The organism is Streptomyces sp. NPDC002577 (genome assembly GCF_053594815.1).
The window spans coordinates 56,590-112,828 of the sequence record NZ_JBSFWK010000020.1; the positions used below are offsets into that span (position 1 = coordinate 56,590).

The window sequence follows — 56,239 nt, forward strand, 5'->3', positions numbered from 1 at the left end:
AGGTCGGCGAGGTTCTCGATGCCGACCGAAAGGCGTACCAGACCGGGGGAGGTGCCGGTGGCCGCCAACTGCTCCTCGTCCAGCTGACTGTGGGTGGTGGATGCCGGGTGGATGATGAGGCTGCGTACGTCGCCGATATTTGCGAGATGGCTGAACAGCTCGACGGCGTCCACGAACCGCTTGCCCGCCTCGACGCCGTCCCGCAGCTCGAAGGCCAGCACCGCTCCGGTGCCTCGCGGCAGGTAGCGCTGCCCCGCCTCGTACCAGCGGTTGGACGGCAGTCCCGGGTAGTGGACGGCGGCGACCTCGTCGCGCTGCTCCAGCCATTCGGCCAGGGCCTGGGCGTTCGCGGAGTGCCGTTCGATGCGCAGGCTGAGCGTCTCCACGCCCTGCAGGAGCAGGAAGGCGGAGTGCGGCGCGATGGCCGGACCGAGGTCGCGCAGCAACTGCACCCGCAGCTTTACGGCGAAGGCGCCCGGGCCGAGCGCCGGCCAGTACTGCAGACCGTGGTAGCTGGGGTCGGGCTCGGTGAAGTCCGGGAACCGCTCGGCGTGCGCCCCGAAGTCGAAGGTGCCCCCGTCGACGACCACACCCGCGATGGCTGTTCCGTGCCCGCCCAGGAACTTGGTCGCCGAGTGCACGACGATGTCCGCGCCGTGCTCGATCGGCCGCAGCAGATAGGGGGTCGGTACGGTGTTGTCCACGATCAGCGGCACGCCTGCCTCGTGCGCCACGTCCGCGACGGCCCGCACGTCGAGCACGTTTCCGCGCGGATTGCCCAGCGTCTCCGCGAACAGTGCCTTGGTGTTCGGCCGGATCGCCGCTCGCCAGGCCTCGAAGTCGTCCGGGTCGTCGACGAAGGACACCTCGATGCCCAGCTTCGGCAGCGTGTGCCGGAACAGGTTGTACGTGCCGCCGTACAGCGACGTGCTGGAGACGATGTGGTCGCCGGAGCTCGCCAGAGTGAGGATCGCCAGGGTCTCCGCCGCCTGCCCGGAGGACAGTGCCACGGCCGCGACCCCGCCCTCCAGGGCGGCGATGCGCTGCTCGAAGACGTCCTGGGTGGGGTTGTGGATGCGGGTGTAGATGTTGCCGGGCTCGGCGAGCGAGAACAGGTCGGCGGCGTGCTGCGTGTCCCGGAACACGAACGATGTCGTCTGGTAGATCGGCGTCGCCCGGGCGCCGGTCGTGGGGTCGGGCGCGGCACCGGCGTGGATCTGTTTGGTCTCGAAGGACCAGGCCGATGTGTCGGGTCCGGCGGATTCGTCTTCGGGGGTGTGGCCTGCGGTGACGGAATCGATGGGCTGGCTCATGGTTCTCCCTTGTGCGGGTACGGCGGTGCTCGGGGTGCGGAAAGGGGAAGGCGAAGGAACCGCAGGCTGAGCCCGTGCCCGGACGAGGGCAGCGGTCAGTACAGTGCGGTGGGAAAGCGGCTGGTCAGCTGCCGGGGCGCGACGTCAGCCCACGGCGGAACAACCCGTGGTGGTGACACGCACGTAGTCCACGTGGCGGCGAGTCACAAGCACGGTCATGCAGCCAGGTAACCACACAGGCGCTTCACGCACCAGCACAATGTGGTCGTCTCACCGGCCGGGACGCGTGGTGGACGCACCTTCCCGTGTGTGCTTTGATCCGGCCATGGAGACCGCTGGCCCGGCACACATGGTGCTGCTCGACCCGTTCTGGGTGAGCCGCCGCGCCGACCAGTTCGACCAGGTTTGTTGCTGATCGCCGTTCGACGGCCCACAACCACTACCTTCCTCTCCTCTCCCCACTCGCTCCCGGCGCACCCGTCTACCGGCAACTAGCCGTCCTGGTACGGAAGTTGTGCCGTCGCAGTTGATCCGCCGCTGCCGCGAAGGAACCCCATGGCCCACCCCACAGCCCTGCCTGTCATCGACATCTCCCGTTTCCGCGCCCCGGACACGGACCGCGACACCTTCCTCGCCGAACTCCGGTCCGCCGCCCACGAGGTGGGCTTCTTCTATGTCACCGGGCACGGCGTCCCCGCATCACTGCAGGACGAGGTGCTGCACGTGGCACGCGCCTTCTTCGCGCTGCCAGAGCAGCGGCGGCTGGAGATCGAGAACCTCAACTCACCGCAGTTCCGCGGCTATACGCGCACCGGGACCGAGTACACGGCGGGCAGCGCCGACTGGCGCGAGCAGATCGACATCGGCCCGGAACGCGAGGCGCTCGAGACCGGCCCGGACGATCCCGACTATCTCCGGCTCGTCGGTCCCAACCAATGGCCTTCTGCGCTACCGGAGTTGCGTGACATCGTCCTGCGCTGGCAGGCGGAGGCGCTATGCGTGAGCCGTGAGGTGCTGCGGGCCCTCGCGGCCGCACTCGGACAGGACGAGGGCTACTTCGACCAGTGGTTCGACGACGAGGCGGCCGTGCTCCCCGAGCCCGACGACCTGCGACTCCCCGACGGCCTGTACGCCGGCATCACCGCCTGGTCACCCCTGGACATCTTCGCGACCGGCTCCTCGGCGGCGTACTACGTCGGCGACCCCGATGCCATCACCGCCCAGGTGGCCGAGACCCACCGCCAGTCCGGGCTGACGGCCCTCATCCTGGCCGGCTGGCCGCTCATCGAGGAGGCCGAGCAGGTCGCCGAACACCTGCTGCCGCGCTTCGCCGAGATCGGCCCGGTACGGGACGACCTGGCGGCGACCGTGCCCCACGCCGCCGTCCGCTAACGCTCAGGCGAGGTCGAGACGGCGTAGAAGCGCGGCGAGCGACTCGTCCGGGGCTTGCCCGGCGGTGTCGACGACGATGCGTTCGCGGTCCCACGGCTCGTAGTGGCGCTCGATCACCTGCTGCCAGTCGGGCAGCGGCAGACCGGGGATGTCCACCGACCGCGAGGTCACCCGCTGCCGGTGCTCGACCGGGTCCCCACAAGGCCGGCGCCCGCGCCATCGCCCTGACCCGCAGTGGCGGCAAGCGGCAGCAGCTCCTGAACGCCGGGGCCGACGCGGTCATCGCCACCGCCGAGGAGGATGTCGTCGCCCGGGTGCGCGAACTGACCGCAGGCGCGGGCGCCCGCGTGATTTTCGACCCGGTCGGCGGCCCGGCCCTGGCGGATCTGGTCGCGGCCGCCGCTCACGAGGCCGTCATCGTCGTCTACGGCCTCCTGGACCGCACCCCCGCGCAGCTCGACGTGGGTGCGGTGCTCTTCAAGCACCTCACCATCCGCGGCTTCGAACTCTTCGAGATCACCACCGACAGCGGGCGGCGTGCCGGCGCCGTCGAGTTCGTCAGGGACGGCCTCGCCAAGGGAGAGCTGACCCCCGTCATCGACAGGACCTTCCCGCTGGAGGACATCGCCGACGCCCACCGCTACCTGGAGGCCGGCGGACAGGTTGGCAAGATCGTCGTCACCGTCGCGCAACCGGACGGGGCGTCGTCGTGAAGTACGGCTTCATCATGTTCCCCACACGGGACGCCACTCCGCCCGGCGACTTCAGCGTCCTGCTGGAGGACCGCGGCTTCGAGTCGTTGTTCATGCCCGGCCACACCCACATCCCCGCGGTCACACCCGAGCGCTACGACGTGCTGAACCTCGCCCCCGAGTTCAAGAACGGCATGGACGCCTTCGTCGCCCTCGGCGCCATCGCACAGGCCACCACCCACCTCCAGATCGGCACGGCCGTGCTGCTGGTGACCGAGCGGGACCCGATCGTGACCGCGAAGGAAGTCGCCTCCGTCGATGTGCTGTCCGGCGGCCGGATGAACTTCGGTGTCGGACCGGGCTGAATCAACCAGGAGATGCGCAACCACGGCACGAACCCGGACGACCGCTGGCGTGTGATGCGCGAGCGTGTCGAAGCCATGCGTCGGATCTGGACCCGCGACATCGCCTCGTACCACGGCGACTTCGTGAACTTCGACCGCATCACGTCCTGGCCTAAGCCCGTCCAGAAGCCGCACCCGCCGATCCTGGTGGCCGGCAACGGCCCCAACGTCGCCAAGCGCGTCGTCGCCTATGGCGACGAGTGGATCCCCATGCTCCGCCCCGGAGTCCTCGACCACATCGCGGAGTTCAAGAAGACCGCCCGCAAGCCCGGCAGCGACCAACACATTCCCGTAACGCTCTTCGGCGGCGAACTCGACGACGTCGACGCCTACGCCGCTGCCGGAGTCGACCGTGTCCTGTTCTGGGTGCGGCCCCAGGACACTGCGCAGATGACCCGAACCGTTGACCGGATCGCCCTCCGCCTCGGCGACCGCCTGCAGTAAGCCACCTCTGGGCGAGTCCGCACAGGTCACTGCGGCTGGGCCGGCGTCGGCAGCGGACCGACCCCTCGCCCTCACAGAAAGACTTCCGCCCCACAAGAGACCACCTTGAAGAGAGGCCCGAGGGAGAGGGCTCCCCCAGATCTCGCCGTCGCGGAGGATGCTCAGTCGAGACAGAACTCGTTGCCCTCGATGTCCTGCATCAGGATGCACGACTCGTTGTCGTCATCGGCAAGCAGCGTTCGCACGTGTACCGCGCCGAGCGCGACCAGTCGTGCGCATTCGGCCTCCAGTGTGGCGAGGCGCTCTTCACCCATGAGTCCGGTGCCGGCCCGCACGTCGAGATGCACCCGATTCTTGACGATCTTCCCTTCGGGAACGCGCTGGAAGAGCAGGCGCGGGCCCGCACCCGAGGGATCACTGCATGCGAAGTAGGTGACCTGATCCTCAGGCGGCAGCGAGCGATAGTAGTCCTCCCAAGTGGCAAACCCCTTCGGGATCGGCGGTACGACGTACCCCAACACCTCGCACCAAAAACCGGCGAGGCGCGCAGGTTCTGCGCAGTCGAACGTGACTTGGAACTGCTTGATCGATGACATCCGCGCACCATAGCAAGGGGACTCTGTTGCTCATCTCCCGGCGTGGATCCGCATGTTGTCGGGAGGACAGCCCCTGCTAGCCGCTGCCGTGTCGTGTGGTCGCAGGGAGGAACCAATGCCGATGCCTCCAAGGTTGCCCGCCGTTCCGGACCAGACCGCGGCCACGACTCTCGCCGCGTTTCCCGACGGCAGCCTGCCGACCCGGGGCCGCACCTCGGGAGAGAACTCCTCCCGAGTGAGGACCGGAACCGCAACCACCCCGAGCCATGCACGCCCGGACCCGGCCAACACACCGGTGGAGCCGGTGGCGGCACAGCGGGCTTCCCTGTCGACTTCGCCCTGCAGACCCGCGCCGACACCACCTCGTACACGACCGTCCGTACCGTCACAGGGCAGAGCAACCCCAATGGAGCCGCCCAGACGTACACACCCACCTCCGCCAGTGGCCGCTACTTGCGCCTGCAGGCCACCAGGCTCGGTACGCCCGCTGCCGACGAGACGACCAAGTACCGTCTCGAGCTCGCCGAGATACGCGGCGTGTAACAGGGCCCGCTACGTCGGTGCCGTCGACCTTTTCCCCCGGCGATCAGCCGTTGAAGACGGCCTCGGGCTGGTCGCGGTGTTCGTGCAGTTCCCAGTACAAGGGGGCTATCTGCTCGGGCGTGGCCGTCGGGAAGCCCTCCGGCCCACCCTCACCGATCCAGGTGTTGATCGCTACGTGCGCGGCGTACACGCCGCTGTCCGCCAGCTCGTTGTGCAGGTTGATCACCCAGTTGCGCAGGGCTCCTGCGGCCGCGTTGACGTTGCCGAGCATCGGCACGGGGTGCACGGAGCCGCCGCCGGTGGTGAACAGCAACGTCCCGGCGCCGGCCTTCCGCATGGCAGGCAGCACCGCGCGGGCGGCCGTGACGGCACCGTAGAAGGTGTACTCGATCTGCGGCTGCTGCTCTGTACCGTGCCATGGTCCGTCTCACACGAACCGGCACCAACAGCTCCTCCTGAAGCTCCCTCCAGCCGCAGGGCCCGGCGCATCTCGCCGCGAGCCTCGGGCCGCTGGCGCTCGTCGGGTTCGGCGTCGGGCCTTGATCACCGGAGCGGAAAGCATCCGCCGGAGTTGATATCGCCGAATGCGGCTTCGGCACTCACTGACAACGGCCGAGACCATGAGCCGAGTTGCCGGTGGGGGATAAAGCAGCAGCGAGTGGCTGTAGTCAGGACACCTGGGCGTTGAACACGGGGTTGTGGCGCAGCTGGTCGGCGCACCACCGGACGTGCCCGTCGGGGTGCTGCGATGGTTCCGGCCCTGGGGTCAGCTGCTTTTCCCCTGCTTCGGCGGGGTGAGGTCCGCCGGGCTGGCACGGAGCATGGCCTTGTAGAGGGCGTCGTGTTCGGGTGGGTCGGGCAGGGGGCCGCGGGCAGGGGTCTCGAAGGACTGGATCAGCAGGGCGGTGACGCGTCGCCAGGCGTCGGGAGCGGCGTCGCCGGTGGCGTTGACGACGCCGGCGTTGGCCATGTGCACCAGCACCAGATCCGAGGGGTCGAAGTCCTCGCGCAGACGGCCCCCGGCCTTGGCGCGGCTGATGAGCTGCACCATGCCTTCGTAGGCCTCGTTGCGGCGCTGTTCCAGAGCCTTGGCGGTGGGGAAGGACATGGTCAGGACGTCGGCGAAGCCGTAGTCGGCAGCCTGCATCGCGCAGGCGGTCTCGATGTAGCCGGTGAAACCGTGCCAGGGATCGGGGTCGTCGAGGGCGACAGCGACCGCGTCGGCGTAGGCGTCCATACGGTCGGAGAAGACGGCGGCGACCAGCTCCTCCTTCGTGGGGAAGCGGCGGAAGATGGTGGCGATTCCCACCCCGGCCTCGCGGGCCACGGAGGCCATGGAGGCGCCCAGCCCGTCGCGCGCGAACACCCTGCGCGCCGCGGCGATGATCCGCTCCCGGTTGCGCTCGGCGTCGCTGCGCAGAGGCTGAGCGGCGGTGTCCTCGGGGTGCTGGGCGGCAGGGGTCATGCGAGCCAGTCTAGCAATCGGATAGCCCTATCCAGTTTGGGTGGTACTGTGGTCGCTGCGAACCGGATAGGGCTATCCGGTCAGCAAACTGGATAGCCCTATCCAGATTTGCCTGCTTCGTTCAACTAGGTTTTTGCGAAAGGATCGCTGTGACCAGCATCGCCATCGTCGGAGCCGGCCCCCAGCTGGGCCTGGCCATCGCCCGCACCTTCGGGTCCCAGGGTTTCGACGTCGCCCTGATCTCCCGCAACCGCGAGAAGCTCGACGGCCTCGTCGGCGAGCTCACCGCCGAGGGCATCACCGCCGCCGCGTTCCCCGCGGACGTGCTCGACCACGACGCGCTGACCCAGGCGCTCAAGGAAGCCGCAACGCAGTTCGGCGGCATCGACGTCCTGGAGTACTCCCCGGTGGGGACGTTCGGCATCACCACTCTGACCGCTCCGGCCGGGACCGAGCCGTCCCATGTGGAGTTCGAGATGAACTTCCAGTTGTACGGGGCCATCGCCGCCACGAAGGCCGTGCTGCCCGCGATGCGCGAGGCCGGCGCGGGCACCCTGCTCTACACCACCGGCGCCGGCTCGATCTGGCCCGACCCGCGGGTCGCCAACGTCAACGCCGCCGCCGCGGCGCTGCGCAACTGGGCGATGAACCTGCACAAGGAGCTGGCCGACGCCGGCACCGGTATCCAGGCCGCCCACGTCGGCATCGACGCGTCGATCGGCGTCTCGGTAATCCCCGGCGTAGAGGCGGCCAAGCCCGAGCAGATCTCCCCCCTCTACTGGGAGCTGCACACCACCAAGCGCGATCAGGCCGAGCTCGTGTTCAAGCTCTGACACCGTGCCGGCTCCGTCGTCGAACCCCGACCGCGCCGCGGCGTGCTAGCGCCGCGGCGCGATCCTGAAGAAGGTATCCGCTCCTGTGAACGTGTTCCTCCGCAGCCCCGAAGCCCGCTGGAAACGCTTCGTGAGCGGCAGCTCGGCAGCGGTGCGAGCCATTTGAGACGCGGCGGCGAGGAGCTGACGGAGGGGCGTTGAGGTGACCCCAGGTCGGGCTCGGGATCTGCGGCCGCAGTGGAACGCGGAGCGGCTGTCGGGGGCGCGGGCGTATGGCAGGCCGGCTGCGGGCGCGGTTACCGGACCATGCCGAGCCCACCGTTGACGGCGATGATCTGGCCGGTGATGAAGCGTGCTCCGTCACCGGCCAGGAAGGCCGAGGCGGGAACGGGCACCATCCTCAACTTCGGCTCCGACGCCGGTCTGACGGTCATGCCGGGGCTCGGCGCGTACGCGGCCTCCAAGGGCATCGGGGTCCGGATGGCGGGCACCACCGAGTTGGCTTGGATGCCGTCGGGCCCCACTCTCCCGCGAAACAGCGACGCGGGGCGGCGCGGTACCCCTCGCCCGCGAGAGCCTCCTCGCTTCCCAGGGGCGGCATCACGCCGCTGAACGCCGAATCGCATCAAGGGTGCCAAATCCCGAAGGAAGCCGTACCGGCCGATCCACGTTCTTCTCGGACGAAGCTGCTTGTCTCCTGGATCAACCTCTAGCTATCTTGAAATGGTCTAACCTTTAGCGCGGAGGCTCTGGTGCATGCTGTCGTCCTGCACGACTTCGGTTCGGCTCGGAATCTGCGGTTCGAGGAGTACCCGGACCCGGTCGCGGAACCGGGGTGGACGGTGGTGCGCCTCCGGGCCAGTGCGCTGAACTGGCACGACGTGCTGGTTCGCCGGGGAAAGTACCGCTCCCCGCTGCCGCACGTCATCGGCGCCGACGGTGCGGGGATCCGCGTCGACACCGGCGACGAGGTGCTGATCCTGCCGTCCCTGTGGTGGGGGGACAACGAGAGCGCGCCGGGACCAGGCTGGCAGATCCTCGGCGATCATCAGCCGGGCACGTACGCAGAGCTCGTGCGGGTGCCGAACGAATGCGTGGTGCCCAAGCCCCCCGGCCTGAGCTGGTCCGAAGCGGCCGCCCTGCCCTTGGTGGGCCTGACCACGTACAGGGCGCTGTTCACCCGTGGCCGGCTGCGCGCTGGGGAGTCGATGCTGGTGATCGGAGCAGGCGGAGGCGTTGCCACGATGGCGGTCGCGCTCGCTGTCGGAGTCGGTGCGCAGGCCGTGGTGACCTCGTCCTCGCCCGAGAAGATCGCCAAGGCCCGGTGCCGGGGCGCCGCCGGAGGCGTCCTCTACACCGAGACCGACTGGGTCGGATCGGCCAGGGAGCTCTCGCCCGCGGGAGAGGGTTTCGACCTGGTGCTGGACTCGGTCGGGTGCTGGCCGGAGTCCATCCGGACGCTGCGTCCGGGCGGGCGGATGGTGGTCCTCGGCGCCTCGCGAAACGAGCAGGCTCCGCTCGATGTGCGGCAGTTCTACTTCGGCCAGTACGACCTGCTCGGTACCACCATGGGCAGCGCGCGCGATTTCAGCGGGCTCCTCTCACTGCTTCGGCGCCACGACATCGCGCCGCCAGTGATTGACAGGACCTTCTCCCTCGATCAGGCCGCAGCGGCCCACGAGCACCTTGAACGGGGGCTCGGGTTCGGGAAGGTCGTTCTGACCCAGGAATGAGCAGTGGCGACTTGCCGCAAGCAGGCTCGAAAACGAATGGCCATGAACCGAAAGGAAAGCATCACGTGACCGAGAAAATGGTTCGTTACGCGGTGGACGAGAAGGGTGCCGCCTTCGTCACACTGGACGACCCGCAGACGCGCAACGCCCTCAGTGACGAACTGCTCGACGAGCTCCTGGACGCGTTGGAGAGAGCAAAGCGCGACGAAGCCGCTCGTGTCGTCGTGCTCACCTCCTCGCACGACCGCATCTTCTCCTCCGGCGGCAATCTGAAAGCGTTCGCCGACGACCGGCCCCCGATCGCGAAGTACGCCGGCCTCGACCGTTTTCCGCGTCTCTTCAAGCTGATCGGCGCTCTGGGCAAGCCTGTCATCTGTGCAGCCAACGGAGACGTACTCGCCGGGGCGTTCGGACTCGCCCTGTCCTGCGACCTCGTCATCGCCAAGGAGTCGGTGCGGTTCGGCTGCCCCGAGATCAACGTCGGCGCCTTTCCGTTCATGATCTCGGCCCTCATCTACCGGAACGTCGACCGGATGAAGGCCAACGAGCTGATGATGCTCGGTGACCTGATCACCGCCGGCCAGGCGTGCGACATGGGGTTCGTCAACAAAGTGGTTGCCGACGAGGAGTTCGATGAGGTGGTCGCGTCATGGGCGCACAAGGTCGCCGCAAAGTCGCCGCTGCTGATGAAACTGGGCAAGGACGCGATCAACGCGACTCGGGACCTCAGTCTGAACGAGGCGCTTGACACCCTTCAGGCCCAACTCGCCCTGGCCTTCACAACCGAAGATCTGATGGAGGGCGTGCGAGCGTTCCGCGAGAAGCGTCAGCCCGCGTGGAAGATGCGTTGACGCTGCGGCCGGGAGCCGGCGCTGGTCCGCCGGCCCCGCGTAGACGGCCTCAGGCTGGTGCTGGTGCTGGTGCTGGTGCTGGTGCTGGGGCGGTGGCCCGGCGACGGATCATTCCGCTTCCGCGACCGAGATCTCGGTGCGCTCGTCGACCTTCAGGACCGCGTCCGCGTAGCTGTGCACGTGCCGGTTCATCCGGCGGACCGCCGCATCAGGGTCCTGTGCCCGAATCGCCTTGGTGATCGAGCGGTGGGCCCGTGCTGCCACGCGTCGTACCTCGGCATTGACGAAACGCTCGTTCTCCGTGGCGGCGTAGATCGCGTGGGACAGGGCGGCCATGAAGCCGGTGAGGAGTTCGTTGTGGCTCGCGGTCGCGACGGCCACATGCCAGTCGACGTTGGCCTGGAGGAATGCCGCCAGGGTTCCGTTCTCATCGGTGATCGCCTCGTTCGCAGCCTCGAGCGCCGCGAGGTCGTCGTCCGTCCGGTTCAGGGCGGCGAGCCTGGCGCAGTAGGGCTCGATGGCCTCGCGTGTCTCCAGGAGCGAGGAGAGCCGGATCTGGCGGCCGCGGATCGCGAGGTTCACGGAGCTCGCAACGGCTTCCTTGCCCGGTCGCTGCACGAAGGCGCCGCCTGCGCGACCCGTCTTGATCCGGACCAGGCCCTGCACCTCGAGGATGCGCAGAGCCTCACGGACCGTGGCGCGGCTCATCTGCGTCTGGACCACGAGTTCACGCTCGGGAGGAAGGGCGGCGCCTTCGGGGAATTCGCCGCTCAGGATGCGTTCACGTAGTTCGCCGGCGAGCACATCCGACGCCTTGGGGACCTCCATGGGCGCGAGCTTGATCGAGGACTGCCTGCCGCCGGCTGCGCGGGCGGTTGCTGCCTCAGGCATGAGTGCTCTCCCGACGTGGTGTAAATGGTCTGACCTGAGTACCGTAAATCTATCACCCGCGGAAGTGCCACGGTCGCGAATGGAACAAGGCATGCGGTCCAGGGCCCGCGTATCTGCATAGCTCCGGCCTTGCCGAGCGCGCCCGACGGCCGACCGGCCTCGCCACACCAGAGACCGCGAGTCCCGAGCGTCGCCGGCAGACAGTGCCCCCAGAGGATGAGATAGCAGAAGAACAGGAACCAGGGTGAATGTCCGTACCCGAGGCGTTCGACGACAGGAAGACCGCAGCCGACCTCGCGGACCGCCTCAATGCCGAGACGCGGTTCGGCGACATCCGGTCCCGCGGTGGGGCACTGGCCGATCTGGGCCACGCGCTCTCCGACGTAGTGGACTCGGTCGAGTGGCTGAGCTGGAGATGTCCACAGTCGGCGAACCGCGCACCATGAGGATCTGCCGGAGCCGCATGGTACGAACCGTGCATGGACACCAACTCTCACCCGGAGACTGACCTGTTGGACCGGTTCCGTCTCGACGGCAAGGTCGCGATCGTGACCGGGGCCTCGTCCGGACTCGGTGTGGCCTTCGCCGTCGGCATGGCACAGGCGGGCGCGCGGCTCGCCGTCGGCGCCCGCCGAGCCGGGCTCCTGCAGGACACCATTGCCAGGATCGAGGCGGTGGGCGGCAAAGCGGTGGCTGTGGAGACCGACGTCACCGACATCGACGACTGCACCGCCCTGGTCGCTGCGGCGATGGACGCGTTCGGCCGGGTGGACATCCTGGTCAACAACGCCGGCACCGGTGGTGAGTACCATCCCTGCACCGAGGACCCGCCGGAGCACTTCCGGTCCGTGGTCGACGTCAACCTCAACGGCTCGTACTGGATGGCGCAGGCCTGCGGCCGGGTGATGCGGCGCGGAAGTTCCGTCATCAACATCTCGAGTGTCATGGCGTTGACCACAGCGAAGATGCCGGCCGCCGCGTACAGCGCCAGCAAGGCGGGGATCCTCGGGCTCACCCGGGACCTGGCAGCCCAGTGGGGACTCCGGGGAATCCGGGTGAACGCGCTGCTGCCAGGCGTGTTCCCCACCGAGGCGACGGCGCACTACAGCGAGAACTACCAGCGCAAGATCATTGACGCGAGGATCCCGATCGGACGGATCGGAGATCCCTCCGACATCGCCGCGACCGCCGTGTTCCTGGCCAGCGACGCATCGTCCTACATCACCGGCACCGGCCTGCCGGTCGACGGGGGAATCCTGGTGAACTGATTGGTGCGGACCGGTCTCGATGGTTGCCTCCACGACAGGACGCGTGGAGGCGGTGCAGCTACTTCACCACGACAGGACCAGAAAGGGGCAACCGTGCAGCTTGAGGGTAAGCGCATCATCGTCACCGGCGGCGCGATGGGAATGGGAGCCGCGACTGTCCGTGCTTACGTAAGAGAAGGCGCCCAAGTCGCATCCTTCGATATCAAGGACGACGAGGCGGCCCACGTCGTTGAGATGGCGAACGAGAGCGGCCCGGGCAGCGCCAAGTTCTTCCACTGCGATGTGTCGAGGCGTGACTCGGTCGACTCCGTTGTCGACAAGGCGGTCGAAGACCTTGGTGGCCTTGACGTGTTCGTGGACGTCGCGGGTGCGCAGCGCCGGAAGCCGGCCCATCAATTCACTGATGACGACATCGAATTCGTCATCGGGGCCAACCTGCGCGGGACGATCCTGACCAACCAGGCTGCCTTCCGCCACCTGGACAAGGAAAAGGGTGGAGTGATCCTCAACTTCGGATCGTCCGCAGGCATGCTCGGCATGCCAGGAATCGGCGTGTACAGCGCCGCCAAGGGCGGCGTCATGGCCTGGACCCGCAGCGTGGCCGCCGAGTGGGGCCGGTACAACATCCGGGTGAATTGCATCGAGCCGGCGATCAGTACACCGATGACTGACAGCGGCAAGGCGGAGGGGCGCGGAGACCTGTACGCGGGCGTGATCCTCGGGCAGAAGTTGGGTGATCCCGACACCGACTTCGCTCCCGTCATGGTGTTCATGGCCGGCGACGGCGCCAAGTTCATCACCGGTCAGACCATCTCGGTGAACGGCGGAATCGCGATGGTTCGCTGAGAGCGGTGACCGCTCCTCTCGGCGCGCTCAGAGCCGCTTTCGAGTCAGCCGATTCATCCTCCGACTACGACGAGGGCTGTGATCAATGGGTTCCGTGAATCTGCAGGCACATCAGTTTCCGCTTCCACAGTTGATACGGAAGTGGGCGGAGCAGATACCTGACAAGGCCGCGCTTACGTCGGTCGGTCAGGGGAGCGTGTCCTGGAGGGAGTTGCGAAGCAACGGACTGGACTGGGCGGGTTGGCTGCGTGAATGCGGCGTCCGGTCCGGTGACCGGGTGGTCACCTTGGTGCCGCAGTCCCTTGAGTCGCATTACGTATGGCTGGGATGTGCGGCGATAGGCGCGGTCGAGGTGTCGGTGAACACCGAATTCCGCGGCGAGTGGCTCAGGCATGCCATCAACGTCTCGCAGGCGACGACGATTGTGCTCTCCAAGCGTTACCTGCCGCAGGTTGAAGCGGTGCTGGCGGACACGAGCGCGAATCGCCTCCTTATCTACGACGCCGAGCTGGATGAGTTCCGTCTCGACGGGGTCGAGGTGCACGTCCATGCCGCTTATGTCCCCGTGCAGGAGTTCTCGGAAATCGATCCAGGGATCGGCGACACCGCGTGCATCCTGCTCACGTCGGGCACGACGGGCGCGTCCAAGGCAGTCGATCTTCCCTGGGGTTCGCTCTACGCCATCTCGAGCATGGAACCGATTGAGGAGCCGCGGGACATCACGTTTTACGTCCCCTACGCTCCGTATCACCTCTCCGGGCGGACCGCCCTGTACCGGGCGGCCGTCTACGGGGGTCACGCGGTGGTGCGAGAGTCCTTTTCAACCAGCCAGTTCTGGCCGGACGTAAGGACGTACGGCTGTACTTGGGCGCTGCTCTACCCGGCACCCACTCGTTACCTCGCGAGTCTGCCAGCAAGCGCCGAGGACGCAGACAACCCTCTCGAACTCGTCCTCATGGTGCCGCCGGTGTCCGAGGTCGATGAAGTGAAGCGACGCTACGGGTTCGAGGTGTACAGCATCTACGGGATGACCGAGATAGGCACGCCTTTCATCCTGTCACCCGAGTATGCGAGATCCGACATGGTCGGATGCTGCGGGGTCCCCGTCGAGGGAGTGGAAGCGAAAGTTGTGGACGCCGCCGATTTCGAGGTCCCGCGTGGAGAAATCGGTGAACTCGTGGTCCGCAGTTCCCGCCCATGGCAGTTCCTGAAGGGGTACCAGGGCGACGCGGAGGCCACCGCGCGCATCTACCGAAACGGTTGGATCCACACCGGAGACCTCTTCCGTCAGGATGAGGAGGGCTTCTACTGGTACGTGGACCGTTCGAAGGACATGATCCGCCGGCGCAGCGAGAACGTCTCGTCCGTGGAGCTCGAGGCCGCGATCCTGTCGCACCCACTGGTTCTTGAGGCCGCCGCGGTCGGTGTCGAGTCGGAACTGGGCGAGGAGGAGATCCTCGCTGTGGTGGTTCCAGAACCTGGATTCGACCCGGCCGGACTCATCGACTACCTGAAGGACCGAGTACCGCGGTTCGCCCTGCCCGCCTATGTGCGATGCGTGGACGAACTGCCCAGAACCCAGGCCACTCAGCGGGTCCAGAAGAGCGTCCTGCGCGAGGAGGGACTGACCAGGGACGTATGGGCGCGGGGACAGGAGCGGCAGCGACGGTCGGTCGGGCCGGGAGCTCGGTAGCGCCGACCTGGTGTCTGCCGCTGTGGTGGACCGGCCCGCGAACGGCGGGGCCGGTCCACCCCGATACTGGTCTGATGCCTCTTCAGTGGCGTTGTTCCTCGGGGCGCACCTCGACGACGACCTTGCCGAGTGCCTCACGGCGTTCGATCAACCCGAGCGCCTCGGCGCCCCGCTCGAGCGGAAGGCACCGACCGACCAGGGGGTTGATCCGTCCGTCCGCGGCCATTCGCTCGATTTCCCGGTTCAGCGTTCGGATGACCGCCGGATAACGCTGGGCATACGGCGCCAGGGCCACACCGACCACGCTCAGGTCCCTCAGGAGCAACCGATTGACCTTCACCGTCGGAATCCCTCCTCCGGCGAACCCGACCACCGCGAGCCGTCCGCCGACGTCCAGGGACCTCAGCGAGTCGATGAAGCGGTCGCCGCCCACCGGGTCGACCACGATCTGAACCCCGCGTCCGCCGGTGAGGTCGCGGACCTGGTCGACCCAGCCCGCGTCGGAGCGGACCACCTCGTCGGCGCCGGCGTGGCGGGCCATCTGCTCCTTGTCGTCGCTGGACACGACGGCGATCGACCGGCCGCCGAGTGCGCGCACCGTCTGCAGCGTCGCCGTGCCGACACCACCCGACGCGCCCTGCACGAGCACGGTCTCGCCTTCCTGGAACCCGACTCTGTGGAGCGAGAACCACGCGGTCGCGTAGTTGAGGTAGAGCGCCGCACCCTCTGCCCAGCTCATCGACGCCGGCAGCTTGACCGCGTACTGGGGCAGGGCGAGCGCGCACTCCGCCATCGCTCCCCAGAGCGTCAGCGCCGCGACACGGTCGCCAGGGACCAGACCTGATTCCTCCGGCGCCTCCAGTACGAAGCCGGCCACTTCGCCACCCGAGACGTACGGGGGCGGTGTGCCGTGCTGGTACTCACCCCGCGACTGCAGCAGGTCGGGGAAGGACACCCCAGCAGCGTGAACCTCGATGAGCAGCCGCCGACCGTCCGCCCAGGGATGTGCCCCCGTCGGCTCGGGCACATCTGCGACGACGCCCCCGCTCGGTCCGCTCAGTTCTTTGATCACGAAAGCCCGCATGGCTGTCACCCCTGGACCATGGTGGAGGTGACCGAGCGGACGTTGAGACTGTCGCCCCCGTCCACGGTGAGGATCTGCCCGGTGACGGCAGCGGCCGCAGGCGAGGCGAAGAACGCCACGGCCTCGGCGATGTCCGCCGGTTGAACCAGCCCGTTGGGCATGCTCTTGTCCCAGGCCTCGACTATGTCCTCCGGCATGGCCAGGACCCCTGAGCTTGCCGTCATCCCCGGCAGAACGGCGTTCGCGGTGATGCCCCGGCGCACGTTCTCGGCGGCGACCGTCTTGACCATGCCGAGCAGGCCGGCCTTGCTGGTGCTGTAGGAGACCTGCCCAGGCAGTCCCTGCGTGCCTGCCGTACTGGAGATGACGACGATCCGGCCGAATCCCCGCTCGCGCATCCCTGCCAGGCACGCCTGCAGCACGCGGAAGGTGCCGGTCAGGTTCACGGCCAGGTCCTTCTGCCACTTGTCCAGCGCCATCCGGTGAGCGGAGCCGACCATGGTGGTGACTGCGGCGTTGCCGACGTAGACGTCGATGTCGTCGAGCGGCGGTAGCTCGTCGGAGGCGATGTCGAGCTGGTAGGTGCACCCCGGGGCCCGGTCGAGTGTGACGACCTCCATGCCCGCCGACTCCAGCCTGGCGACGATGGCCCGGCCGATGCCGCCCTCGTTCGCCGCCCCGGTCACGAGAGCTCTGAGCTTCCCCTCCACGGTCATGCGGTCTTCCTCCTGTCGCGGTCGGTTTCGGTCTCGTTGAACGAGGGCAGTGCGGGATGGCCCTGGAGACGGAGCACGAGCAGAGCCGTCTGCACGCTGAGCTGATCGTTGGCGTCTCCCAGGACGTCAAGGCCGGTTGCGGCGTGTACGCGCGCGAGTCGCAGCCGGATGGTGTTCTCGTGCACGCCGAGGTCCGCGGCGGAACTCCGCACGCTGCGTCCGGAGTCGAAGTAGCACTGCAGGGTCAGCAGCAGGTCGGCGGTGTGCGGCGCACCGGTGAGCAGCGGACCGAGCACGTCGTCGACGTACCTCCGTACGGAGCCGGCGTCGCTGTTGGCCAGGAAGAGCCGTGCGGGACCCAGGTCGTCGACAGCGAGGATCCGGGGTGAGCAGCCCCTGGCGAACCTGTCGATGCAGTTGGCGACCTCACGGGCCTCGCGATACGCCCGGACCAGCCCCGAAGGCTCGGACACCGACGACAACCCGACGGTCAGGTCGTCATGCCCCGGCAGTTCGGCGCAGACCTCGCGCACGGCAGCCTTGACGCGACCGACCATCACCACTGGGCTCACGCCCACCGGCGATTCGACCAGCAGGAGTACTCCGTCTGATCCACGCGTGATCAGCACTTCGACGCCCAGTCCCCGCTGGACTTCGGTGGCGAGCCGCTCGTCGTCGGTGCACGCGCGGTACCGGGTGCCCCGCCCCGACAGGTATACGAGCACCCGGCGCGCGTCCGTGTCGATGCCCAGGTACTCCCCGCTGCTGCGGAGGTCGTCCAGGTTGGAGGTGCCGCGCACGAGCTGGCGGGCGAGCGAGGCCCGCGCGTTCCAGGCGACGCTGGCGACGCGCTTCTGGACGGTGAACTCCGTGGCGATGTGCTCGGCGGCGCGACGTGCGACCAATTCGTCGAGATGGGTCAGCCTCGACGGGAACTCCATGATCACGAGCCAGCCGAAGTGCCTCCCGTCGCTGACCACCGGTGTGAGTACATGGCGTCGGGCCAGTCCCTCGGCCGGCCGCGCGGGAACCATGATCGGCGCAGGCGGCTCGATGACCCTCAGTCCAGCTGTACCGGCGAGGATCTTGGCCACCGGTGGGACCCGCACCTGGTCGGCCGGGCCGGCCGAGGACACCAGCCGTTCCTGGGAGTCGAACAGGGCGACGGCCTTCCCGGTCAGCTCCGAAGAGGCCCGGACGATCGCGGAGAGCGCGCCCGGGCGGCCGACGAGCAGGCCCAGCCGACGTTCGGCTTCGGCGCGGAAACGCAGTACCTGGTGCCGTTTGGACAACTCCTCGTACTGGCCAGCGAGTTGATGATTCATGCGGAATGCCAGGAGCGCTGTACCCACCAGGTCTGCGCAGGCGGCCACCTGGCTGATCAACGGTTCCTCGACCGGGCGACCCTCGTCGTCCTCGAGCACGACGAATGCGAGGAGTTGCGCACCAGGCCCGGACAGGGGAACCGCCAGTCGCGTGGCCCCCGGTGCGCAACGTCCGTCGTTCGGCCCTGGCCCGTCCGCGCCGAGCACACACGGTCGTCGGCTGGACGCCAGCAGCTCCACCAGTGGATCGGCGGTATCCACATGGGCGGGTCCCCGGACTTCGGCAGTGGGAGGAGAGCCGTGGACGGCGCGCACATGGAACTCTCCCGTGAGCGCGTCGTGCAGGAACAACCGGCCGCGTGCGAACCCTGCCACGGCGCAGATCCGCTGCATCGCGAGCCGGAGTACTGCCTGCTCCTGCAATGAAGGTCCCTCGACCGCGCGTTCCGAGCGGTCCACCGCCTCCGGGGCGACGGCTCGTCCGAACCCCCTCATGCCAGCTTCCGTGCGATGTCGTCGCGAAGGACGTGCTTGAGGACCTTGCCGGTGGCCGAGACCGGCAGGCGCTCGACGAGCTCGAGGCGCTCCGGGAGCTTCGGCGTTGCGACCTCGCGCCGACGAAGGTACGAGGTCAGGTCCTCAAGCCGGGGTGCGGGCTGCCCGTGGGCGGGCACGACGTACGCGCACACCTTCTCACCGAGCCGCACGTCGGGCATCCCGACCACCGCCACGCTGCTCACACCGGGGTGCTCGACCAGCAGGTCCTCCAGTTCACGGGCGCTGATGTTGAGCCCACCGCGGATCACGATGTCCTTGATCCGGCCGGCGACCCTGACATAGCCGTCCTCGTCCATGAAGCCCAGGTCGCCGGAGCGCGAGAACCCGTCGGGGGTGAACAGGGCGGCGGTCGCCTCGGGATCGCGGAAGTATCCGAGCATGTGGCTCGGCCCCCGGTAGGCGATGTCCCCCTCGGTGCCTGGCGGAACCTCGCGGCCCAGCTCGTCCACGATTGCGACCATCGCACCGTCCACCGCGGACCCGTCCGAATCGATGGACCGCTCTGGCGTGTCGTCCACCGTGCACAGGGTGGTCAGGAAGTTCTCCGTGCGGCCGTAAAGGCTGAGCACCCGGCAGCCGGGCAGCAGTTCGCGGGCGCGTTGGACGATCGACCCGGGGATGGGTGCCCCGGCGCACACCCATAGACGCAGGCCCCTCAGATCGTGCTGGTCTACGTCGTACGCATCCGTGAGCATCTGGAGGAACGCGGTGGCCGTCACGGCGACGGTACAGCCGTACTCCCTGATTCTGTGCAGGCCTTCGAGCGCCTCCCACTTCTCCATCAGGTGCGACGATGCGCCGGCCAGCAGGGGGAGGGCGAAGCTGGTGACGAGTCCGGTTCCGTGGGTGATCGGCGACGGGCCGAACTGGACGTCGGTCTCCTGGTACGCGAGGCTCTTGGCGATCGCCGCCGCGCTGGCGCGCAGGGTGTTGAAGGTGTGCAGGCAGCCCTTGGGCCGCGACGTGGTCCCAGACGTGTACACGACCACGAAGGCGTCGTCGGGGGACGGAGCGGGACCCAGTTGTCGTGCGATGTCTTCGGAGGGCTTGTCGACGATGAGGTCGCTCAACCGCGTCGCCGGGCCCGAGCCGACCGCGTCCGAACCGCGGACCACGATGAGCGACTGGAGGTCTGGGTGGTCCTCCTGCAGCGACACGTACATGTCCAGATGCCGGAAACCTCTGAACTCCTCGCAGGTGATGGCTGCTTTCGCCCCTGCGTGGCCGAGGATGTACCCCACCTCGGCGGCACGGTAGACCGGCATGATCGGTACGACTATGACGCCCAGCCGCCCGAGGGCGACGGCTATCAGGACGAACTCCGACCAGTTCGGGAGCTGTACCGTGACGCGGTCGCCCCGCTGGAGGCCGAGGCGCTCGAACCCGAGCGCCAGCCGCAGCGCCCGGTCGTGCAGTTCCTGGTACGTCAGGCTGCTGGTGCTGTCGGAGACGAAGACCTTGCCCGGCCGCGCGTCGGCCTGTGCTGCGACCAGATCAAACATGGTTCCGGACTGCCAGAACCCGGACGCGTAGAAGTCCTGGATCTCTTCTTCGGAGTACCTATCACGAACGGTCGCCGTTGACCTCATGCGTGTGCTCTTTCCAGCGCGAGTATGAGTACCTGTTCAAACAGTCGCGAAGGTTCGCGTCCGGGTGTTCAGCGGGCGAAGGTCTCGATGATCGCCTGGGTGTTCTCCGCGACGCGCTCGGGGGACAGGGTGAAGCTCGGCGAGTACAACGCCGCGTGGTCGTAGCGCTTCTCGAGGGCCGGCAGGGCGTCGCGGACCTCGTCGACGGTGCCTGCGACGGCCATCTGCTCGAGCATCGTGTCCGAGACCGCGTCGACCATCCCCTTGTGGTCGCCGGCGCGGAACGCCGCCTGGACCGCGGCGGCCTCGGCGCCGAATCCGGAGGCCTCCATCACCGGACCGTACGCCTTGGGGGCGACGTAGAACGCGATCTGGGCGGCGGCCTCACGGCGGGCGGTCGCGGTGTCATCGGCGATCGAGCAGATGACGACGCCCTTGAGCTTGACGTCCTCGGGTGAACGGCCGGTCTTCTCGGCGCCGCGGGCGATGGCGGGCCGGGCGACCTCGTCGAGGTACTGGTCGGTGATGGTGGGGTGGCAGATCAGACCGTCCGAGACCCGGCCTGCCACCTCGATCATCCGGGCGTTCACGCCTGCGGTGTAGATGGGGATCGCGGGGCGCAGCGGCGGCTGGATGTCGGCCGTGGGGGTGATGTCGAGGGAGTAGAAGCGGCCTTCGTGCTTGACCGGCCCCTCGTGCAGGCGCCACAGCCGGCGCAGCAGCGGGATGAGCTCCTCCATCCTGGTGGCCGGGCCGTCGGGGTCCTTGACTCCGTGCCAGCCCTCCATCATTCGGCGGGTGCCGGTGCCCAGCCCCAGTGTGAGCCGGCCGTCGCTCATCTCGTCGAGGAAGCGGGCGTCGTTGGCGAGCACCAGGGGGGAGCGCCCCACGGCATAGGCGATCGCAGATCCCACACCGATGCGGGTCGTGGCGGCGGCCATCGCCGCCACGGAGACGATGGCGGAGCGGTGCAGGAACTCCCCGGACCAGGCCGCGTCGAACCCGGCAGCCTCGGCGCGCCGGGTGATCTCCTGGGTCTCCTTGAGTCCGCCAGCAAGAACGGTGATGCCTCGAGTGGTCACGCCAATGCCTTTCGCCTGGGAGTCCGCTCCGCCTATCATAATGGTCAGACCTTAATAGGCAATGGCCTGGTTAACACGCCCCTTCGGAAGGTGTATGCCTCATGACTCCGCTCAAGCTAGGAATCTCGGACCAGGACGGGTTCACCACACCTGACCCCCGGACGCGGCGTCGGCTGCTCGACCGGGTCGCGGAGGCGGGGCTGGACCACGTGACCATGGGAGATCACATCAGCTTCCACGGCGGGGCCGGATTCGACGGCATGATCACAGCGAGCACCATGCTGTCCTCGCACGACCGGCTGTCGGCGATCATCGGGGTCTATCTGCTCGGGCTGCGTCACCCGATGCTGGCCGCACGGCAGTTGTCCACGCTGAGCCAGATGGCGCCAGGACGGCTCACGCTCGGTGTCGGCGTGGCCGGCGAGGACCGCCGCGAGGTCAGCAACGCGGGTGTCGACCCGAAGACCCGGGGCCGCCGCCTCGACGAGGCGCTGATGCTGGTCCGGCGGCTGCTGGCGGGCGAGGAGGTCACATACGAAGGAGAGTTCTTCCAGCTCGACGAGGCCCGTGTCCTCCCCGCTCCGGAGCCGAGGATTCCGATCGTCATCGGCGGCAAGGGCGACGTGGCTGTGCGCCGTACCGCGGAGTTCGGGGACGGCTGGCTGGGCATCTTCTGCTCCGCGCGCCGGTTCGCGGAGACGCGCGAGCGGATCCTCGAGGCGGCGGCGGGCTTCGATCGCGAGGCGCCCTCTTGGTTCGGCGTGAACGTCTGGTGCGGGCTGGACGCCGACGCCGAGCGGGCCCGGGAGATGCTGGCCGCGAAGATGGAGGGGCTCTACCAAGTGCCCTACGAGAAGTTCGAGCGCCTTGCCCCGGCCGGAACCCCTGAGCAGGTCGCCGAGTTCCTGAAGCCCTTCGTCACGTCGGGAGCCGAGCACATCACGCTGGTCCCCGTCGGCTCGTGCATCGAGGCGGAGATCGACGCGGTGGCGGAGGTGAGGGAGCACCTCGAGAAGGCCGTGGGTACGGCGTGAGGCGGGGTGTCGGTGTGGAGGTCTCCAGCACCCGCACCGTCTCCTCTTGTGTGGTCAGGGCCTGGTCAGGAGGTTGACGGCATGACACTGGAACTCGACGAGAAAGAGCTACTGACCCGGATCGCAGCCGCTGCGGCGAGCCGGTGGCCGGGGCCGGAGGTGGCGGGTCTGCGCCGGCTTCCCGGTGGCGTGTCCAGCCTCACGTACACCTCGACGCTCCATGTTCCCGGCGAACCCGCACAGCCGATCGTCGTGAAGGTGGCACCCCCCGGCCTGGCGCCGGTCCGCAACCGCGATGTGCTCCGGCAGGCCCGTGTGATGCGGGCGCTGGGCGCGGTGCCGGAGATGCGGGTCCCATCGGTGCTGTTCGAGGACGACGGCGCTCCGCCGCTGTTCGCCATGGAGCTGGTCCCCGGTGACGCCTACGAGCCGCTGCTCGACGTGGCGGCCGAGCCGCCCACCGCTGAAGTCGTCGACCGGAGAGCACGGGAGGCGGCGCGGGCGCTGGCGCGGATGCAGTCGCACAGCCCGGAGTCCCTCGGCCTGGCCGACGAGCCCGTCCTCACTGTCAAGGAGGAGCTCGACCGATGGGCGCTGCTCCTCGAAACGGTGGACGACGACATCTGCCCTGGCCATCGCGAGCTCTACGACGCGCTGGCCGACCGGATCCCGGAGCCCCTGACGCCGGTACTGGTCCACGGTGACTACCGGCTCGCGAACATGCTCTTCCTCGGTGAGGCGCTGAACGCTGTCATCGACTGGGAGATCTGGTCGGTCGGCGACCCGAGAACGGACCTGGCCTGGTTGCTGATGCACACGGACCCGGTCCACCGCTTCGAGGAGACCCGGGACGAGGCCGACCAGGCGGCAGGGCGTGGCATGCCGGCCTCACAGCAACTGCTGGAGGAGTACCTGCGGGTGCGCCCGGAGACGGTGCCCGAGCTGGACTGGTTCCTGGCCTATTGCCACTACAAAACCGCCTCCACCCTCTCCGTGTTCGTGAAGCGGAACAATCGGCGGCCGCATCCCGACCCCAAGCTGGTCACCGCCGCCGCGAGCCTGGCATCCGTGGTCCGGCGCGGTCGGGAGATCCTCGGCTCGGCGGGCCTGGGCTGACAGCGGCATAGGGGTGCTGTGCGCCTTCGGCATGGCGCGATCCAAGCTCGGCGGCCGGCGCCGAAGTCGGCCGGAGCACGGGGCACTGTAGCGGTCCACAGTGCCCCGTCGCCCGATCCCAGCGGGGCACGACGGGGCGGCCCTACGGTGACGCCAGCAACGGAAGAGAAAGGACGTGGCCATGGACTGGTCGATCCCCGGGGACGTCGTACAACTGGTCAAGGACCTCGACGCGTTCATCGACGCCGAGATCAAGCCGTTGGAGGAGGAGCACCCGCAGTTCTTCGACCACCGGCGGGAGTACCACCGCACCGACTGGGAGCGCGACGGATACCCGGCCGTCGCATGGCGGGAGGTGCTGGCGGAGATGCGCCGCCGCGCCGACGCAGCGGGCTTCTACCGCTACCCCCTTCCTGCGGCGCTCGGCGGGCGCGACGGATCCAACCTGGCGATGGCCGTCATCCGCGAGCACCTGACCACTCGCGGCCCCGGCCTGCACTTCCCGCACGCCGACGAGGCGTCCGTGGTGGCGAACCTGCCGCTGGCCCAGGTGCTGCACCAGTACGGAACCGCCGAGCAGAAGGAGCGGTATCTCGAGCGGTACGTCTCCGGCGAGATCGAGATCGCCTTCGGTCTCACCGAGCCCGGCCATGGCAGCGACGCGACCTACCTCGAGACCACGGCACGGCGTGACGGCGACGACTGGATCATCACCGGTGCCAAGCGGTTCAACAGCCTGTCGGACGCCGCCGAGGTCGATGTGGTCTTCGCGCGGACCTCCGGCCAGGACGGCAAGGCCGAAGGGATCACGGCCTTCCTGGTGCCCACCGACGCGCCCGGGTTCGAGATCCCTTACAACCACTGGACGTTGAACATGCCGAGCGACCACCCCGAGGTCCACCTCAACGGGGTGCGGGTGCCCGGCGGCGCGGTGCTCGGCGAGCTGGACCGGGGCCTGGACCTCGCCCAGCTGTTCGTCCACGAGAACCGGATACGACAGGCCGCCTCCTCACTCGGCGCGGCGCAGTTCTGCATCAACCAAAGCGTCGAGTACGCCCAGAACCGCGTCGTGTTCGACAGGCCGCTGCATGAGCACCAGGGCATCCAATGGCAGCTCGTCGAGCTGCAGACCGAGGCCGAACTGGTGCGCAACACCATCCACAAGACTGCGGCCATGATGGATGAGCAGGGGAAGACGGCGGTCTCGGACAAGGTCGCCATGGTGAACATGCGAGGGAACCAGCTCGCATGCAAGGCCGCGGACCGGGCGATCCAGATCCACGGCGGGATGGGTTACACGCGGGCGCTCCCGTTCGAGCACATCTACCGGCATCACCGTCGCTACCGGATCACCGAGGGCACCGACGAGCTGCAGATGCGCCGGATCGCGGCGAGTATGTTCGACTTCAGGTCCCGTCGGAGCTAAGGCCCCCATCGTGTGCGGTGCCGGTTTCGAAGGACTCGAACCCATGCGGCAGAAGCTCGAGCAGCAAGGCCTTGACGTCGGTGTCCTTGAGGGTTCGTGCCGGCCAGTAGGACACCGAGAAGATCATGCCGAGGCAGGCCTGCGTCATCGCGGCGACGCTCGCGCTGTCGACGCCGGGGAACTTCTGCGCGAAGAGCGACTCCCAGCGGGCGGTGTACTGCCCCCTTCTTCGGGTGAACGCCCGCTTCCAGGGGTCGACCAGTGAACGCACCTCGCGTTGGTACAGGTTGACCAGCTGCCGGTGTTCCATGGCGAACTCGATGTGGTGCTCGAGTGCGCGCCGCAGATCCCGCTCCGGGTCGTCGTACACGGGCACGGTGGCGCTGATCAACTCGTCCATGGCCTCGTTGAGGAGGGTTGCGAGGATCTCGTCCTTGCCCGAGAAGTGGCGGTACAGCGACGGCCCGCTGAGCCCCGCACGCGTGCCCAGCTCGTCGACCCCGACCCCGTGGAAGCCCTTCTCGTAGAAGGCCAGGGCTGCGGCGTCGAGTATGGCTCGGTCCCGGTCCATCGGCCGAGAGTATCTCCCGCGAACGGTCGTTACCAAGCGTTCAGCCCGGCACGGGAGCCCTGCAGAACCGTTGTCATAAAGGGTCTGACCATATTACCGTGAAAATCATATGGTTGAGCCTGAGGTCGTCTCACGCTCCCACCCCCGGTACCCGCAGCGACAGGTAGGCAGGCGAATCGCATGTCAATGGCGACGGTGCACGACCGATACGACGAGGATCAGATCAAGAGTTATTACGCCGACGGTCTGTGGTGCGACTACACCTTCTTCGACGCCCTCGAAGAGCAGGTGGCGGCACGGCCCGACAAGGTGTTCGTCACGGACTCCACGACGTCGTACACCTTCCAGGAACTGCGCGACGCCGCGGTGCGCCTCGCGGTCGGCATGGTGCGCCTGGGCATCAGCCCGGGCGACCGGGTGGCCGTCCAGGTCCCCAACTGGACCGAGTTCGCGGTGATATCCCTGGCGGTCTCCCGGATCGGAGCGGTCCTCGTGCCGATCATGCCGATCTACCGGCGCGACGAGGTCGGCTACATCGTCGAGAGCGCGGAGGTCAGGGCCGCCTTCACCGCCGGTCACTATCGGAAGTTCGACCACGCCGCGATGTTCCTGGACCTGGCCGGCAGCAGCCCGACCCTCGACACGGTGATCGTGCTGCGCGGTGAGACCCTCCCGGAGGGCGCTGTCCGGTACGGCGACGTCCTGGCCGGTGTCGAAGCCGGGCAGGCCGATGCCGAGCTTCCCCCGGCTCCCGGTCCCGACGAGCCGTTCGTCATCGTCTTCAGCTCGGGTACGACGTCACGCCCGAAGGGATGTGTGCACACCTTCAACACCATGGCCTGCGGGGCGCGGTTGCTCGGCAGGGGCTGGAACTACACCGAGAACGACGTGCAGTTCGGGCCGTCTCCGATCACCCACACCACCGGTCTGGTCACCAGCGTGATCATGCCGCTCATCCACGGCGCCGGCTCACACATCGTGGAGCAGTGGGAGCCTCGTGAGGGCCTCGCCCGCATCGCCAAGTTCCGCTGTACCGCGGCGGTGACGGCCACAACGTTCCTGCAGATGCTGCTCAACGCATACGACCCGGACGTCCACGACGCGAGCAGCATGCGGTTCTGGACCTGCGCCGGTTCGCCGATCCCCGGCACGTTCGTGCACCGGGCCAGGGCCGCGCTTCCGGACATGCGCGTGCTCAGCCTCTATGGCCGCACGGAGGGCATCACGACCACCATGTGCACGATCGACGACGACCCGGAGCGGTCGGTCACCTCCGACGGCAGGGCACTGCCGTTGCAGGAGGTGCGGATCGTGGACGAGCACGGCAACGAGGTGCCGCGCGGCCAGGAGGGCGACATCGCCTACCGCGGTGCCATGAACTCGCTGGAGTACATCAACCAGCCCGAGGAGACCGCGGCCATGTACACCGCCGACGGGTTCTCCCGCTCGGGCGACCTCGGCACCATGGACGAGGACGGCTACGTGCGGGTGACCGGCCGCCTGAAGGACATCGTGATCCGCGGCGGCCTCAACATCAGCGTCCGCCAGGTCGAGGACCTGCTCTCCGCGCACCCTGCCGTCGGCGAGGTGGCGGTGGTCGCCATGCCCGACGAGAAGCTGGGGGAGAGGGTCTGTTGCTACCTCGTCCCTGCTGCTGGTGCGGAGCCGCTGACCCTGGAAGAGATCAGGGACTACCTGCTCGGCAAGGGGCTCGCGATCCAGAAGGTCCCCGAGCGGCTCGAGGCCGTCGACGCCATGCCCACCACCGCGACCGGCAAGATCCAGAAGCACCTGCTGCGGACCGACATCGCAGAGAAGCTCAAGGCCGGCCGCTGACGGTTGGCCTCCGTGTGACAGTGGCCACCGAGGACGCGGATCCTCGGTGGCCACTGCCATGTCCGACACGGTGCGCCGCGACGCTCAGTCGACGAGGACCGCCACCACCGCGCGCCCTGAAATGAGCGCCGTGCCGTCCCTGGTCGCGGCCAACTCCAGCGTCGCCAGGGCGAGGCCGCCTCCGCGGGGCTGCTCGAGCGAGGTGACCTCTCCGGACAGTTCGAGGACATCGCCGATCGACAAGGGTGCGGTGAAGCGGACGTCGTACTCCCGCAGGTTCTCCACGCCGCACCAGTCGGTGAGCCATGCGGCGAGCAGCCCCGCCGTCATCTGCCCCATGGCGATCGGCCGGTCGAACCCGGCCGAAGCGGCGAACTGCGGGTCGTGGTGCAGCGGATTGAAGTCGCCGCCCGCGCCGGCGAAGCGCACGACGTCGGTCTGGGTGACGGGTCCGATGCTCCGTGGCGCGGGCCGGTCGCCCACATACGTCTTGGCCGGTGTTCTCATGCCTTTCCCCTCTCGATCAGCACCTCTCGCTGGGATATGGCGACCTCGCCGTGCTGATCGACGTATTCGGTCTCCAACGTGATCAGGCGCATGGTGCCTCCGCGGCGTCCTTCCCGGGTCTCGTCGGCAACCACGCGGCGGGTGCCCCGCAGTTCGTCGCCGGCGACAAGGGGTCGCCGGTAGCGCCAGTTCACGGAGCCGACCACGACGCGGCTCAGCTCCAGGCCGAGTTGCTCCACGAAGCCGCGCTGGTCCCGGTGGTGGCCGGACACCACCACATGGGTGCCGGTCGCGAGGACGTCGGGGAAGCCGCTGCGGACGGCGAGGTTCCGGTCGGTGTGCGCGGGGTCCTCGGCGAACGTCGCGCGGGTGAACTCATGGATCTTGCCCCGCTCGACGCCGAAGGCCACGCGGTCGACGACGGTGCCGATCAGATCAGTCATCGGAGGACTCCTTGTTTTTGGTCTGACCTATAGTACAGTTTGAAAAATCGACCTCCAAGGTGGTGACCATGGACCTGTCCGACGCTCCTGATGAGGCCCGCTTCCGGCACGACGTCCTGACCTGGCTCCAAAGCGGCCTCCCCGAGCTTCCCTGGCCGGAGCCGGCCGACCTGGTGGAGAAGGCACCCTTCTGGCGTCAGTGGCAGCGGATGCTCTTCGACGCCGGCTACGCCGGTCTCACCTGGCCGAAGGAGTACGGCGGCCAGGGGCTGGACGAGCGGATGCGCGCGATCTTCACCGAGGAGTGCGATCACGCCGGCGCCCCCGAGCGCCTCAACACCATCGGCGAGGACTTCGCCGGGCCGACCATCGCGCACTTCGGCACCGACGCGCAGAAGGAGCGTTACCTGCGGCCGATCCTGACCGGCGAGGAGATCTGGTGCCAGCTGTTCTCGGAGCCGGACTCCGGCTCCGACCTGGCATCGCTGCGTACCAAGGCGACCAAGGTGGACGGCGGTTGGCGGATCCAGGGGCAGAAGATCTGGACCAGCCGCGCGCAGCTGGCGGCCCACGCGATCCTGCTGGCGCGCACCGGCGGCGGTGAGCGCCACAAGGGGATCACCTACTTCCTGCTGCCCATGGACAGCGAAGGTGTCACTGTCCGGCCGCTCGCGCACATGCTCGGGGAGGCGGAGTTCAACGAGGTGTTCCTCGACGACGTCTTCGTGCCCGACGACGCGGTGGTGGGCGAGGTCGACGGCGGCTGGAAGGTCGCCATGGCGACCCTGGCCTTCGAGCGGGTCGCCATCGCCACCGGCCGGGTCAACACCACCAAGGCGATCGAGGACATCATCGCCGACGTCCGCGCCAAGAAGTCCGCCGACGGCAGCCGCCTCGGCGCCGACCCCCACGTGCGGCAGAAGGTCGCCGACCTGTGGGCACGCGCGCTGGTGCACCGCACGATCAGTCAGCGGGTGATCTCCGGAGCGGTGTCCGACGGGCCGCCCGGGCCGGTGACGTCGATCGGAAAGCTCTACTTCTGCCCCCTCGTGGAAGACCTCGCCGACTTCCGCCTGTCCCTGGAACCGCTGGGCGACCAGTTCGGTCTCGACGACGAGCACGCCGAGGCGCAGCGGTGGCTGCGGCTCGCCAACCAGTCACGGGGAACCGCGATCGCCGGCGGCTCGACCTTCATCCAGCGCAACATCGTCGCCGAGCGGATTCTCGGCATGCCGAGGAGCTGACATGGCCTACACCTGGCACCCGTCGCAGGACTATCTGGAGAACTCCAACGTCGCCCGCCTCATGCGTACGCTGGACGTGTCCACCGCGGACGAGCTGCGCGCCCGGTCGGTGGCCGACATCGGATGCTTCTGGGACGCGGTGGTCAAGGACCTCGACATCGAGTTCCGCACGCCGTACACGGACGTGGTCGATCTCAGCGGTGGCATCGAGTACCCCGACTGGTTCACCGGCGGCCGGATCAACATCATCGACGCGGCGCTGACCCGCTGGGCCCGTACGACGCCCGAGAGCCTCGCCATTGTGCACGAATCCGAGGACGGCACGGTGCGCCGGCTGACCTTCGCCGAGCTCGACGAGCAGGTGGCCCGGGCCCGTGCGGGCCTGCGCGCACGGGGCATCGGCAAGGGCGACGCGGTCGCGATCTACCTGCCGATGACTCCCGAGGCCGTCGTGGCGATGTACGCCGTGGCGAGCATCGGTGCGATGGCGGTGCCGTTGTTCTCCGGTTTCGCGCCCACCGCGATCGCCTCGCGCATCCAGGACGCGCACGCCAAGGCGGTCATCACCGCCGACGGCACCATCCGCCGCGGCAAAACCGCGAGCATGCTCCCGCAGCTGGAAGAGGCGCTGGAGTCATGCCCCGGCGTGGAGCTCGTCGTGGTCGTGAACAACCTGGGTGAGCCGCTCTCCTTGAAGGAGAGCCGGGAGATTCCCTGGCAGCAACTCCTCGACGCCGAGCCCGACCCGGAGGTCGAGGGCGTATCCGCCTCGGACGTCCTGCTGCTCGCCTACACCTCCGGTACCACCGGCAAGCCCAAGGGAGCGGTCCACACTCATGCCGGGTTCCTGCTGAAGACCGCCAGTGAGGTGGCGTACGGATTCGAGATCACGCCCGGCCGTACGTTCTGCTGGATCACCGACATGGGCTGGATCATGGGCCCGCTGTCGATCTTCGGCACGCACGCCAACGGCGGCACGCTGGCCCTGTACGAGGGTTCGCCCGACGTACCCGACACGAACCGGCTCTGGCAGCTCGTCGAGCGGCACCAGGTGTCGATGCTCGGTGTGTCCCCGACGCTGATCCGGACACTGCGGGCGGTGTCCCAGGACGTGCCGGCCGCGGACCTTTCCTCGGTGCGGGTGCTCGGGTCGACCGGCGAGCCGTGGGACCCGGAGTCCTACGAATGGCTGGCCCGCGACGTGTTCGGCAGCCGCGTCCCGGTCATCAACTTCTCCGGCGGCACAGAGGTCGGCGGCTCGTTCCTGAGTCCCTACCCGGTCGAGGACATCCACAGTTGCTCGCTCGGCGGGCCCGCGCTCGGCATGGACGTCGACGTGGTGGACGACGACGCCCAACCCCTGAGGGGCAGCGTCGGCGAGCTGGTGTGCCGCCAGCCGTGGCCGGCGATGACCCGGGGCGTCTGGAACGACGACGAGCGCTACCGCGAGGCGTACTGGTCCACCTTCTCCGGCATGTGGCGGCACGGTGACTACGCCCTGGTCGACGGGGAGGGTGGCTGGTTCATCCTCGGCCGCTCCGACGACGTGATGAACGTGGCCGGCAAGCGCGTCGCACCGGCCGAGATCGAGTCGGTGCTCGCGGCCGACCCGGCGGTCGCCGAGTCCGCGGTCGTCGGCATCCCGGACGCCAAGAAGGGGGAGGCGGTGTGGGCCTTCTACGTCCCGCGGGCCGACGCCGAGGACGACGCGACGGTGTCGACGCGGCTGGGTCAGTGCGTCGCCGAGGAGGTCGGCAAGCCGTTCGCGCCTTCTCGGGTGATCAGGGTCGATCAGCTTCCGAAGACCCGGTCGGCGAAGATCCTTCGGCGTGCGGTCCGGGCGGCGGTGCTCGGCGCGGACCCGGGTGACCTGTCGGGCGCGGAGAACCCGGAGGCGGTCGAGGCAATCCGACTGCGAGTCAAGGGACTTCGGTGAACGGTCACTTCGTGGGGGCCCGTCGGCCGCCGTGTGGTCGGCCACCTCCATGCCACGGCCGCCAGGTGTGCCGACGCCCCGGGGTCGCCTAGATCGCCTCGTACCCCTTACCCATACCTGATCTTGCGGATGTCCGCCTCGTCAGCCGGACCGACGGGGCGCCCGGGAGAGGACAAGTCATGCAGTGGAAGCTGTCCGAGGAGCAGGACGCGTACCAGAAGACGTTCCGGGGCTGGCTGGCCGACGTGGCGCCTTCCGCGACGGTACGCCGGTGGCTCGACACCGAGGACGACTCGGCCTTCGAATCGCGCTTCGTCGCCGACGGCTGGGCCGGGGTCGGCCTTCCTGAGGAGCTCGGCGGCCAGGGAGGCGGCCTGGTCGAACTCGCGCTGACCGCCGAGGAGCTTGCCGGTGCCGCGGCCCCGTCGGCCCCCTGGCTGGCCACGGTGCTGGCCGTGCCGGCCCTTTCAGGACGCATGGACCTGGTCGAGGCGGCGCTGGCCGGCGAGACGGTGGCCCTGCTGGTCCCGGCCGAGGCGGTGCCCGATGAGGCCTCGACGCTGTGGGTCGACGCCGAGGGTGCGGTCACCGGCAGGGCGCACCGGGTGCTGGCCGGTGACACCGCCACATGGTTCGTCGTACCCGTCGGCGATGGCGACGCCAGGGAGTTGAGGCTCGTCGAGGCGGCCGCCCCGGGAGTCGGCCTCGCCGCGCGACCTCTGCTGGACCGCTCCCGATCGGTCGCCGACGTGACGCTCGACCGGGTGCCGTCGGTGCGGCTGGACGTCGACGCGGTCGACGTGCTGCGGCAGGCGTCGGCCCGAGCAGCCGTCCTGGTCGCTGCCGATTCGCTGGGCGCCACCGAGCGCATGCTCGACCTCGCCGTTGAGTACAGCAAGCAGCGCCACCAGTTCGGGGTCCCGATCGGCTCGTTCCAGGCGGTCAAGCATGCGGCCGCCACCATCCTCGTCGGCGTCGAAGCGGCCCGATCGGCGGTCTACTTCGCCGCCGCGTCGGTGGAAGGCGGCGACCCGCAGGCGTTGCTGCACGCGGCAGCCGTCAAGGCTCAGGTCACCGCCGAAGGTGCCCGCGGCGCCGACAGCGCGCTCACCCTGCACGGTGCGATCGGCTACACGTGGGAGCACGACCTGCAGCTCTTCTTCAAGCGGTCGAAGCTCGACGAGAAGCTCTTCGGCGCCCCGGCGGTCTGGAACGAGCGCATCGCGGATGGACTGGCCCTCGTCTAATGGTCAGTCCTTTTGATACAGTCCTGCCAATTAGCACTCCGGAAAGGATGTGAGCACCGTGGACTTCGAGCTCACGGAGGACCAGCAGACCATCCGCAAGGCGGTCCGTGAGCTGGCCGCCAGGTTCGATGACCAGTACTGGATGGAGAAGGACGCAGCTCACGAGTTCCCCACGGAGTTCTACCAAGCGTTCGCGGACGGCGGCTGGCTCGGCATCACGACTCCGGAGGAGTACGGCGGGCACGGCTTCGGCATCACCGAGGCGTCGCTGCTGCTCGAGGAGGTCGCTGCCTCCGGCGCGGGTATGAACGGTGCCAGCTCCATGCATCTGTCGATCTTCGGGATGCACCCGGTGATCGTGCACGGTTCGGAGGAGATGAAGAAGGAGAACCTCCCCAGGATCGTCAACGGCGACCTCCACGTGTGCTTCGGTGTCACCGAGCCTGGTGCCGGGCTCGACACCACGCGGATCACCACCTTCGCCCGGCGTGACGGTTCCGACTACGTCGTCAACGGCCGCAAGGTGTGGATCTCCAAGGCGGTGGAGTCGGAGAAGATCCTGCTGCTGACCCGCACCACGAAGTTCGAGGACTCGCCGAAGAAGACCGACGGGCTGACCCTGTTCTTCACCGACCTCGACCGCGACCACGTCGACATCCGGCCGATCAGGAAGATGGGTCGGAACGCGGTCACCTCGAACGAGCTCTTCATCGACGACCTGCGCATCCCTGTCGAACACCGCGTCGGCGAAGAGGGCAAGGGCTTCAAGTACCTCCTCGACGGACTCAACCCCGAGCGGATGCTGGTCGCCGCTGAGGCCCTAGGCATTGGCCGAGCCGCACTGCGCCGAGCCGTCCAGTACGGCAACGAGCGGGAGGTCTTCGGCCGGCCCATCGGGATGAACCAGGGGCTGCAGTTCCCGCTGGCCGACTCACTGGCCCGGCTCGACGCCGCGGAGCTCGTACTGCGCAAGGCGACGTGGCTCTACGACCACGGCAAGTCGTGCGCGCGCGAGGCGAACACCGCCAAGTACCTCTGCGCGGATGCCGGTTTCCAGGCGGCCGACCGCGCGCTGCAGACCCACGGCGGCATGGGCTACTCCGAGGAGTACCACGTCGCGCGGTACTTCCGTGAGGCGCGGCTCACCCGGATCGCCCCGCTCAGCCAGGAGATGGTCCTGAACTTCCTCGGCGAGCACGTTCTCGGACTTCCCAGGAGCTACTGATGTTCTCTCTAGAAGGGCGCAGCGCCCTCGTCACCGGAGCGGGAAACGGCATCGGCGCCGCGGTCGCCAAGGCGTTCGCCAAGGCCGGGGCGGCCGTCGTCGTCACCGACCTCGACAAGGACGCCGCCGCGTCGGTGGCACAGGAGATCGTGGAGGCCGGTGGCCGGGCGGAGTCGGCCAGGGTCGACGTCCGCGACGCGGAGCAGGCCGCCCAGGCCGCCGAGCAGGCCGCCAACCTTACCGGCGGCGTGCTCCACATCCTGGTCAACAACGCCGGCGCCATCGCGCCCGCGATGTTCCCGAAGATGACGGCCGGCCAGTTCGACCTCGTCCTCGGGATCCACGTCGGCGGGACCTTCACCGTCAGCCAGGCGGCGCTTCCCTTCCTCGCCACGGACGGCACCGGCCGGATCATCAACGTCACCTCGGCCGCCGGGCTCGTCGGCACGATCGGACAGGTCAACTACGGAGCGGCCAAGGCCGGCATCGTGGGGATCACCAAGTCCCTGGCCCGGGAGCTGGCGAAGAAGCAGATCACGGTCAACGCCTTGGCCCCGCTGGCCGCGACCTCGATGACCGAGAACATCCGTAGCAACGACAAGCTCGCAGCGATGACCCTGGCGCGCGTCCCGCTGGGACGCTGGGCCTATCCGGACGAGATCGCCGGCAGCTTCGTGTTCTTCGCGTCGGACGCGGCGTCGTACATCACCGGCCAGGTGCTGCCGGTCGACGGCGGGACGGTCATCTGATGCCCACCAACCCCTTCATCGGCACCGGCCGCGAAGCGCTGGTCGTCGAAGCGCTGCGCACCCCGATGGGCAAGTCACACCCCGAACGCGGCTGGTTCCGGGACACCCACCCCAACGACATGCTCGGCGCCGTCTACACCGCGCTGCTCGAGAGCACGGGCCTGGCGCCCGAGGCGGTCGAGGACCTCGTCATCGGCTGCACGGCGCCGTTCGGTGAGCAGTCCCGCAACATCGGCCGCAATGCCTGGCTGCAGGCCGGCTACCCGCCGGAGGTCCCTGCGACGGTGCTGGACCGCCGCTGCGGTTCCGCCCAGACCGCGGTCGAGATGGCGGCCGCTCTGGTGTCGTCCGGTACCCACGACGTGGTCATCGCCGGCGGAGTCGAGCACATGGGACATGTGCCGATGAACTCCCCGGCCAAGATCTCCGAGTTGTACGGCGATCCCTGGCCGGCGGAACTGAGAGCCCGCTACGACTTCGTACCGCAAGGGGAGAGCGCCGAGCTGATCGCCGACCGCTGGAACATCTCCCGTGAGGAAATGGACCAGTTCGCTGTCCGCTCGCACAGGCTGGCCTCCGAGGCGGTCGCCGCCGGCCGTTTCGACCGGGAGATGATCCCGCTGGAACTCGCCGGCGAAAAGCGGGTCAGCGACCAGACCATCCGCTCGGAAACCTCGATGGAGACGCTGGCGGGGCTCAAGACCGTCTTCCGGGAGAACGGCCGGATCACCGCAGGCAGCTCCTCACCGATCTCCGACGGTGCGGCCGGGGTGCTGCTGGCCTCCCGCGCGGCAGCCGAGCGCCACGGGCTGCGCCCACGCGCCCGGATCCTCGACCAGACCACGGTGGGCGTCGACCCGGTCATCATGCTCACCGGTCCGATCCCCGCGACCCGGAAGCTGCTCGAGCGCAACGGCATGTCGATCGGCGACATCGACCTGATCGAGATCAACGAGGCGTTCAGCTCCGTCGTCCTGGCCTGGGAGCGGGAGCTGAGCCCGGACATGGACAAGGTCAACGTCAACGGCGGGGCGATCGCCCTGGGTCACCCCGTGGGCGCCAGCGGCTCGCGGCTGTTCGGCACGCTCATCTCCGAGATGGAGCGCCGGGACGTCGAGATCGGCCTGGTGACGATGTGCTGCGGCGGTGGCCTCGGCACCGCAACGCTCGTGCAGCGGGTCGGCTGATGCTCGACCTGACTCCGTACATCAAGGCCGGCGACGGCGTCTGGTGGGGGCAGGGCGGCGCCGAGCCCGAACCGCTGGTCAACGCCCTGCTCGACCAGGCCGACAGCATCGGCCCTGTGCGTGCCTTCTCCGGCCTCACCTGGAACGAGCGGCTCGCCGGAGACCTGCCCGAGTCCCTCACCGTCCTGTCGTACGGCGGGCTCGGCCGGCTGAGCGGGCTGAGCAAGCACGGGCAGCTCGAGGTGGTGCCCTGTCACTACTCGGCGCTGCCGAGGATGTTCGCCGAAGGCCGCCTGCCCTGCGACGTGGGCCTGTTGCAGGTCTCCCCTCCGGACGAGGACGGCATGGTCTCGCTCGGGATCGGCGTCGAGTACGTCGCCGACGCCCTGCGGCATACCAGGACACTCATCGCCGAGATCAACCACCGGATGCCGCGGACCGTCGGCACCGACCGGCTGCCGCTCAGCGCTTTCGCGGCCACGGTGGAGACCGAGCGTCCGCTGCGGGAGGCACCCTCCCGGGCTCCGGACGCCGTCGAGCGTGCCATCGCCGAGCACGTCGCCGGCCTCGTCGATGACGGCGACACCCTGCAGATGGGCGTCGGTTCGCTGCCCAACGCGGTGCTCGATGCGCTGTCCGGCCACGTCGACCTGGGTTTCCACACCGGGATGATCACCGACGGCGTCCTTTCTCTGATCGAGAAGGGCGTGGTGACCGGTGCCAGGAAGGAGATCGATCCGGGGCTGGTGGTCACGGGTGCGGCGCTGGGGAGCGCCTCGATGTACGACCGGCTGCCCGAGTTCCCCGTCGAGTTTCGGGCGGCGAGCTACACCCACGCCCCGGCGGTGCTGTCCCGGCTGCGGTCGCTGGTCTCGGTCAACTCCGCCATCGAGGTCGACCTGCTCGGCCAGGTCGGCGCGGAGCTGCGCCGGGGCGTGCACATCGGCGCGGTGGGCGGACAGGTCGACTTCAGCCGCGCGGCCTCGCTGACCGGTGCCCGGTCGGTCATCGCCCTGCGCTCGGAGTCGGCCGGCGAGTCGACGATCAAGCCGGTGCTGGACGGTGGCGTCGTCACCACCGCGCGCGTCGACGTCGACGCGGTCGTCACCGAGCACGGCGTCGCGATGCTCACCGGCTGCACCGTGGCCGAACGGGCCCGTCGCCTGATGGAGGTGGCCGCGCCCCAGCACAGAGAGAGGCTGGAGAGAAGCCTCGTGGAGCAGGAGGTGCCGAGATGACACAGGACAACCGCACTCCGGGTGAGACCCGGCGCGTACACATCCGTGAGGTCGGTCCCCGCGACGGATTCCAGAACGAACCGGAGACGATCCCGACCGCCGACAAGATCCAGCTGATCAACGCACTCGGGCGGGCCGGCTTCACACGGATCGAGGTGGCGAGCTTCGTCCGGCCCGACGTCATCCCGCAACTCAGCGACGGGATCGAGGTGCTGGAGGGCATCGATCTGCCCGACGACGTCGAGCGGATGGTGCTGATCCCCAACAGCAGGGGGCTCGACAACGCGTTGAAGGTGCGCGACCTCTTCGAGGCCGCCACCCTGTTCGTCAGCGCGTCCCAGACCCACAACAGGAAGAACATCAACCGGACCGTCGAAGAGACGATGGCCGACGTCAGGGTGATGGGCAAGCGGATCGTCGCCGAGGGCCTGAAGTTCTGCGCGGTGATCGCCACCTCGTTCGGGTGCCCCTACGAGGGCAAGGTCCCCATGGAGCGCGTACTCGGTCTCGCCGAGGAGTTCGCGGCGGCCGGTGCGACCGAGATCGGCTTCGGGGACACCACCGGGATGGCCAACCCGGCCTATGTGTCGCAGTTCTTCACCGCCGCCGTGGAGCGGCTGCCGCAGGTCGAGCTGACCGCGCACTTCCACAACACCCGCGGACAGGGCCTGGCCAACGCCTACGCCGCCCTCGAAGCCGGCTGCACCAGCTTCGAGTCGAGCTTCGGTGAACTCGGCGGCTGCCCGGTCCCGGCCGGCTCCACCGGCAACATCGCCACCGAGGACCTGGTGAGCATGTTCCACGAGATGGGCGTCGAGACCGGCCTCGACCTGGAGAAGGTCATCGGGGCCGCGCGCGAGGCGCAGGCCGTCCTCGGCCGCAAGCTGACCAGCCATTCGATCGTCGCCGGGCCCGTCCTCTGGACCCCGGCCGCCGGCTGAACCACCCACGCCAACAGGAGATATCGCAATGAGCAACCGCGTCGCACTCGTCACCGGGGGCGCCCAGGGCATCGGCAAGGGCATCGCCACCACGCTCGGGGCTCAGGGGTTCAAGGTGGCCATCGCCGACATGAACCTCGAGACAGCCACCCAGACCGCCAAGGAGATCACCGGAGCGGGCGGCACCGCCATCGCCGTCGAGGTCGACGTCACCGACACCGCTTCGGTCGAGGCGGCGGTGCGCACGGTCGAGGACGAACTCGGCCCGGTCGAGGTCGTCGTCAACAACGCCGGCTGGGACGACTTCATGCCGTTCGTCAAGACCACCGAGGAGTTCTGGGACAAGATCCTCGACGTCAACTTCAAGGGCGCGCTCCGCGTCATCAAGGCGGTCGTCCCGGGCATGATGGAGCGCGGCTTCGGCCGGGTCGTCAACATCGGTTCGGACGCGGGCCGGGTGGGCTCATCGCTGGAGGCCGTCTACTCCGGCTCCAAGGGCGGCATCATCGCCTTCACCAAGACGCTCGCCCGTGAGGTGGCCACCAAGGGCATCACCGCCAACACCGTCTGCCCCGGCCCGACGGACACTCCGGCGCTGCGCAAGTTCATCGACGGGGCCGGGCAGGACGCCGAGAAGGTGATCGGCGGCATGACCCGCGCCGTGCCGATGAAGCGGCTCGGCACCCCCGAGGACATCGGGCCCGCCGTCGCCTTCTTCGCCTCCGACGCGGCCGGCTTCATCACCGGCCAGACCCTGTCGGTCAGCGGCGGACTCACCATGGCCTGAGCCTCGGCGGTGCGGTGTCGCAGGGTGCCGGACCCTCGGGAGGGTCCGGCACGCGCCACGTGAGCGGGTAGTGCGTGTGTATGGCCGCTCGGTCCCACCCACCAGCACCCCCTCGACGGCGACCCACTCGATTGATATGGTCAGACCATAGATATGAAATAGAAGAGGTGAGCAACCAATGGTCGAACGGAACGAGCCTCACGACGTCGTCACCTGGAAGCGGGAGGCGCCGGGGATCGTCCACGTGACCATGGCGCGGCCGCCGGCCAACGCCCTCGGCCTGCCGATTCTCAACGGCATGCACGCCGCCATCGACGCGGCCGAGGCGGCCGGGGACGTCAAAGTCATGATCGTCTCGTCGGCTCTCGACGGCTTCTTCGCGGCCGGTGCCGACATCAAGCACCTCTCGAAGATCGACGCCGAGTCGTTCACGGCGTACGGCGACCAGATGCGCGCGGTCAACGACCGCCTCGCAGCGGCGCCGTTCCTCTCCATCGCCGCCGTCGACGGACTGGCTCTCGGCGGTGGCCTGGAGCTGGCCATGGCGTGCACCATGCGGGTCTCCGGCCCCCGGGCCAGGTACGGCCTGCCGGAAGTGAAGATCGGCCTCATCCCGGGCGCCGGCGGCACGCAGCGCCTCCCGCGGCTGGTCGGCCGCGGTCGCGCGCTCGACATCATGCTCACCGCCCGGCAGGTGCCGGCGTCCGAGGCGCTCGCCATCGGCCTCGTGGACCGGCTCGCCGAGGGCGATGTCGTCAAGGAGGCACTGTCGCTCGCCGAGGAGCTGGTCGCCGCTTCGCTGCCGGCGCAGCTCGCCGTCGTCCGCACCGTCGACGCGGCCTTCGACCTGCCGATCGAGGAGGGCTTCGCCTACGAAGTGGCCCAGGAGCAGGCCCTGTTCGAGGACGGCGAGGCCGCCGAGGGCATCACCGCTTTCATCGAGAAGCGCCGCCCGGACTTCGCCTGACCCCGGAGACATCACCCCGACGGACTGACCACACCGCGCGCATGCCCCGCGGCCTGAACGAGACGGACGGCTGAATCCAGTGACGACGACCGAGAACTCCAGACGGCGGCAGGCCCTGCTCGTCGTGGACAGTGGACCCGAGCGCTCGTTCAAGGTCGCGCGGGTGGCGTCCGAAGGGGGAGTCGTCTCGAGCTCCATGCCGACGGGCTCGTGGCTGATCGGTCCGGCGGGCCGGTCGGTATACGGAGCGCTGGGTGTGCTGGTCGACGATGCGCTGGGCTATGCCATCATGCTCGACCGTCCGGTGGATCACTGGTCGGTGAGCTCCGAGATATCGATCGACGTCTGCGGACCTCTTCCGACCGACGGGTCCCTGCTCTCCGCCGAGGCGCGCATCCTCCACTCCGACTCCCGGGGAGGGATCTCCTCCGGCTCGGTCGTCGACGCCAGGGGCAGGCTCGTCGCCGCGTGCCGCCAGCACGGCCGGTGGGTGCAGGACCTGCCCGCTGCGTCGCCGGTGGACGAGAGTGCCGCAGCCCCGGGCATGGACGACGGTGGCATGCGGCAGAGCGCGGAAGACCTCCTGGAACTGCTCGGCACGCAGGTGAAGACCACCGACAACGGCGCAGAGCTGGACCTCCTCGCGGCGGAGGAACTGGTCAACCCGCTCCACAACCTGCACGGGGGAATCGCGCTGTGCGCCTCGGACATCGTGGCGCACGCCGCGCTCGAGGCTGCCGGGCGGCCGTCCGACACGGCGTCCCTCCACATCGCCTATACGCGTCCCATACCTCTGGGCACCACGGTGCGGTTCGAGGCCTCCGTGGCGCACTCCGGGCGCAGTTTCGCGGTGGTGAGCGTGACGGCCACGAACGAGGCCGGCAAGCCGTGCACGATCGCCACGGTCACGGCCGCCGCGCGTACATGACCCCGGGGGCCGGGCCCGCCCGCTCCCGGGACCAGCACATCCCGCCCATTCGGGCTGACCGTTGACACGTGGCCTACGCTCCGAGGGAGTTGAGCAGATGACGCGGCACCACCCGGAACGATCGTTCACCGGGCCCCTGGCCGGCATGAGGGTCGTCGAGATCGGCAGCATCGGGCCTGGGCCGTTCTGCGCGATGCTGCTGGCCGACCTGGGCGCCGACGTGATCCGCGTCGACCGTGCACAGGGCGCCACACTGGTCGGCCCCAACGCGGACTTCCGCACGGAGCTGCTGCACCGCGGGCGTCGTTCCGTCGCCGTCGACCTCAAGCACCCCGACGGCCCGGAGGTCGTGCTGTCGCTGGTGGAGCAGGCCGACGCGCTCATCGAGGGCTTCCGCCCCGGCGTCACCGAGCGGCTCGGGATAGGCCCCGCGGATTGCCACGCGCGCAACCCCCGCCTCGTATACGGGCGGATGACCGGATTCGGCCAGGACGGGCCGATGGCGCAGACCGTCGGACACGACATCAACTACGTCGCGCACAGCGGCGTCCTCTCGCTGATCGGCCGTGCCGGACAGCCGCCGACCCCGCCGCTGAGCCTCGTCGGGGACTTCGGCGGCGGTGGCATGCTGCTGGCACTCGGGATCCTCGCAGCGCTCTGGGAGGCCCGCTCCTCGGGCAAGGGCCAGGTCATCGACGCCGCCATGTGCGACGGCGCCGCTCTGCTGGCCACGGCGTTCTTCGGCTACCGGCAGACCGGGGCCTGGCGCGAGCGCGGCACCAACATCGTGGACAGCGGCGCCCCCTACTACGACGCCTACGAGACCGCCGACGGCACATGGGTGGCGGTCGGCAGCATGGAACCGCACTTCTACGCGGATCTCCTGGACCTCCTCGGCCTGAAGGCCGACGAACTGCCTCCGCAGAACGACCGGTCGCGGTGGCCCCGGATGAAGGAGATCTTCGCCGAGGCGATCCGCACCCGTACCCGGGACGAGTGGGTGGCGCGGGCCGAGGGCCGGGAGGTCTGCCTGACCCCCGTCCTCGAGCCGGAAGAGGCGGCCAGGGACCCGCACAACCTTGCGCGCGGAGCCTTCATCGAGGTCGACGGGCTCACCCAGCCCGCCCCCGCGCCACGCTTCAGCCGGACGACCGCGACCGTCGACCTCCCCCCGCCGGCGCCCGGAGAGCACACACGTGAGGCACTCACCACATGGGGCGTTCCGGAGCAGACCGTGGCCGCCTGGGAGGCCGCCGGCGCCGTGCGCGGCACCACGCCCTGACCCGTCCCCACATCGCACCGCGGAGCAAGGAGCACTGATGAAGAGCGTGGACACGCCGTACGAGACGATCAGCCTGGAAGAGCGCTCACCCGGTGTCGTCGTGGTCACGTTGAACCGGCCCGACCGGTACAACGCGATGACGAACACGATGTTCGTCGAGCTCGAGCGCATGGCGGTCGAGCTCGACGACGAGGACGACTGCCGGGTCGTGATCCTCACCGGGGCGGGCCAGGCGTTCTGTGCCGGCTACGACCTGGCCGACGCCGACGACCTGCCGAACCTCGGTGCGCTCGGCATGCTCGACCAGCAGGAGCGCGCGGCGCGTGCGCTTCTGGCGGTCCGTTCGATGCGCGTACCGGTCATCGCGGCGGTGAACGGACCTGCCGCGGGGGGTGGTCTGTCGCTCGCACTGGCCGCCGACATCCGACTGGCTGCCCAGAACGCCAAGTTCAACGCCGCCTTCGTCCGCATCGGCCTCTCCGCCGGGGACCTGGGCGCGTCCTGGCTGCTGACCAGGCTGATCGGCCCTGCCCACACCAGCGAGATCTGCTTCACCGGCCGCTTCGTCCACGCGGACGAAGCACTCGATCTCGGGCTGGTGAACGGCGTCAGCGAGCCCGACGCCCTCCTCGACGACGTCCTCGCGCTCGCCCGCTCGATCGTTGCCAACTCCCCGGGCGGCGTACAGCTCTCCAAGCGGGCGCTGCAGGCCAACATGGAGACGGCTTCGTACGCCGCCGCGCTGGAGCTGGAGAACCGCGGTCAGGCGCTGCTGACCAGGGGCGCGGACATGCCCGAGGCGCTGGCCGCCTTCAAGGAGAAGCGCGAGCCGGTCTTCACCGGGCGCTGACGACGATGACGACGACCGAAGGACCGACCATGGCGACCCTGGACCTGCCCGAGCTCGAGACCCTGACGGTCGAACCGCTCGACGGCGACATCGCCGTGCTGCGGATCAACCGCCCGGAGCGGATGAACTCGCAGACGGTGAAGATGTTCACCGAGTACGGCACCGCCGCCCGCGCGCTGCGGGACAGCGGCCTGCGCGCACTGATCCTCACCGGGGCGGGGGAGCGGGCGTTCTGCGCCGGCTTCGACCTCGACGAGATCGAGGTCATCACGCACATGGGTGTGCGGGAGTTCCTCAAGTTCCAGGAGACCGCCACCGGCGGCATCCAGGCGATCCGGCATCTGCCCTTCCCGGTGATCGCGGCCGTCCACGGCGCGGCCACCGGCGGCGGGCTGGCGTTGGCCCTGGCCGCTGACATCCGACTCGTCGCGCCGACGGCCAAGTTCAGTGCCGCCTTCGTGAAGGTGGGCCTGTCCATGGGCGAGTTGGGCACGTCGTACAACCTCAGTCGCCTCGTGGGGCCCGGCCGCGCCGCGGAGATCGGCTACACCGGCCGCTTCGTCGGCGCTGAGGAAGCGGTGCGGATCGGGCTGGCCAACCGGATGGTGCCGACCGAGCAACTGCTCGACGAGGCGGTCGCGATGGCCCGGCTCATCGCCACCAACTCGCCGGGCGGCGTGCGCATGTCCAAGCGCGCCATCCAGCGCAACCAGGAGATCACCTCCTACGCGGCCGCGCTCGAGCTGGAGAACCGCGGCCAGGCGCTGATGTCGCGCACCGAGGACATGCCCGAGGCACTGGCCGCCTTCAAGGAGAAGCGCGCACCCCAGTTCACAGGAAAGTGAAGGACCGGCATGACCGCAGAGTGGACACCGGAGACCCTCGATGCCCTCGCCTGGTTCCTGCGCGAGCGCGGCCTGTGCGAGGGCGAGCTCGACGTCAGACGGATCGGTGACGGTCACTCGAATCTCACGTTCGTGGTGTCCGACGGCGTCAACCGGGTGGTCGTACGCCGCCCGCCGCCACCGCCGACGCCGCCGGGAGCGCACGACATGCTGCGCGAGGCACGGCTCGTGGACGCCCTGCGGGACACCCCGGTGCCGGTGGCCACCGTGCTCGCCACGGCGCAGGCGGGCGAGGTGATCGACGTGCCCTTCTACGTCATGAGCTTCGCCGACGGCCCCGTGGTGACCACATCAACCCCCGCGCCTCTCCACCGAGCCGGAACCCGGCGCCAGATCGGCGAGGCCCTCATCGACACCCTTGCCGACCTGCACGCGGTCGACTGGCGTGCCGCCGGCCTCGGCGACATGGGCCGGCCGGAGGGCTTCAACGCACGCCACCTGCGCCGGATGGGACGGCTGGTCGCCGATGCGGACGGCACTCCACCGCCGCACTTCGCGGTCATCGAGGCCTGGCTCGCCGCGCACGTACCCCCGGAGTCGGGTGCCGCGATCGTGCACAACGACTACCGGATCGGCAACGTGGTCCTCGCGCCGGAAGCCCCGGGCCGCATCGCCGCCGTACTCGACTGGGAGCTTGCCACCATCGGCGACCCGCTGTTCGACGTCGGGTACTTCCTGGCCTCGGTGCCCGAGGCGGACAGCCCGCGCACGCCGACCGAGGACCTGGGCACCGCGATGCTCGAGGACGGATACCCGACCCGCAAGGAACTCGCCGACAGGTACGCCGACCGCACCGGGCGCGACCTGTCGAACCTGGACTGGTACACCGCCCTCGCGCTGTGGAAGCTCGCGGCGCTCTACGAGTACAGCCGCCGCCGGACCGTGCGGGGCGTGGGCGACCCGTACTACGCCGACCAGCGGCTGGTGCAGTCCTTCCTGGAGGCGGCGCACCGGATCGCCGGGCTAGACGAGCCACCGGCCGCACCCGAAGACGAGCTCACCGAGGAGACACGATGACGGACACCTTCCACGACGCACTCGTGGCGCCGGACACCCCCGGCCTCCCCGAGCGGTTCTTCGACCGGTTCGTGTTCAACCTCCACCCGGTGGACGCATCGTCCCCGTCGATCCTCCTCGGGCTCGGCATCTACCCCCCGAAGGACGTGGTGGACGGCTTCGCGATCCTGGCCACCGACACCGAGCAGCGGAACGTCCGTTTCTCCACCGAGCTCAGCGCCACCGACGGCGGGAGCGCCGGGCCGCTCTCCTGGAAGGTGGTGGAGCCGATGAAGACCTGGCAGATCGCGCTCGGCCCCAACCCGACCGGAATGGAGTTCGACCTCACCTGGCGCGCCCGGACACCGGCGTGGACCGGCGAGGTCAGCGTGACCAACAACGACGGAACACCCTCGTCCTTCGCGCACCTCTTCCAGTCCGGGTACTACACCGGGGCGCTGACCATCGACGGCCGGCAGCAGCGGATCGACGGCTGGTACGGCCAGCGCGACCGCTCCCGGGGCGTGCGCACGATGTCCGGGGGCCAGGGGCTGCACATCTGGTACCAGGCCCAGTTCCCCGACCGCTCGATCGGCTTCCTCCTCGTGGAGACCCGGCAGCACGAACGGCTGCTCCTGGAGGGCGCCGTGATGCACGAGAGCGGCGAGCTCGACCACATCGTGAACGTACGCCACGACCTGCAGTTCGATGACAACCTGGACCTGAAGGGCGGCACGGTGGAGGTGACCACCGAAAGCGGCGCCGTGTACCTGGTGGACACCGACGCCTCCGCCGGCGGTGGCTACATGTCCGGTGGCGGATACGGCGGTCACCACGGCCGACCCGCAGGGCGCGACCACATCGAGCACGATATCTACCCGCTCGACGGGTCGGTGTCTCCCCGCACGCTGGACTCCGCTCTGACCGACCGGCTGGCATCGTTCAACTGGAACGGCACCCCGGGCCGGGGCATCTTCGAGTTCGCGCTGACCCGCAGCCGGTCGTACACCTACCAGCCGACACTGCACTGACGGCCGGCTCTGCACTGACCGGTCGGCATGGCGCTGACCAGCCAGGCCGACACAGCAAGCAAAAGGGCCCTGCACCGCTGAGCGGAGCAGGGCCCTTGCCGTACGTATCAGAGAAGGCTCTTGGCGATGATCTCCCGCTGGATCTCGTTGGCACCGCCGTAGATCGGCGGCGCCAACGCCCTGCGGACCTGACCTTCCATGCCGTACTCCCGGGCGTAGCCGTAGCCACCCATCATCTGCATGGCCTCCAGGGCGGTGTTCTTCGCGATCTCGGTGCAGCGCATCTTGGCCATCGCACTCTCACGGGCGAGGTCGTCCTCCTGCCCGGCGTCGACCCGACCGGCGGCGTCGTAGACGAACGCCCGGGCGAACTCGATGTCGGTCGCAAGGTCGGCGATCCGGTGACGGAGCGCCTGGAAGCTCCCTATCTTGCGTCCGAACTGCTCACGCTCCCCGACATAGGCGATCACGTCGTCGAGCGAACGCTGGGCCGCGCCCAGGCTCATCGCCGCGATGATGAGCCGCTCCACGCTGAGCCCCCGCATGAGCTGTTTCCAGGCATTGCGCGGCTGGCCCACCACGGCGGACGCCGGCACCCGGACGTCGGTGAAGAAGACGTCGTTGCAGGTGTGCGCCTCCATCGTCTCGATGCCACGGATGTCCAGGCCCGGCGTGTTCGTCGGCACCATGAGCAGGGTGAGCCCCTCGTGCTTGGTGCCGCTGCTGTCCTCGCGGGTGAGCACCAGCAGGTGCTCGGCCACGTGCGCGGCGGAGATCCACGTCTTCTGGCCGTTGATGACGTACGTGTCGCCGTCCCGCGTGGACCGTACGCGCACCCCGCCCAGGTCCGAGCCCGCACCCGGCTCGCTCAACGCGATCGCCTCGAGCTTGCCGGCGACCAGGTTGGACACGATGGTCTTCTTCTGCTCCTCCGACCCCCACCGCATGTAGGTCTGCGCCGCGGTCAAGCCGGTCGAGTACCCCGTGATGGGCAGCAGCCCCCGAGAGGTCTCCTCCAGGAACACACACTCGTCGACGAAGCCCGCGCCGCCGCCGCCGTACTCGTCCGGCAGAGACACACCCAGCCAGCCGAGCTCGGCGAGCCTGGCCAGGATCTGCGGGCTGTTGGACAGCGTGCCGCCCTCGGTGACGGCGTCACGCTGCGCCAGGGTGCCGCACTCCTGGAGGGAGAACTCGCGGATGGCCTCAGCGAACTGCTTCTGCTCCTTGCTCAACTGCATCTCAGGCACCCCGGTACTTGGTGAAGTCGGGCTGACGCTTCTCGTTGAAGGCCCTGATGCCTTCCTCGGCCTCGGGAGTCTCGCCGAACAGCTTGAGCGTGGTGTAGGCCATCGAGCCGATGCTGACGAAGTGCTCGGTGTCCGTGTTCATCGACTGCTTGAGCACCTTGAGTGCGGTCGGCGAGAACTGCAACATCTGGTCGGCCCACGCGCGCACCTCGGCGCGCAACTGGTCCGCCGGAACAACCTTGTTGACCAGGCCCCAGTCGAGGGCCTCCTGCGCACTGAGCCGGCGGAGCATGAACCAGATCTCGCGGGCCCGCTTCTCACCGACCACGCGAGCCAGGTAGCCGGAGCCAAGGCCGGCGTCGAACGACCCGACGCGGGGGCCGTTCTGGCCGAACTGCGCGGTGTCCGCGGCGATCGTCAGGTCGCACAGCACGTGCAACACGTGACCACCGCCGATGGCCAGACCGTTCACCGCCGCGATGACCGGCTTGGGCGTGTCCCGGATCACCCGGTGCAGCGCGTCGACCTCGAACAGACCGCTCTGCGACGGGCCGTAGTCGCCGGTCTCCATGCGCTGCTTCTGGTCACCACCGGCGCAGAAGGCCTTGTCTCCGGCGCCGGTGAGCGCGACCACGCCGACCTCGTCGCTGGCCCAGGCCCGCTTGAAGGCCATCACGAGCTCGTCCACGGTGCGCGCGCGAAAGGCGTTGTACCGCTCGGGACGGTTGATGGTGATCCAGGCGAGACCGTCCTCGACCTCGTACGTGATGTCGGTGAAGTCGTCCATTGGCCTCGATCCTCTCTGCGTACGGCCGACGTGGAGTCGGCGTGGGATGAGCAGCGTCGGCCTTTTCGGCCTGACCATTAGACTCTATGGCTGTGAACGATCGTTATCAACCCCCAGATTTCTGCTGCTCACCCGGCTCTTGGTGACGTCGTCACAGTGCCGTTGCCGGAGACGACGAGGAGCCGGCGCTGAGGCGCCGGCTCCGGGGGAGTGCTGTGAAGTCGAGTGTGGTGGATCAGCTCCTGATGCCCATGACGCCGCACACCGGTGCCGGCCAGTCGAGGCCGGCGTCCTCGGCGATGTGGCGGTCGAACCCGGCGGCGATGTCGTCCGGGATGGGAGTCGCCCGGCGGGTGTCCAGGTCGACGTGGACGAGCACCAGCTCGAGCGTGTGGGCCAGGCGTTCATGGGTGCGGTCGAGGAGGAACGCCATCATGTGCATCGCCTTGGCCGACCTTGCCAGCACGCGCGTGTGCACGGAGAGCTTCTCGCCCTCGTGCATCTCGCTGTAGTACCGAAGGTGATGCTCGGCTGTGAAGACGCCCATACGCCGGTTCGCCCGGTAGCTGTCGTCGATGCCGACCTCCTCGCACAGCAGCGAGGTGCTGCGCGCGTCCAGCTCGAGGTAGTGGCGGATGTTCATGTGGCCGTTCTGGTCGATGAAGTCCGGTGTCGCGGTGGCGTTCATCCAGGCGGGCAGCTCCATCACCTGGTCGAACGACGGTATGGGCATCTGGTTCGTCACACGTTCCTCCGGTGCCGCCCGCCGACTCCCGCTATTGAGGCGGAGCCGTTAAGCAGCGAGCCCATTGACCGGGTGTGATCGGCGGGGATGCACGACGGCTGACCCTGCCGGAACTCGAGGCGGCGTGACCGCGGGTGCGGCAGCGGAAGGCCGTGTGTGGACGGGGGTTGCATGACACGGTGTTTGATCCGTCGCCGCTGACCTACTTTTGATGTCGGCCAGTCCGGGCCGCCCTGCGAACGGGATCTTCGAGGCGGTGCGGGAGGTCGTGAAGGCCATCGGGGTGACGCGACGCTGACCTGCAGATCTACGCTGCTCCTTCGTATTCGTGCTGATTCCCTGAGGACCCGATGGCGCTTGATCCTCTCGTGGGAGGGGGGCGGCGATGGGTACTGGTGGGAATACTGGCGCGAATGGTTAGACCTTCGAATTGGTGCGCCGTATGACCAGAAAAGGTATGCTCCAAGGTATGGACGACAGGGCTGATCGACGCGGGCTTGGCGCGGGTCCGGGCATGGACTTCGCGGTGCTTGAGGCGCGAGCAGCGGTGGTCTCGTGTGTCGTCGCTCCCCAGCATCTGCAAGCCGCACGGCGGCGTGTACTGCGCCCTCGTGGAGACCCTGGGGATCGGCGTGGGTCTGGGGTGGGACGAGGCGGTACCGGTCCACCAGTGCTCTTCTCAGCAGTTGCGGTCGGTGGACGTGGTCGACGGCGAGGACGCCTGTCGGACCGCGGGGATCGCGGGTGGAGCGGATCGTGTGCAAGCTTCGCGCAGAGAGCCGGGGCGATGCTGCCTCCCAGTACTTGCGACTGACGTTTGGCCTCTACTCGCCAGCGTCGGTGATGCGTTGAGGAGAAGACAGTGGCCGTGGACAACGACGTTCCCGCAAACCGGCACGACCTTCACCCTGCTGTCCGGCGGGTGCTCAAGCAGGTCTCCACGATCATGAATGAACCGAGCCTCGCGCCGGGACGGGGCACACTCGACGTGCGGCGAGCCGACGCGGCGCTGAACGCCGCCGAACACCTCCTCGCCCGCCAGCTCGCCGGATTCCAGGGCAGCAGCGGCACGGAGTCCCAGCTCGCCGCCGTGCTGATCGAGGTGCAGGCGGTCCGGAGCTTGGTCAACGAAGCCGAGCTCGGCAGGCGATCGGCCGCGGTGAAGGATGTACGGGCGGCGTTGCAGCGGCTGCGATCGGTGGGAACGGTAGCCGAACTCGTCGAGCAGGCACCGATCGAAATCAACCGGCTCGGCTACCGCCGTGCCTTGCTCTCCCGTCTGCAGGGAGCAGACTGGGCCGCTCGGGCGGCGTTCGCTCATGAGGATGCCTGGCTGGCGGTGGAGCTGGTCCGGATCGGAAGTGCTTCTCCTGGTCGATTGGGCAGGGAGCTTCCAGAGACCGAACTGGTGCGCCATCGCATCCCGGTCCTGGTACGGGATGCACAGAGCAATCCCCGAGTACACCGCGAACTGATCACTCTGGCTCGTACCAAGGACTACATCGCGGCTCCGCTGATCGCCAGAGGGGAGGTCGTCGGCCTGATCCACGCCGACCAGCACGTGGAGACGGGCACGGTCAGGTCCTTCGACCGGGAGCTGCTCGGGCTATTCGCCGAGGGCCTGGGCTTTGCCTTCGAGCGCGCGTTCTGCCATGAGCAGCTCAGCGCGCTCCGGAGCCGCCTGGAGGACCAGGCGCGATCGGTGGGCGATCTCATCGAGAGCTCCCTCGGCCCCGACGCGTTGGCCCTCGGAGTGCCGCCGGAGTCTCCGTCCGTCGCGTCGGCTACTGTCCCGTGGCCGAGACTGCTTCATGCTTTGGAATGGCCGCTGACAGAGCTGACGCGCCGTGAAGTCGAAGTACTGCAGCACCTCGCCGATGGCGAGTCGAACGCCCAGATCGCCGCCAAACTGTATGTCTCCGTCGAAACGGTGAAGACGCACGTCAAGAATCTGTTGCGGAAGCTCGGTGCGGCGAACCGCGCCGAGGCTGTCGCGCTCGTCAGAGAGCTCGCGAGCCGATCCCCCCAGTGATCTCGTCGGACCGTGCGGGAAGCGAGTGTGCCGGGGCCCTGACAGGTCCCCGGCACACCGCTGTCCCCGTGTGCGTCGTCGCTCCCTGTGGCGCTATGCCTTCGACCGGTCGAGGTAGATCGTCTTCAGTGCCTGGTAGCCGTGCAGTCCCTCCGGACCCAGTTCCCGCCCGATTCCGCTGCACTTGATGCCGCCGAACGGCGCGGTCGGGTCGTTGGCGTACGCGTTGATCCCGATGGTGCCCGAATGGACCTTGCGGGCCAATGCTTCACCGCGGTCCGGATCGGCCGTCCACACCGTGCCTCCGAGCCCGTAGTCGCTGGAGTTGGCGGTGGCTATCGCCTCCTCCTCCGACGAGTAGGGGATCACCGACAGCACCGGACCGAAGATCTCCTCCTGCGCGATGGTGTGTGCGTTGTCGACGTCGGCGAAGACCGTCGGTTCCACGAACCAGCCGTGGTCGCGGTTCTTCGGCCGGCCGCCGCCCGCGGTGAGCCGGGCGCCATCACTCAACCCCTTGGCGATGTAGGACTCCACGCGGTCGCGTTGACGCGACGACACCAGCGGCCCCATCTGAGTGGTGGGCTCCAGCGGATCCCCCACCGTGAGCGAGGTGACCAGACCGGTGATGGTGTCCACCACTTCCGCATAGCGGGAGCGGGGAGCAAGCACCCGGGTTCCCAGCCAGCAGATCTGACCATTGTTCAGCAGAGTTGCGGCGAAGAAGCTCTCGATGTTGGCCTGCAGATCGGCGTCGTCGAGCACGATCGCGGCGGACTTTCCCCCCAGTTCCAGGGTCACCGGTCGCAGGAGCCGGCCGCATGTCTCGGCGATCGCCCGCCCGGCGACGGTGGACCCGGTGAACGACACCTTGTCCACCTGGGGGTGGGAGATGAGATATGCGCCGAGTTCCCGGCCGCCGGGGATCACGTTGAGCACCCCGTCGGGAAGTCCGGCCTCTGCTGCGGCCTCGCACATCAGCAGGGCGTCCAGCACCGTCTCCGGGGCGGGCTTCAGTACTACCGTGCAGCCACTGGCCAGAGCGGGAGCGAGCTTCAGGAAGGTGATCGCCTGCGGCACGTTCCACGGGACGATCGCGGCGACGACACCGATGGGTTCCCGGATGATCCGGGAGATTCCGCCGAGCATCCCCGGCCGCGTCTCCTCCTGGGTGCTGTCCGTCATCAACTGGGAGTAATAGCGCAGCAGGACCGCGGGAAACCCGCCCTCGAACTGGTGGGCAAGGGTGATGGGCATCCCGTTCTGGACGGTGACCCGGCGCGCGGTCTCGGCACTCCGCTTTTCCAGCGCCGCGGCGAACCGTTCGAGTACTTCGGCGCGACGCGCCGGCTCCCAACTCGCCCAGCCCTCCGTGTCGTCGAAAGCACGTCGAGCGGCGGTGACCGCGACGTCGATATCGGCTGCGGTGCCTTCCGGAACCGCTCCGATACGCTCCTCGGTGGTCGCCGAGTACACCGGGATGCTGTTGGACGTAGCTGGGTTCGACCAGCTGCCGCCCACGTAGAGCTGGTCGTATGCGATCAGCGTCATGTCCGACTCCTTAGCGCTCACTCGTGCACGAGTACGATCTTCACGGCTTCGCCGCGGTGCTGGGCCGCCACGGCCTCGTTGATCTCTGAGAACGGCATCGTCGTGATCAACTTGTCGAAGGGGAAACGGCCGGTCCGATGCAGGTCGAGCAGTTGGGGGATGAACACATCCGGATCGCTGTCGCCTTCCACGATTCCGGTTACCGTCACCCCGAGAACCTGCGCCTGGATCAGGTTGAGCGGGAGAGCGGCAGCAGGATCGGCCGGAACGCCGATGATGCCGAGCTTTGCCCGGTGCCCAAGCGACTGCATGGCCTGCTCCAGTACCGAGACCATTCCGGTCGTGTCGATGGCGTAGTCGACGCCTTCAGGGACGATCGTGCGGACCTGTTCGGACAGTGGCCCTGCGGCCGGGTCGATCGCGTGGGTGGCGCCCAGCGATAGCGCGAGGTCGCGGCGCTGCGCATGGGGCTCGACGACGATAACGGTGGCGAGCTCGCGCACGGCGCCCGCCATGACGGCGGACAGGCCGACCGAACCACCCCCAAGCACCAGCAGCGAAGAGCCAGGCGCGCAATTGAGCGAATTCAGGACGGCTCCGGCGCCGGTCTGAACGCCGCAGCCCAGGGGGCCGAGCAAGCTCAGGGGAGCGTCGTCGGCGACCTTCACGACATTGCGTTCGTGCGCGATCGCGTGCGTGGCGAACGACGACTGGCCGAAGAACTCCGATCCCAGCGCGGTGTCGCCGAGGTGAAGAGTGCTGGTGCCATCAGGCCGGGTCCCGCCGAAGTTGAACGCCATGAACTGCTGGCAGTAGGCGGGTTCACCCTTCCGGCACTGCGTGCACTGCCCGCAGCTGTTGAAGCTCAACACGACCTTGTCGCCGGAGGCCACCTTGGTGACCGTGCTGCCGACGGCGACGACCACTCCGCTCCCTTCGTGCCCGAACACGCCAGGGAGCGGAAACGGCAGGTGACCGTCCTTGGCGGCGAGATCGGTGTGGCACAGCCCGACACCGGCGATTTCGACAACGATCTCGTCGGCCGCCGGAGCGGCCAGAGCAATCCTTTCCAGCGAGAACGGCCCGCTGATTTCCTTCGCGACCGCCGCGGTGATGTCCATCGTTGGTTACTCCTTAGTCGGGGAGCTGGATCAGCCGTTGGTGCCCGCCACCGTGACCCGTACTCCGTCGCAGGTTTCGTTGATGATCAGCTGGCACGCCAGCCGTGAATTCGGCTGGAGACCGTCGGCGAATTCGAGCAGTTCCCGCTCTTCGTCCGAGGCCTCGGCGAACCGCACCTGAGACGCTTCATCCACGTACACATGGCACGTCGCGCAGGAACAGCTGCCGCCGCACTCGGCGATGATCCCGGGCAGGTTGTTGCGGACCGATCCGTCCATCACGCTCTGCCCGCAGGGGACGTCGACCTCATGGACGGCTCGGTCGGGCAGGATGTATACGACTTTGGGCATGGTGGGGCTCCGTGCTCACTTCAAGACGGTGTCGGAGAGGGGCGTCTCGGGGTCTGCCAGCCGCAGCGGGTCGACTCGTCGGCGGGACGCGATGAACTTCTTGCCCGCTGCGAAGTCGGCCGGGGCGTTGGCCGACTCCACGGCGGTGATGACCTGGTCCTCGTGGTGGAACAGCGCGAAGCGTCCCGATGCTGGGTCTCCCCGGAGCACGACGTCACGTACTCCCTTGACCACTCCGGCGATCTTCAGCTTGAGGTCGACCTGGTCGGACCAGAACCAGGGGACCTCGTCAGGCGGCGGGGCACTGCCCAGAATGGCCGAGCACGCCTGCCTCGCCTGCTCCGTCGCGCTGGGGATGCTCTCCAGACGGAGCATCCCGTCCAGGCCGGCGACGCGTCGGCAAGTGACGTCGCCGATCGCGAGGACCGACGGATCGCTGGTGCGCGCCAGCCCGTCCACCACGATCCCCCCGTCGCACTCCAGGCCCGCTGACCTGGCCAGTTCGTCCCGCGGGACCGCTCCGACCCCGACCAGCACGGCGTCGCACGCGAGGTGAGTGTCGTCGCTCAGTACGACTTCACCGACTCGCCCGCCTCGCCCGGACAACCGGACGACCTCAGCCCCGGTGATGATTGTGCTTCCCCGGGCCTGGTGGCGCTCCGCGAGGATCCCTGCGAACCGCGTGCTTGCGACGCGGGCCAGCACGCGCTGCTCCCGCTCCACCACGGTGACGTCGACGCCGTGGGTCCGCGCGGCCGCGGCCACCTCCAAGCCGATGTACCCGCCGCCGATGATGGCGAGCCTGCGCTTCTCGAGTACGTACTTGCTCAGGACGCGGGCATCGGCCAGGGTTCGCAGCGTGATCACGCCGTCGAGGTCGGCGCCGGGCACCGGCAGGGTTCGCGGCCGGGCCCCGGTGGCCAGGACGAGGATGTCGTAGGCGTACGTGTGCCCAGAGGACGTGTGCACCTGCTGAGTGGTCCGGTCGAGGGTAACGACCTGCTCGCCCAGCAGCAGCTCGATGCCCTGCTCGCGGTAGAACTCCGCCGGCCGCAGCCACTGCTCCAGATCGCCGCCGGCGAACTTCTTGGACAGCGGCGGCCGCTGGTACGGGAAGTCTGTCTCGTTCCCGAGTAGGACGACCTCTCCGCGATACCCGCCCTGGCGGAGCAGCCCGACCAGAGTGGCCCCCGCGTGGCCGGCGCCGACGACCACCACACGCCGTGCGTCGTCGGCTCTCAGCCCCGTCACGACAGCTCCAGGCGGACCGGTAGCTTCCGCAGCCCGCCGACGAAGTTCGTCTGGACGACCTTGCGTTCGCCGGTGAGCTCGATGCTCCTGATCCGCGGCAGAAGCTCCTCGAACATGATGCGAAGTTCAAGCTTCGCCAGGTGCTGGCCGATGCACATGTGAGGCCCGTAGCCGAAGGCGACGTGCTTGTTCGGCCGCCGCTCGATCTCGAAGAGGTCCGGCTGATCGAACACATCGGCATCCCGGTTAGCAGACTGGTAGAGCAGCATGAAGCGGTCGCCCTTGCTGATCCGTCGACCGCGCAGCGTGTAGTCCTGGGTGGCCTGCCGGGTGAAATGCTTGACCGGCGACGACCACCGGAGCCCTTCGTTGACCAGGTCGGACACGAGATTGGGGTTCTGCTGGACCTTGGCGAGCTGATCGGGATGCAGAGCCAGTTGCTCGATAGTCCCAGCCATCGTGCTGGAGGTGGTGTCGTGACCGGCCGTAGCGATGGCGATGAACCAGCCGTAGGCGAAGGTCTTGGCGAAGTACTCGCCGCTCTCCGTCCTCGCCGAAGCGATGATTGTCGCGAGATCGTCCCGAGGAGACTTCCTGCGGTCCTCCACGAGCACGTCGAAGTACGCGTAGAAGTCGTTGATGGCGGCCGACCACTGCTGGGCAGCGGCTTCCGGGGTGAGCGGCTCGACATCGGCGCGCTGCGTCTCCGGGTCGGCGGTGCCGAAGAACTCCTGGGTCAGCGCCATCATCCGGGGTTCATCCTGCTCGGGAACCCCGAACAGGCTCATGATGACGTGCAGCGGGTAGAAGAGGGCGAAGTCCTGGACAAAGTCGATGTCGTTGGTGCCGCTGTGCAGGGACTTCCCGATCGCTTCCCGTGCCAGGGCCCGGATGGTCTCCTCCCACTTCTTGAGGTTCGCCGGCCGGAACCAGTCGGCGGCGATGTCCTTGACCGCTGTGTGCTCAGGCGGGTCAAGGTAGGTGAGGGTGTCCAGGATGCGCAGGCTGCCGCCGGTCAGACTCTTGGTGAACTGGTCACCCGCCTGGTTCTGCAGGATCGGGTTGTGCGAGCCGGGCTCGGCACCGCCTCCGCTGGTGAAGACGTCGGGTTGCCGTTCGATCTCCATGATGTCCGCGTGCTTGCTGACCAGCCAGACGGGGTCGTAGCCCTCAACCCTGGCCTGGCCGAGGGGGTTGTTCTCGCGCAGCCAGTGGTACGCCTCGAAGAGCGGCACGTCGTCCCGGTGTCCTTCCGGGAAGACGACCCGTTGGGCGATGTCGTCCGGTACGACAGGGACTTCCGTGGCTTCGGTGGTGGTCATGACCCCTCCCATGCGAAGGTCCGGTGCTGCGGTGTCGCAGTTCCGGACGGCGGCTCGTCGCGAAG

At 68.5% G+C, this 56,239-nt stretch carries 52 protein-coding genes and 2 pseudogenes (1 of these 54 cut by a window edge); 31 read left to right on the plus strand and 23 right to left on the minus strand.

The features are described 5' to 3' along the window. Positions 1-1,313, minus strand: partial view of a bifunctional o-acetylhomoserine/o-acetylserine sulfhydrylase gene (locus ACWD4J_RS24170; protein WP_451397505.1) — the 5' portion only. The gene continues 49 nt to the left of window position 1, outside the view; only the first 1,313 of its 1,362 coding nucleotides appear in the window; the start codon lies at positions 1,311-1,313; the stop codon falls past the left edge of the window. Positions 1,314-1,868: 555 nt separating this feature from the next. On the opposite strand from ACWD4J_RS24170, the gene ACWD4J_RS24175 reads away from it, so the two are divergent. Next, on the plus strand, positions 1,869-2,705 hold the full coding sequence (locus tag ACWD4J_RS24175) for a 2-oxoglutarate and iron-dependent oxygenase domain-containing protein (protein ID WP_451397506.1): 837 nt from the start codon (positions 1,869-1,871) through the stop codon (positions 2,703-2,705). A 3-nt stretch (positions 2,706-2,708) separates the two neighbouring features. Here ACWD4J_RS24175 and ACWD4J_RS24180 read toward each other — a convergent pair whose 3' ends face one another. Next, positions 2,709-2,876 (minus strand): hypothetical protein, encoded by a 168-nt coding sequence (locus ACWD4J_RS24180; protein ID WP_451397507.1) that lies wholly within the window; start codon positions 2,874-2,876, stop codon positions 2,709-2,711. A gap of 44 nt (positions 2,877-2,920) precedes the next feature. Between ACWD4J_RS24180 and ACWD4J_RS24185 the strand changes: the two are divergent. Together ACWD4J_RS24185 and ACWD4J_RS24190 are read left to right on the plus strand one after the other, a co-directional pair. Continuing rightward, positions 2,921-3,418 (plus strand): annotated as a pseudogene (locus ACWD4J_RS24185) (zinc-binding dehydrogenase); the annotation flags it as partial. A 14-nt stretch (positions 3,419-3,432) separates the two neighbouring features. Further along, positions 3,433-4,245, plus strand: a pseudogene (locus ACWD4J_RS24190) (LLM class F420-dependent oxidoreductase). A 161-nt stretch (positions 4,246-4,406) separates the two neighbouring features. On the opposite strand, the gene ACWD4J_RS24195 reads toward ACWD4J_RS24190, so the two are convergent. The 3 genes from ACWD4J_RS24195 to ACWD4J_RS24205 form a co-directional block, all read right to left on the minus strand. Beyond that, a complete protein-coding gene (locus ACWD4J_RS24195) occupies positions 4,407-4,841 on the minus strand; it encodes a VOC family protein (RefSeq protein ID WP_451397508.1) in 435 nt (144 codons plus the stop codon). Between the two features lie 586 nt (positions 4,842-5,427). Next, positions 5,428-5,721 (minus strand): hypothetical protein, encoded by a 294-nt coding sequence (locus ACWD4J_RS24200; protein WP_451397509.1) that lies wholly within the window; start codon positions 5,719-5,721, stop codon positions 5,428-5,430. A gap of 429 nt (positions 5,722-6,150) precedes the next feature. Next, on the minus strand, positions 6,151-6,849 hold the full coding sequence (locus tag ACWD4J_RS24205; protein WP_451397510.1) for a TetR/AcrR family transcriptional regulator: 699 nt from the start codon (positions 6,847-6,849) through the stop codon (positions 6,151-6,153). Positions 6,850-6,998: 149 nt separating this feature from the next. Here ACWD4J_RS24205 and ACWD4J_RS24210 point away from each other — a divergent pair, with 149 nt between their 5' ends. Then, the gene (locus ACWD4J_RS24210; protein ID WP_451397511.1) at positions 6,999-7,682 is read left to right on the plus strand and encodes an SDR family NAD(P)-dependent oxidoreductase; all 684 of its coding nucleotides are present in this window, start codon (positions 6,999-7,001) and stop codon (positions 7,680-7,682) included. 296 nt (positions 7,683-7,978) lie between these two features. Here the strand turns inward: ACWD4J_RS24210 and ACWD4J_RS24215 are convergent, their stop codons facing one another. Beyond that, complete coding sequence (locus tag ACWD4J_RS24215; protein WP_451397512.1) at positions 7,979-8,116, minus strand: hypothetical protein; 138 nt, start codon at positions 8,114-8,116, stop codon at positions 7,979-7,981. 318 nt (positions 8,117-8,434) lie between these two features. Here ACWD4J_RS24215 and ACWD4J_RS24220 point away from each other — a divergent pair, with 318 nt between their 5' ends. Next, positions 8,435-9,415, plus strand: a complete 981-nt coding sequence (locus ACWD4J_RS24220; RefSeq protein ID WP_451397513.1) for a zinc-binding dehydrogenase — start codon at positions 8,435-8,437, stop codon at positions 9,413-9,415. Further along, positions 9,412-10,266 carry an enoyl-CoA hydratase/isomerase family protein gene (locus ACWD4J_RS24225; RefSeq protein ID WP_451397514.1) on the plus strand — a complete coding sequence of 285 codons (855 nt, stop codon included), beginning with the start codon at positions 9,412-9,414 and terminating at the stop codon, positions 10,264-10,266. The genes ACWD4J_RS24220 and ACWD4J_RS24225 overlap by 4 nt, the downstream gene beginning before the upstream one ends. A gap of 108 nt (positions 10,267-10,374) precedes the next feature. On the opposite strand, the gene ACWD4J_RS24230 is transcribed toward ACWD4J_RS24225, so the two are convergent. Then, complete coding sequence (locus ACWD4J_RS24230; RefSeq protein ID WP_451397515.1) at positions 10,375-11,157, minus strand: FadR/GntR family transcriptional regulator; 783 nt, start codon at positions 11,155-11,157, stop codon at positions 10,375-10,377. A gap of 248 nt (positions 11,158-11,405) precedes the next feature. On the opposite strand from ACWD4J_RS24230, the gene ACWD4J_RS24235 reads away from it, so the two are divergent. The 4 genes from ACWD4J_RS24235 to ACWD4J_RS24250 all read left to right on the plus strand — a co-directional run bounded on the left by ACWD4J_RS24235 (position 11,406) and on the right by ACWD4J_RS24250 (position 14,964). Further along, positions 11,406-11,603 (plus strand): hypothetical protein, encoded by a 198-nt coding sequence (locus ACWD4J_RS24235; protein ID WP_451397516.1) that lies wholly within the window; start codon positions 11,406-11,408, stop codon positions 11,601-11,603. Between the two features lie 33 nt (positions 11,604-11,636). After that, on the plus strand, positions 11,637-12,425 hold the full coding sequence (locus ACWD4J_RS24240; protein ID WP_451397517.1) for an SDR family NAD(P)-dependent oxidoreductase: 789 nt from the start codon (positions 11,637-11,639) through the stop codon (positions 12,423-12,425). Between the two features lie 93 nt (positions 12,426-12,518). Further along, entirely contained in the window at positions 12,519-13,271 is a 753-nt protein-coding gene (locus tag ACWD4J_RS24245) for an SDR family NAD(P)-dependent oxidoreductase (RefSeq protein WP_451397518.1), read from the plus strand. A 94-nt stretch (positions 13,272-13,365) separates the two neighbouring features. Next, positions 13,366-14,964 carry an AMP-binding protein gene (locus tag ACWD4J_RS24250; RefSeq protein WP_451397519.1) on the plus strand — a complete coding sequence of 533 codons (1,599 nt, stop codon included), beginning with the start codon at positions 13,366-13,368 and terminating at the stop codon, positions 14,962-14,964. Between the two features lie 82 nt (positions 14,965-15,046). On the opposite strand, the gene ACWD4J_RS24255 is transcribed toward ACWD4J_RS24250, so the two are convergent. The 5 genes from ACWD4J_RS24255 to ACWD4J_RS24275 all read right to left on the minus strand — a co-directional run bounded on the left by ACWD4J_RS24255 (position 15,047) and on the right by ACWD4J_RS24275 (position 21,318). Beyond that, the gene (locus ACWD4J_RS24255; protein WP_451397520.1) at positions 15,047-16,048 is read right to left on the minus strand and encodes an NADPH:quinone oxidoreductase family protein; all 1,002 of its coding nucleotides are present in this window, start codon (positions 16,046-16,048) and stop codon (positions 15,047-15,049) included. 5 nt (positions 16,049-16,053) lie between these two features. Next, entirely contained in the window at positions 16,054-16,764 is a 711-nt protein-coding gene (locus ACWD4J_RS24260; protein WP_451397521.1) for an SDR family oxidoreductase, read from the minus strand. After that, a complete protein-coding gene (locus tag ACWD4J_RS24265; protein WP_451397522.1) occupies positions 16,761-18,584 on the minus strand; it encodes a PucR family transcriptional regulator in 1,824 nt (607 codons plus the stop codon). Before ACWD4J_RS24265 ends, ACWD4J_RS24260 begins: the two co-directional genes overlap by 4 nt. Further along, complete coding sequence (locus ACWD4J_RS24270; protein WP_451397523.1) at positions 18,581-20,236, minus strand: AMP-binding protein; 1,656 nt, start codon at positions 20,234-20,236, stop codon at positions 18,581-18,583. Before ACWD4J_RS24270 ends, ACWD4J_RS24265 begins: the two co-directional genes overlap by 4 nt. Before the next feature lie 68 nt (positions 20,237-20,304). After that, entirely contained in the window at positions 20,305-21,318 is a 1,014-nt protein-coding gene (locus tag ACWD4J_RS24275) for an LLM class flavin-dependent oxidoreductase (RefSeq protein ID WP_451397524.1), read from the minus strand. A 101-nt stretch (positions 21,319-21,419) separates the two neighbouring features. Between ACWD4J_RS24275 and ACWD4J_RS24280 the strand changes: the two genes are divergently transcribed. From ACWD4J_RS24280 to ACWD4J_RS24290, 3 genes are all read left to right on the plus strand, one after another. Further along, on the plus strand, positions 21,420-22,352 hold the full coding sequence (locus tag ACWD4J_RS24280) for an LLM class flavin-dependent oxidoreductase (protein ID WP_451397525.1): 933 nt from the start codon (positions 21,420-21,422) through the stop codon (positions 22,350-22,352). Between the two features lie 81 nt (positions 22,353-22,433). Continuing rightward, positions 22,434-23,468 carry a phosphotransferase family protein gene (locus ACWD4J_RS24285; protein ID WP_451397526.1) on the plus strand — a complete coding sequence of 345 codons (1,035 nt, stop codon included), beginning with the start codon at positions 22,434-22,436 and terminating at the stop codon, positions 23,466-23,468. A gap of 181 nt (positions 23,469-23,649) precedes the next feature. Then, positions 23,650-24,894, plus strand: a complete 1,245-nt coding sequence (locus ACWD4J_RS24290) for an acyl-CoA dehydrogenase family protein (protein WP_451397527.1) — start codon at positions 23,650-23,652, stop codon at positions 24,892-24,894. Here ACWD4J_RS24290 and ACWD4J_RS24295 read toward each other — a convergent pair. After that, a complete protein-coding gene (locus ACWD4J_RS24295) occupies positions 24,875-25,465 on the minus strand; it encodes a TetR/AcrR family transcriptional regulator (protein ID WP_451397528.1) in 591 nt (196 codons plus the stop codon). The two genes, ACWD4J_RS24290 and ACWD4J_RS24295, sit on opposite strands and share 20 nt — an antisense overlap. A 180-nt stretch (positions 25,466-25,645) precedes the next feature. Between ACWD4J_RS24295 and ACWD4J_RS24300 the strand changes: the two genes are divergently transcribed. Then, entirely contained in the window at positions 25,646-27,301 is a 1,656-nt protein-coding gene (locus ACWD4J_RS24300) for an AMP-binding protein (protein WP_451397529.1), read from the plus strand. 84 nt (positions 27,302-27,385) lie between these two features. On the opposite strand, the gene ACWD4J_RS24305 is transcribed toward ACWD4J_RS24300, so the two are convergent. Continuing rightward, entirely contained in the window at positions 27,386-27,808 is a 423-nt protein-coding gene (locus ACWD4J_RS24305) for a MaoC family dehydratase (RefSeq protein ID WP_451397530.1), read from the minus strand. Further along, entirely contained in the window at positions 27,805-28,251 is a 447-nt protein-coding gene (locus ACWD4J_RS24310) for an FAS1-like dehydratase domain-containing protein (RefSeq protein ID WP_451397531.1), read from the minus strand. The genes ACWD4J_RS24305 and ACWD4J_RS24310 overlap by 4 nt, the downstream gene beginning before the upstream one ends. Before the next feature lie 68 nt (positions 28,252-28,319). Between ACWD4J_RS24310 and ACWD4J_RS24315 the strand changes: the two genes are divergently transcribed. The 16 genes from ACWD4J_RS24315 (at position 28,320) to ACWD4J_RS24390 (ending at position 45,764) form a co-directional block, all read left to right on the plus strand. Then, the gene (locus ACWD4J_RS24315; protein WP_451397532.1) at positions 28,320-29,495 is read left to right on the plus strand and encodes an acyl-CoA dehydrogenase family protein; all 1,176 of its coding nucleotides are present in this window, start codon (positions 28,320-28,322) and stop codon (positions 29,493-29,495) included. A gap of 1 nt (position 29,496) precedes the next feature. Beyond that, on the plus strand, positions 29,497-31,431 hold the full coding sequence (locus tag ACWD4J_RS24320) for an AMP-binding protein (protein WP_451397533.1): 1,935 nt from the start codon (positions 29,497-29,499) through the stop codon (positions 31,429-31,431). A gap of 179 nt (positions 31,432-31,610) precedes the next feature. Next, positions 31,611-32,678 carry an acyl-CoA dehydrogenase family protein gene (locus ACWD4J_RS24325; RefSeq protein ID WP_451397534.1) on the plus strand — a complete coding sequence of 356 codons (1,068 nt, stop codon included), beginning with the start codon at positions 31,611-31,613 and terminating at the stop codon, positions 32,676-32,678. Between the two features lie 58 nt (positions 32,679-32,736). Next, positions 32,737-33,903 (plus strand): acyl-CoA dehydrogenase family protein, encoded by a 1,167-nt coding sequence (locus ACWD4J_RS24330; protein ID WP_451397535.1) that lies wholly within the window; start codon positions 32,737-32,739, stop codon positions 33,901-33,903. Beyond that, the gene (locus ACWD4J_RS24335; RefSeq protein WP_451397536.1) at positions 33,903-34,652 is read left to right on the plus strand and encodes an SDR family NAD(P)-dependent oxidoreductase; all 750 of its coding nucleotides are present in this window, start codon (positions 33,903-33,905) and stop codon (positions 34,650-34,652) included. Before ACWD4J_RS24330 ends, ACWD4J_RS24335 begins: the two co-directional genes overlap by 1 nt. After that, positions 34,652-35,839 (plus strand): thiolase family protein, encoded by a 1,188-nt coding sequence (locus ACWD4J_RS24340; RefSeq protein WP_451397537.1) that lies wholly within the window; start codon positions 34,652-34,654, stop codon positions 35,837-35,839. Before ACWD4J_RS24335 ends, ACWD4J_RS24340 begins: the two co-directional genes overlap by 1 nt. Beyond that, complete coding sequence (locus tag ACWD4J_RS24345) at positions 35,839-37,077, plus strand: acetyl-CoA hydrolase/transferase family protein (RefSeq protein ID WP_451397538.1); 1,239 nt, start codon at positions 35,839-35,841, stop codon at positions 37,075-37,077. Before ACWD4J_RS24340 ends, ACWD4J_RS24345 begins: the two co-directional genes overlap by 1 nt. Further along, entirely contained in the window at positions 37,074-38,018 is a 945-nt protein-coding gene (locus ACWD4J_RS24350; RefSeq protein WP_451397539.1) for a hydroxymethylglutaryl-CoA lyase, read from the plus strand. Before ACWD4J_RS24345 ends, ACWD4J_RS24350 begins: the two co-directional genes overlap by 4 nt. 28 nt (positions 38,019-38,046) lie before the next feature. After that, complete coding sequence (locus ACWD4J_RS24355; RefSeq protein ID WP_451397540.1) at positions 38,047-38,805, plus strand: SDR family NAD(P)-dependent oxidoreductase; 759 nt, start codon at positions 38,047-38,049, stop codon at positions 38,803-38,805. A 178-nt stretch (positions 38,806-38,983) separates the two neighbouring features. Beyond that, positions 38,984-39,772, plus strand: a complete 789-nt coding sequence (locus ACWD4J_RS24360) for an enoyl-CoA hydratase/isomerase family protein (protein ID WP_451397541.1) — start codon at positions 38,984-38,986, stop codon at positions 39,770-39,772. Between the two features lie 79 nt (positions 39,773-39,851). Next, positions 39,852-40,700 carry a PaaI family thioesterase gene (locus tag ACWD4J_RS24365; protein ID WP_451397542.1) on the plus strand — a complete coding sequence of 283 codons (849 nt, stop codon included), beginning with the start codon at positions 39,852-39,854 and terminating at the stop codon, positions 40,698-40,700. A 97-nt stretch (positions 40,701-40,797) separates the two neighbouring features. Continuing rightward, on the plus strand, positions 40,798-41,982 hold the full coding sequence (locus ACWD4J_RS24370) for a CaiB/BaiF CoA transferase family protein (RefSeq protein ID WP_451397543.1): 1,185 nt from the start codon (positions 40,798-40,800) through the stop codon (positions 41,980-41,982). Positions 41,983-42,019: 37 nt separating this feature from the next. Then, positions 42,020-42,832 (plus strand): enoyl-CoA hydratase/isomerase family protein, encoded by an 813-nt coding sequence (locus tag ACWD4J_RS24375; protein WP_451397544.1) that lies wholly within the window; start codon positions 42,020-42,022, stop codon positions 42,830-42,832. A gap of 29 nt (positions 42,833-42,861) precedes the next feature. Next, complete coding sequence (locus ACWD4J_RS24380) at positions 42,862-43,677, plus strand: enoyl-CoA hydratase/isomerase family protein (RefSeq protein WP_451397545.1); 816 nt, start codon at positions 42,862-42,864, stop codon at positions 43,675-43,677. A 9-nt stretch (positions 43,678-43,686) separates the two neighbouring features. Continuing rightward, positions 43,687-44,754, plus strand: coding sequence for a phosphotransferase family protein (locus ACWD4J_RS24385; RefSeq protein WP_451397546.1), 1,068 nt, complete (start codon positions 43,687-43,689; stop codon positions 44,752-44,754). After that, on the plus strand, positions 44,751-45,764 hold the full coding sequence (locus ACWD4J_RS24390) for a hypothetical protein (RefSeq protein ID WP_451397547.1): 1,014 nt from the start codon (positions 44,751-44,753) through the stop codon (positions 45,762-45,764). The genes ACWD4J_RS24385 and ACWD4J_RS24390 overlap by 4 nt, the downstream gene beginning before the upstream one ends. 107 nt (positions 45,765-45,871) lie before the next feature. Here the strand turns inward: ACWD4J_RS24390 and ACWD4J_RS24395 are convergent, their stop codons facing one another. The 3 genes from ACWD4J_RS24395 to ACWD4J_RS24405 form a co-directional block, all read right to left on the minus strand. After that, a complete protein-coding gene (locus ACWD4J_RS24395) occupies positions 45,872-47,005 on the minus strand; it encodes an acyl-CoA dehydrogenase family protein (protein ID WP_451397548.1) in 1,134 nt (377 codons plus the stop codon). A gap of 1 nt (position 47,006) precedes the next feature. After that, positions 47,007-47,801: an enoyl-CoA hydratase-related protein gene (locus ACWD4J_RS24400; protein ID WP_451397549.1), complete on the minus strand. Its 795-nt coding sequence runs from the start codon at positions 47,799-47,801 to the stop codon at positions 47,007-47,009. A 235-nt stretch (positions 47,802-48,036) separates the two neighbouring features. After that, the gene (locus ACWD4J_RS24405) at positions 48,037-48,546 is read right to left on the minus strand and encodes a thioesterase family protein (protein ID WP_451397550.1); all 510 of its coding nucleotides are present in this window, start codon (positions 48,544-48,546) and stop codon (positions 48,037-48,039) included. Between the two features lie 862 nt (positions 48,547-49,408). On the opposite strand from ACWD4J_RS24405, the gene ACWD4J_RS24410 reads away from it, so the two are divergent. Next, positions 49,409-50,578, plus strand: coding sequence for a LuxR C-terminal-related transcriptional regulator (locus tag ACWD4J_RS24410; protein ID WP_451397551.1), 1,170 nt, complete (start codon positions 49,409-49,411; stop codon positions 50,576-50,578). A gap of 93 nt (positions 50,579-50,671) precedes the next feature. On the opposite strand, the gene ACWD4J_RS24415 is transcribed toward ACWD4J_RS24410, so the two are convergent. From ACWD4J_RS24415 to ACWD4J_RS24435, 5 genes are read right to left on the minus strand one after another with little or no spacing between them, the layout of a single operon-like run. Next, complete coding sequence (locus tag ACWD4J_RS24415) at positions 50,672-52,129, minus strand: aldehyde dehydrogenase (protein WP_451397552.1); 1,458 nt, start codon at positions 52,127-52,129, stop codon at positions 50,672-50,674. A 17-nt stretch (positions 52,130-52,146) separates the two neighbouring features. Next, positions 52,147-53,250, minus strand: a complete 1,104-nt coding sequence (locus ACWD4J_RS24420) for an NAD(P)-dependent alcohol dehydrogenase (RefSeq protein ID WP_451397553.1) — start codon at positions 53,248-53,250, stop codon at positions 52,147-52,149. A 30-nt stretch (positions 53,251-53,280) separates the two neighbouring features. Beyond that, complete coding sequence (locus tag ACWD4J_RS24425) at positions 53,281-53,601, minus strand: 2Fe-2S iron-sulfur cluster-binding protein (RefSeq protein WP_451397554.1); 321 nt, start codon at positions 53,599-53,601, stop codon at positions 53,281-53,283. 15 nt (positions 53,602-53,616) lie between these two features. Next, the gene (locus ACWD4J_RS24430) at positions 53,617-54,852 is read right to left on the minus strand and encodes an NAD(P)/FAD-dependent oxidoreductase (RefSeq protein WP_451397555.1); all 1,236 of its coding nucleotides are present in this window, start codon (positions 54,850-54,852) and stop codon (positions 53,617-53,619) included. Beyond that, entirely contained in the window at positions 54,849-56,174 is a 1,326-nt protein-coding gene (locus ACWD4J_RS24435; RefSeq protein ID WP_451397556.1) for a cytochrome P450, read from the minus strand. The genes ACWD4J_RS24430 and ACWD4J_RS24435 overlap by 4 nt, the downstream gene beginning before the upstream one ends. Between the last annotated feature and the right edge of the window lie 65 nt (positions 56,175-56,239).

Excerpts from the sequence above, each read along its gene's own strand:
- ACWD4J_RS24175 (WP_451397506.1), top strand. The coding sequence starts at position 1,869 with ATGGCCCACCCCACAGCCCTGCCTGTCATCGACATCTCCCGTTTCCGC.
- ACWD4J_RS24195 (WP_451397508.1), bottom strand. The coding sequence starts at position 4,841 with ATGTCATCGATCAAGCAGTTCCAAGTCACGTTCGACTGCGCAGAACCT.
- ACWD4J_RS24200 (WP_451397509.1), bottom strand. The coding sequence starts at position 5,721 with ATGCGGAAGGCCGGCGCCGGGACGTTGCTGTTCACCACCGGCGGCGGC.
- ACWD4J_RS24205 (WP_451397510.1), bottom strand. The coding sequence starts at position 6,849 with ATGACCCCTGCCGCCCAGCACCCCGAGGACACCGCCGCTCAGCCTCTG.
- ACWD4J_RS24215 (WP_451397512.1), bottom strand. The coding sequence starts at position 8,116 with ATGACCGTCAGACCGGCGTCGGAGCCGAAGTTGAGGATGGTGCCCGTT.
- ACWD4J_RS24225 (WP_451397514.1), top strand. The coding sequence starts at position 9,412 with ATGAGCAGTGGCGACTTGCCGCAAGCAGGCTCGAAAACGAATGGCCAT.
- ACWD4J_RS24230 (WP_451397515.1), bottom strand. The coding sequence starts at position 11,157 with ATGCCTGAGGCAGCAACCGCCCGCGCAGCCGGCGGCAGGCAGTCCTCG.
- ACWD4J_RS24235 (WP_451397516.1), top strand. The coding sequence starts at position 11,406 with ATGTCCGTACCCGAGGCGTTCGACGACAGGAAGACCGCAGCCGACCTC.
- ACWD4J_RS24240 (WP_451397517.1), top strand. The coding sequence starts at position 11,637 with ATGGACACCAACTCTCACCCGGAGACTGACCTGTTGGACCGGTTCCGT.
- ACWD4J_RS24255 (WP_451397520.1), bottom strand. The coding sequence starts at position 16,048 with ATGCGGGCTTTCGTGATCAAAGAACTGAGCGGACCGAGCGGGGGCGTC.
- ACWD4J_RS24260 (WP_451397521.1), bottom strand. The coding sequence starts at position 16,764 with ATGACCGTGGAGGGGAAGCTCAGAGCTCTCGTGACCGGGGCGGCGAAC.
- ACWD4J_RS24265 (WP_451397522.1), bottom strand. The coding sequence starts at position 18,584 with ATGAGGGGGTTCGGACGAGCCGTCGCCCCGGAGGCGGTGGACCGCTCG.
- ACWD4J_RS24270 (WP_451397523.1), bottom strand. The coding sequence starts at position 20,236 with ATGAGGTCAACGGCGACCGTTCGTGATAGGTACTCCGAAGAAGAGATC.
- ACWD4J_RS24280 (WP_451397525.1), top strand. The coding sequence starts at position 21,420 with ATGACTCCGCTCAAGCTAGGAATCTCGGACCAGGACGGGTTCACCACA.
- ACWD4J_RS24285 (WP_451397526.1), top strand. The coding sequence starts at position 22,434 with ATGACACTGGAACTCGACGAGAAAGAGCTACTGACCCGGATCGCAGCC.
- ACWD4J_RS24290 (WP_451397527.1), top strand. The coding sequence starts at position 23,650 with ATGGACTGGTCGATCCCCGGGGACGTCGTACAACTGGTCAAGGACCTC.
- ACWD4J_RS24295 (WP_451397528.1), bottom strand. The coding sequence starts at position 25,465 with ATGGACCGGGACCGAGCCATACTCGACGCCGCAGCCCTGGCCTTCTAC.
- ACWD4J_RS24300 (WP_451397529.1), top strand. The coding sequence starts at position 25,646 with ATGTCAATGGCGACGGTGCACGACCGATACGACGAGGATCAGATCAAG.
- ACWD4J_RS24305 (WP_451397530.1), bottom strand. The coding sequence starts at position 27,808 with ATGAGAACACCGGCCAAGACGTATGTGGGCGACCGGCCCGCGCCACGG.
- ACWD4J_RS24310 (WP_451397531.1), bottom strand. The coding sequence starts at position 28,251 with ATGACTGATCTGATCGGCACCGTCGTCGACCGCGTGGCCTTCGGCGTC.
- ACWD4J_RS24315 (WP_451397532.1), top strand. The coding sequence starts at position 28,320 with ATGGACCTGTCCGACGCTCCTGATGAGGCCCGCTTCCGGCACGACGTC.
- ACWD4J_RS24320 (WP_451397533.1), top strand. The coding sequence starts at position 29,497 with ATGGCCTACACCTGGCACCCGTCGCAGGACTATCTGGAGAACTCCAAC.
- ACWD4J_RS24325 (WP_451397534.1), top strand. The coding sequence starts at position 31,611 with ATGCAGTGGAAGCTGTCCGAGGAGCAGGACGCGTACCAGAAGACGTTC.
- ACWD4J_RS24335 (WP_451397536.1), top strand. The coding sequence starts at position 33,903 with ATGTTCTCTCTAGAAGGGCGCAGCGCCCTCGTCACCGGAGCGGGAAAC.
- ACWD4J_RS24340 (WP_451397537.1), top strand. The coding sequence starts at position 34,652 with ATGCCCACCAACCCCTTCATCGGCACCGGCCGCGAAGCGCTGGTCGTC.
- ACWD4J_RS24345 (WP_451397538.1), top strand. The coding sequence starts at position 35,839 with ATGCTCGACCTGACTCCGTACATCAAGGCCGGCGACGGCGTCTGGTGG.
- ACWD4J_RS24350 (WP_451397539.1), top strand. The coding sequence starts at position 37,074 with ATGACACAGGACAACCGCACTCCGGGTGAGACCCGGCGCGTACACATC.
- ACWD4J_RS24355 (WP_451397540.1), top strand. The coding sequence starts at position 38,047 with ATGAGCAACCGCGTCGCACTCGTCACCGGGGGCGCCCAGGGCATCGGC.
- ACWD4J_RS24360 (WP_451397541.1), top strand. The coding sequence starts at position 38,984 with ATGGTCGAACGGAACGAGCCTCACGACGTCGTCACCTGGAAGCGGGAG.
- ACWD4J_RS24370 (WP_451397543.1), top strand. The coding sequence starts at position 40,798 with ATGACGCGGCACCACCCGGAACGATCGTTCACCGGGCCCCTGGCCGGC.
- ACWD4J_RS24375 (WP_451397544.1), top strand. The coding sequence starts at position 42,020 with ATGAAGAGCGTGGACACGCCGTACGAGACGATCAGCCTGGAAGAGCGC.
- ACWD4J_RS24380 (WP_451397545.1), top strand. The coding sequence starts at position 42,862 with ATGGCGACCCTGGACCTGCCCGAGCTCGAGACCCTGACGGTCGAACCG.
- ACWD4J_RS24385 (WP_451397546.1), top strand. The coding sequence starts at position 43,687 with ATGACCGCAGAGTGGACACCGGAGACCCTCGATGCCCTCGCCTGGTTC.
- ACWD4J_RS24390 (WP_451397547.1), top strand. The coding sequence starts at position 44,751 with ATGACGGACACCTTCCACGACGCACTCGTGGCGCCGGACACCCCCGGC.
- ACWD4J_RS24395 (WP_451397548.1), bottom strand. The coding sequence starts at position 47,005 with ATGCAGTTGAGCAAGGAGCAGAAGCAGTTCGCTGAGGCCATCCGCGAG.
- ACWD4J_RS24400 (WP_451397549.1), bottom strand. The coding sequence starts at position 47,801 with ATGGACGACTTCACCGACATCACGTACGAGGTCGAGGACGGTCTCGCC.
- ACWD4J_RS24415 (WP_451397552.1), bottom strand. The coding sequence starts at position 52,129 with ATGACGCTGATCGCATACGACCAGCTCTACGTGGGCGGCAGCTGGTCG.
- ACWD4J_RS24420 (WP_451397553.1), bottom strand. The coding sequence starts at position 53,250 with ATGGACATCACCGCGGCGGTCGCGAAGGAAATCAGCGGGCCGTTCTCG.
- ACWD4J_RS24425 (WP_451397554.1), bottom strand. The coding sequence starts at position 53,601 with ATGCCCAAAGTCGTATACATCCTGCCCGACCGAGCCGTCCATGAGGTC.
- ACWD4J_RS24435 (WP_451397556.1), bottom strand. The coding sequence starts at position 56,174 with ATGACCACCACCGAAGCCACGGAAGTCCCTGTCGTACCGGACGACATC.